Genomic DNA, 57,671 nt, shown 5'->3' on the forward strand with positions numbered 1-57,671 from the left:
AGCGGTCGCATGGCTGGATGATGAATCCCCACGNTCGCGTTTGGCCCCGCAGCATCTGTGATGCTGCGGAAAGGTTCCAAACGCCACTTATGAATCGCCTGCAAGCTTTCCGGATTGGCCAAAGCCAATCCGGGCGCAGGCGTGCGGAACGAAGATGTGCGGTGTCCGTCCGCGCCTGCCACCGGCCAGACCCGGCCGGCGGTCAGGGCCGGATGGGGCCTGAGGATGGTTTCACCGCGGCGCGGGTCTGCGGCGGATGGAACCGGTCCCAAGGCCACGGCAGGGCGCGAGCCTCGCGCCGGCGCCGCCCATGACGATCACCGCAAGCCCGCCGGACGGGCGGTTTGGCGACCGCACATAAAGAAACTTCGGATCGCGGCTCACCAAACCGCCCGTTGTTCCATGCCCAGGGCGCATGGTGACCGCCGGCACGGCGCGAAGCGCAAGTCCCTGGGCCATCAAAGAAGGTTTCGCTCACGCCAGCCCCGCTGGTGCGGGACGGCTGCGCATGCGCGCCGAAAAGTCGGCGACGGCCAGTCGGCCTTGCGGGCTTCGCCCGGGGCGCCTGTCCGGCCTTGCGGGCTTCGCCCGGGGCGACCAACGAAATGGCTGTGGCGGTCAATCCTGCCCGCCTCCCCCTTGAGGGGAGGCAGCAGAGGCAAGCGGAGCGCAGCCGATGCGGTGGGGGTAACAATCAGGCGTGTCTGGCGAACCGATACCCCCACCCGGCTCTGTCTCGCTACGCTCGCCAGTCGCCGACCTCCCCTCAAGAGGGAGGTGGGGCTTCGGCCACGTCCTTGCCCAAGAACAGCGAAGCGAGACGCCCCCTACCCCTCGGCGTCGTGGACGTGGCCCTTCACCTCGAGGAACGAGTCCGGCGTCACCGAGATCGTGTCGATGCCCGCCTCGACCAGGAGTTTCGCATAGGACGGCGAGTTGGACGGCGCCTGGCCGCAAAAGCCGACCTTGGCGCCCACCTTGTGCGCCCGCTCGACGATCGAACGGATCATCCACAAGACCGCCGGGTCGCGCTCGTCGAACACGTCCGCCAGATCGCCCGAATCGCGATCGACGCCGAGCGTCAGCTGCGTCAGATCGTTCGAGCCGATCGAAAACCCGTCGAACCGTTCGGCGAACTGTTCGGCGAGGATCACATTGGCCGGGATCTCGCACATGACGTAGATTTCGAGCCCGTTCTCGCCGCGCTTGAGCCCGCAGCCCGCCATCACCTCGAGCACACGGTCGGCCTCGGTCAGCGTCCGGCAGAAGGGGATCATGACGATCACATTGTCGAACCCCATTTCCTCGCGCAGCTTCTTGATCGCCTTGCACTCCAGCTCGAAACCCGGCCGGTAACCGTCGGCATAATAGCGCGAGGCGCCGCGCCAGCCGATCATCGGGTTTTCCTCCTTGGGCTCGAAATCGTGCCCGCCCAGAAGCTCGGCATATTCGTTGGTCTTGAAGTCGCTCATGCGCACGATGACGCGGTTCGGATAGGCGACCGCGGCGATGCGCGACAGGCCGCGCGCCAGCTCTTCGACGAAGAAGTCGGCCTTGTTCTCATAGCCGCGCGTGATCTCGGCGATCTCGGCCCTGGCCGCCTCGTCCTTCAGCGTGTCGAAGTGGATCAGCGCCATCGGGTGGACCTTGATGACATTGTTGATCACGAACTCCATGCGCGCCAGGCCCACGCCCTCGGACGGCAGCCGCCACCAGCGGAAGGCCGCCGACGGGCTCGCCATGTTGAGCATGATCTTCGTTTTCGTCTCGGGCACGTCGGTCAGCGAAATGTCCTCGGACGAATAGTCGGCAAAGCCCTCATAGACATAGCCATGGTCGCCCTCGGCGCAGGAGACCGTGACTTCCTGATGGTCGTGCAGGACATGGGTGGCATTGCCCGTGCCGACGATGGCCGGCAGGCCCAATTCGCGGCTGACGATGGCCGCGTGCGAGGTGCGCCCGCCATGGTCGGTGACGATGGCCGCGGCCCGCTTCATGATCGGCACCCAGTCCGGATCGGTGATCGAGGTGACGAGGATCGCACCGTCGATGAACTTGTCGATGTCTTTTGCGTGCTCGATCAGGCAGACGGGCGCGGCGACGACGGCGGCACCGACCGACAGGCCGGTGAGCAGCGTCTTGCCCTTGTTGTCGATCGTATAGCTCTTGATCGTGCCCTGGTTGGCGCGCGACTGCACGGTCTCGGGCCGCGCCTGGACGATATAGAGCTTGCCGGTCTCGCCGTCTTTCGCCCACTCCATGTCCATGGGCTGGCCGTAATGCTCCTCGATGGTGCAGGCCATGCGGGCCAGATCGAGGATCTCCTCGTCATTGAGCACGAAGGCAGCGCGCTCGGCCTTCGATGTTGGCACATTGCGCGTCATCGCGCCGTCCTCGCGCGCATAGATCATCTTGATGTCCTTGGAGCCGCGCGCCTTTTCGATGATCGGCTTGAGGTCGGGATTGGAAAGGAACGGCTTGTAGACCTCATATTCGTCGGGGTTCACGGCGCCCTGGACGACGTTTTCGCCAAGACCCCAGGCGGCGTTGATCAGCACCGCCTTGTCGAAACCCGATTCGGTATCGATCGAGAACATCACGCCCGAGCCGGAAATGTCCGAGCGCACCATCTGCTGGACGCCCACCGACAGCGCAACCTGGGTATGGTCGAAACCCTGCAGCCGGCGATAGGTGATCGCCCGGTCGGTGAAGAGCGAGGCATAGCAGCGCCGGCAGGTTTCGAGCAGAGCCACTTCGCCGGTGACGTTCAGGAAGGTCTCCTGCTGGCCGGCAAAGCTCGCCTCGGGCAGATCCTCGGCCGTCGCCGACGAACGCACCGCGACCGACAGGTTCTGCGTCCCCGCCCGTTCGGACAACTCCTTGTAGGCGATCAGGATGTCGGCGCGTATGTCGTCGGGCCATTCGCCCTTGAAGATCGCCGCGCGGATCGCCTCGCCCGCCTGCTGCAGGGTCAGCCGCCCGTCGTCGAAGCGCTCGACCTGGTCCTTGATGAAGGCGTTCAGATCATTGTGCGCCAGATAGGCGCGGAAGGCGTCCGATGTTGTGGCAAAGCCGCCGGGGACCGACACGCCCTTGCCGCCCAGTTGCTGCACCATCTCGCCGAGCGAGGAATTCTTGCCGCCGACCTTGGCGACGTCTCCGCGTGCCAGTTCCTCGAAAAAGATGACGTTCTGCGATGAGCTGGGCACTGGGGTTACTCCCTTTGGGAAACGTTGATGGCTGCCCGCAACCTCGCGCGGCTCCAATCCGCTTTCCTTGATTGGTGTCAAGGGCAGGCAGTCTGCCGCGCTTATGTTAAGCGGCGTTGACAGTCAGGGAGTTCACGATGGACGAGGCAGCACTGAAGGCACTGCATGAAAGCTTCGAAGCGGCCGAGAGCTTCGACACGGATCAGGCCGAGGCAGGCGCCGCCATGCTCGCCGGCATCGACGGGAGCGGCATCGAGGCCGCCGACGCTCAGGCCATGCTCGCCGAAGGCGTGGACGGGGCGCTTGCCGTCACCGGACAGGCTTTCCCCGGCTGGGCGCTGTCGTTCGACGGTCACGCAAGCACCCAGAAGAATACGATATGGCGCTGCACGCTCAAGGAAACACGCGGTCAGGACGACGACCAGATCGTGGGGATCGGCAACGCCCGCTCGATGCGGCTGGCGCTGATGGCCGCGGTGGCGCACATCCAGATGATGCGCAAGGCAGGCTACCGCTAGCGGCCTATTCGACGTCCTCGACATCGACCCGCTCGCCGGAAACCTTCTGGGCGAGTGCGGCTTCCATGAACTTGTCGAGATCACCGTCCAGAACGTCGGACGGCGCGGTGGATTCGGTGCCCGTGCGCAGATCCTTCACGAGTTGGTAGGGCTGAAGCACATACGAGCGGATCTGGTGCCCCCAGCCGATGTCGGTCTTGGCGTCGAACTCGGACTGCGCCGCTTCCTCGCGCTTTTTCATCTCCAGATCATAAAGGCGCGCCCGAAGGGCCTTCATGGCGTTGGCGCGGTTCTGGTGCTGGGACTTCTCCGACGAGGTCACCACGATGCCGGTCGGAATGTGCGTGATGCGCACCGCCGAATCGGTCGTGTTGACGTGCTGGCCACCCGCACCGGAGGACCGGTAGGTGTCGACCCGGATGTCCTTGTCCTGGATGTCGATCTCGATATTGTCGTCGATCACCGGATAGACGCCGACCGACGAGAACGAGGTGTGGCGCCGTGCGTTGGAATCGTAGGGGCTGATGCGCACGAGACGGTGCACGCCCGTCTCGGTCTTCAGCCAGCCATGGGCGTTGTGGCCCTTGACCAGGATCGTCGCCGACTTGATGCCCGCTTCGTCGCCCGCCGAATATTCCTGCAGTTCGACCTTGAAGCCGTGCCGCTCGGCCCAGCGCGTGTACATGCGCAGCAGCATGTTGGCCCAGTCCTGGCTCTCGGTGCCGCCGGCGCCCGAATGCACTTCGACATAGGTGTCGTTGGGGTCCATGTCGCCGGACAGCAATGCCTCGACCTGGCGCTTTTCGATCTGGCTCTCGAGCGAACGAATGGCCGCTTCGGCCTCTGCGACGGTTTCGGCGTCGCCCTCTTCCTCGCCCATCGCGATCAGTTCGACATTGTCGTCAAGCGCCTGATCGAACCCTTTGATCGCGCCGATCATCTCCTCGAGGCGCTGGCGCTCCTGCATCAGTTTCTGCGCCTCGGCCGGATCGTTCCAAAGGTCGGGGTCCTCGGCGCGGGAGTTGAGATAATCGAGCCGCTTTACGGATGCATCCCAGTCAAAGATGCCTCCTCAGCAGGGCTATGGCCTGCCTGATGCTGTCGGTGAGGGTGGCGATTTCTGCGCGCATGGGATGCGGTGTGCCTCTTGCCGATGGGGAAATGGACGGCGCGCCGCAGCAATTGCGGCGCTTCGGCAGTCACTTAGGGACGAAGCGGAGAGGTGTAAAGCCCACAGTCCGTCAGAACAGACCGCCTGAGCCGCTCTGCACGGCCTGCTGCGCGTTCGGCGAAATCTGCCGCTGCCGTTCGGCCTGCTGCGCCTGGATCGCGACCTGGTCGGCGCCGATGACGAAGTAGCTGTCGGCAGGCCCCGTGCCGGGCTTGAACGCCTCGACGATGATGTCGCCGCCCTCGCTGGCACGCATGCCGGTCTTCCGGTCGATCTGAATCTGCGTCATGCCGTCGGGGATGCTGAAGTCGGTCATCGGCCGGTCCTCGAGCACCGACACCATGAACTGCTTGAACACCGGCGCGGCGAGCTGGCCGCCGGTGGCGCCGCGCCCCATCGGAGTCGGCTTGTCGAAGCCGATATAGACGCCGGTGACAAGGTTCGGCGTGTAACCGATGAACCAGGCGTCCTTGTAATCGTTGGTGGTGCCGGTCTTGCCGGCGATGGGCCGGCCCAGATCCCGCAGGCTGGTGGCCGTACCGCGCTGGACGACGCCTTCCATCATCGAGGTCATCTGGTAGGCGGTCATCGGATCGAGCACGATGTCGCGCGTATCGACCAGTTGCGGTTCGTCCTGCCCGAGCCACTGGCCGGCATCGCAGGCGTCGCACTGGCGGCTGTCCTGACGGTAGACGGTCTTGCCGTAGCGGTCCTGGATACGGTCGATCATCGAGGGCTGAATCTGCCGGCCGCCATTGGCGAGCACCGCATAGGCGGTGACCATCCGCAGGACGGTCGTTTCGCCCGCCCCCAGGGACATCGCCAGAACCGGCGAAAGATCGTCATAGACGCCGAACTGCTCGGCATATTCGGAGACCAGCTGCATGCCCATGTCCTGCGCCAGACGGACGGTCATCAGGTTGCGCGACCGCTCGATGCCAAGCCGCAGCGTCGACGGGCCGGAGACCGAACCGTCATAGTTCTTCGGCTCCCAGACCTCGCCACCCGAAACGATCGAGATCGGCGCATCCATGATCACGGAGGCGGGCGTGTAGCCATTGTCGAGAGCGGCCGCATAGACGAACGGCTTGAACGACGAGCCGGGCTGGCGGTAGGCCTGCGTTGCGCGGTTGAACTGGCTGTCGTGGAACGAAAAGCCGCCCGCCATGGCCAGAACGCGCCCGGTGACCGGGTCCATGGCGACCAGTGCGCCCGAAACCTCGGGCACCTGCTGCAAGGCATATGTGCCTTCGGCGGCATCCTCGCCCTGAACGGCGCTGACATAGATCACGTCGCCCGGCGCGACCACATCGCCGATACCGTCCGCGCTGCGCCGTTCACCATCGTCGCGCAGCCGGAAAGCCCAGTCGAAACTGCCCGCCGGGATGAGACCCTGCGCGCGGGTAGCGACGACCCCACCTCCCAGCTTGCGATCGGGACGCAGTCCGATGCGGATGCCTTCCTCGCCAGTGGCCAGCACGACGGCCAGCGTCCATTCCGGCACATCGCGCAGAAGATCGAACTCACCGAGCGCCGGACCCCAGTCGCCGGAAATGTCGATCTGGCCGATCGCACCGCGCCATCCCCAGTCCCGGTCGAAATCGATCAACCCTTCCTGAAGTGCGGTCCGCGCCTGGTCCTGCATGACCGGGTCAAGCGTCGTGCGCACCGACAGGCCGCCTTCATAGAGCGCGTCATTGCCATAGCGTTCGATGATCTGCTGGCGCACCTCCTCGGTGAAATATTCCGACGCGAACACGAAATCGCCCGACCGGCGGAAATTGACGTCGAGCGGCTCGTCCTTGGCGATTTCGCCGGCCTCGGTGGTCACATAGCCATTCTCGACCATGCGATCGATGATCCAGTTGCGGCGCGCCAGCGCGGCCTCGGTGTCGTCGAACGGATGGTAGTTGGACGGCGCCTTGGGCAGCGCGGCCAGATAGGCGGCCTCATGCAGGTCGAGCTCGTTCACCGCCTTGCCGAAATAGGTCAGCGCCGCGCCGGCAATGCCATAGGAGCCGGCGCCAAAGAAAATCTCGTTGAGATAGAGTTCGAGAATGCGGTCCTTGGAATAGGCCTGCTCGATACGGAAGGCCAGAAGCGCTTCCTTCACCTTGCGGTCGACCGTGCGGTCGCTGGTCAGAAGGAAGTTCTTGGCGACCTGCTGGGTGATCGTCGAACCGCCCACCAGCCGACGGTTCGACCCGCCGACGACGATTTCGACGTTTGTCGCCATGGCACGTGCGAGCGCCAGGAAATCGACGCCCACATGATTGTAGAAGTTCTTGTCCTCGGCCGACAGGAACGCCGCCTTGACGCGGTCAGGCACCGCCTGGATGGGCAGGAACAGCCGGCGCTGGCGCGCAAATTCGCCCATCAGCTGGCCGTCGACCGAATACATGCGCGTCGTCACGGGCGGCTCGTAGCGGGCCAGCACCTCATAGTCGGGCAACTCGTCGGCAAGATTGCCGATATAGATCACCACAGCGGCCGCCACCAAAAGGAACGCCGCCATGCCGATGCCGAAGAAGTAGCCCAACAAGCGTATCATCGTATTCGTCTATCCCGTCCACACGGTCGCAATCCTGTCCGGCGCGCCGCGTCCCAAATTCCGATTCAAGCGCTGCGGCTACAATGAGACCGCATCATGGCAACCGCGAATATAACAGACGCGAGCGGGGTTTGACGTAACGGCAGAGCTCTTTGGCCGCTGTAACGGTTACCCCTGCCCGCGCCAAGACCGCGCGCAGCATCCAGCGTCAGTTTCCGGCGGCCGCGCGCGCCTCGCCCGCAAGCTGCCGGCCGGACAAAGCCCCGAACTCGGCCACGGCAGCGGCCAGTTCGGCCGCCAGTTCGGCCCGCCATTCGGGCTTGTTGAGCAGTTTTTCGTCTTCCCGGTTCGACAGATAGCCCAGTTCGACGAGAACGGACGGCACGTCGGGCGCCTTGAGAACGCGAAACCCGGCATAGCGGTGCGGATTGTTGATGATGCGCGAGGCGCGCGAAATGTGCGAGATGGCGAGCCGCGCGAACTGGACCGAAAAGCCGAGCGTTTCCTGACGCGCCAGATCGACGAGAATGTCCGCCACGGGGCCGCTTTCTTCTTCATAGACGATTCCGGCGATCGAATCGGACAGGTTCTCCGAGCGCGCGATTTCCGCTGCGACCGAATCGGAAGCCTTGTCCGAGATCGTGTAGACCGTCGCGCCGCGCACATAGGATTGGCGCACGGAATCGGCATGCAGCGACACGAACAGCGCCGCGCCGTGCTGGCGGGCGAAACGCACCCGCTCGTCGAGGGAGATGAAGACATCGTCCTCGCGCGTCATGACCACTTCGACGCCGCCGATCGCCTGAAGTTCGTCGCGCATCGTCCTGGCGAACGCCAGGACGACATCCTTCTCGCGTGTGCCGCCGACGCCGACCGCCCCGCTGTCGATGCCGCCATGACCGGGATCGAGAACGACGGTGAACGCACCCGAACGCGGCGCCGGGGCCAGCGGCGCCGATCCCAGACGGTCGGTCTTGCTGCCGCGCGCGATGATCGAACTCGTCGCCATCGTGTCGAGCAGCGCCTGCTGAAAGGCCGCCTCATCGGTTCGCCGCAAGTCGATGATCAGGCGATAGAAGTTCTCAGCCGCCCCACTCGACAGCTCGACAACCTCAAACGGCGCGCCGATCTCGAAAATGATCCGCGATCCGGTCTCGCTCATGTCGCCGTAGCGCATTGCGCCAACCATGCCCTTCAGCGTGTCGTCGCCCGCTTCGAAGCCGTAGCCGATGCGCTCGAAATCGAGAACCAGCCGGTAGGGATGATCGAGAAGCTTGTGGTCGGCGCTCACCGGCCGGTCGAAACTGATGATGATGCGCGTTGCGTCCGCGTCGCCGGCGGCGCGCACGTCGACAGCCACCGGCGCGTCGAACGCCGCCTGCGCGGCATGGGCAAACCCGAGGCTGACGGCAAGCGCCAGCACCAGCCATGCAAACAAGCGGGCAGCAAGGCTGCCCGGCCCTTGCGCCGTGCCGGTTTCCGCTGGTCTCATCGCCGGCCCACTTCCGATCCCGTGCCGTCCAACATGGGCGCCACCATAGCGGCGCCATGGTTAACCACATCTTTCAGCGCGCGCAAACGCAGGCCGGCTGCGGCATGGTTCCCGTTGAACGCAAATGCCGCCCTGATCAGACGAGTTTGGAGAGGTGCGCTGGAAGCGCCGCGATCAAATCCTCGGCGATCGCCAACGGGCCCGAGGCCCGGCCCGCCTCGCCATGCAGCCAGACCGCCGCGCACGCGGCCTCGAAGGCGGGCATGCCTTGCGCAGCGAGGCCGGCAACGGCACCGGCCAGAACATCGCCCGAGCCCGCCGTTGCCAGTGCGGGCGTGGCATTGGCGTTGACCGCCGCCCGGCCGTCCGGCGCGGCAATCACCGTGTCGGGGCCCTTGAGGACGACGACCGCGCCGGCCCGCTCAGCGGCGGCGCGCGCCATGGCCAGTTTCCCGGCGGCCGCATCGGCAGCCAGATCGGGAAACAGCCGGGCGAATTCGCCCGCATGCGGCGTCAGCACAAGGGCCGGCTCGTCGCGCACCCGCGCCGCGTCGAACAGGCCGCTGGCATCGTCGGCAAAAGCGGTGATGCCGTCGGCGTCCAGAACCAGCGCCGGCCCCTTGTCGTCAACAATCGCCGCAGCAAGCGACCGGGCCAGCGGCAGGTCGCCGAACCCCGGCCCGAGCACCACCGCGCCGATGCCCTTGAGAGTACCGAGGGCGGCCATCGGATCGTCGCCCCATGCCCGCAGCATGATCGAGGTGACGTGCGCCGCGTGGATGTCGAGCGCATTGGGATGACCAAGGATCGTTACCGCCCCGGCGCCGGCCCGCTGCGCCGCCAACGCCGCAAGGCGCGAAGCGCCGGTGCCGTGCCTTGGGCCGGAGAAAACCGCCACCGCGCCGCGCGCATATTTGTGCGTGTCGGCGCCAGGGCGCGGCAGCGCGCCGCGCCACAGGTCCGGCGCGTTCTCGAAGGTCGCGGTCGGCCGGGCCGCCCGGACCCCGATTTCGGCGACGATCGTTTCGCCACACAGCGCGCGGCCGGGGTAGAGCAAATGGCCGGGCTTGCGGCGATAGAAGGTGACGGTCGCCGCGCAAGCGACCGCACCGGCTCCCTGCCCCGTATCGCCATTGACGCCCGACGGAAGATCGACCGCAAGCACCGGGCATCTTCTGTCCACGGCCCGCGCGAGCGCCGATTGGACCGGATCGGGCAAGGCTCCGGAAAAGCCGGCACCGAACACCGCATCGATCGCCAGATCGGCCGGATCGGGCGCGAACGCATCCAAACCGCCGACCGGGCCGGCCCATGTTTCGGCCGCGAGCGCGGCATCGGTGCCCGGCTTGGGCGGCGCCAGCGCATACAGACGGACCGAAAGACCCTTCCCGGCCAGAATGCGCGCAGCGACATAGCCGTCACCGCCATTGTTGCCGGGCCCGCACAGGACATGCACCCGCGCAGCAGCCGCGAACCGCGCCAGCGCGGCGTCCGCCACCGCCCCGCCTGCCCGCTCCATCAGCACGATGCCGCCGAACGCGCCGCTTTTTATGGTTGCGCCGTCCGCCGCCGCCATTTCGGCATTGGTCATCAGAGCGAACGGACCGACGTCACGCACGGGGCCTAGTTCCACTTGGCGACAATTTGTGCCGCCGAATTGTGCATAATGCCCAATTTTTCATCGTTTTTGCGCCTGTTTTGACGGCGATGGCCAACAACTGCCGGTGCCACGCGCCTCATCTGCGCGCTTTTTCGGCGTTTTCGGCGTTGCGAGACGCGAAGCGCGACTTGGCATGGCATCTGCATATGGGTGAGCAACTCAACTGGTCGGAGGCGTCGCGAGGATGAAAAAGATTGAGGCGATCATCAAGCCCTTCAAGCTTGATGAGGTCAAGGAAGCGCTGCAGGAGGTGGGCCTGCAGGGCATCACGGTGACCGAAGCCAAGGGTTTTGGCCGCCAGAAGGGCCACACGGAGCTTTATCGCGGCGCCGAATATGTCGTCGACTTCCTGCCCAAGGTGAAGATCGAGATCGTCGTCTCCGACGAAACGGTCGACAGCGCGATGGAAGCCATTCGCAACGCCGCCCAGACGGGCCGGATCGGCGACGGCAAGATCTTCGTCTCTCCGATCGAGGAAGTCGTGCGCATCCGCACCGGCGAGACGGGCGCAGACGCCGTCTGACGGCCGACCGATACCCCAACACTCAACACTGCCACTTGAAAGGAAACAAAGGGAACACAATGAGTGCAAGTGACATTCTCAAGCAGATCAAAGACAACGATGTGAAGTTCGTCGATCTGCGTTTCAGCGATCCGCGCGGCAAGCTCCAGCACGTCACCATCGACTGCAATGTCGTCGATGAAGACATGTTCGCCGATGGCATCATGTTCGACGGCTCGTCCATCGCCGGCTGGAAGGCGATCAACGAGTCGGACATGAACCTGATGCCCGACACCGAAACCGCGCACATGGACCCGTTCTATGCGCAGTCGACCATGGCGATCTTCTGCGACATTCTCGATCCGGTATCCGGAGAGGGATACAATCGCGACCCGCGCATGACCGCAAAGCGTGCCGAGGCCTACGTCAAGTCCGGCGGCTTCGGCGACACGGCCTATTTCGGCCCCGAGCCGGAATTCTTCATCTTCGACGACGTCAAGTTCAATTCCGATCCCTACGATACCGGCTTCCAGCTCGACAGCATCGAACTGCCGACCAACACCAATGCCGAATACGAGACCGGCAACCTGGGCCACCGTCCGCGCACCAAGGGCGGCTACTTCCCGGTCAACCCGATCGACAGCGCCCAAGACATCCGGTCGGAAATGCTGACCGTTCTGGCGGAAATGGGCGTTGCGACCGAAAAGCACCACCACGAAGTGGGTGCGGCGCAGCACGAACTGTCCATGCTGTTCAACACGTTGACGCGCAAGGCCGACGAAGTGCAGCTCTACAAATATGTGGTGCACAATGTCGCCCACGCCTACGGCAAGTCGGCCACCTTCATGCCCAAGCCCGTCTTTGGCGACAACGGCACCGGCATGCACGTCCACCAGTCGATCTGGAGCGACGGCAAGCCGCTGATGGCGGGCGATGAGTATGCCGGCCTGTCGGAAACCGCGTTGTTCTACATTGGCGGCATCATCAAGCACGCCAAGGCGCTCAACGCCTTCACCAACGCCTCGACCAACTCCTACAAGCGTCTGGTGCCGGGCTTCGAAGCACCGGTTCTGCTCGCCTATTCGGCGCGCAACCGCTCCGCCTCGTGCCGCATCCCGTTCTCGGGCTCGCCGAAGGGCAAGCGCGTCGAAGTCCGCTTCCCGGACCCGACTGCCAACCCCTACCTCGCCTTCGCGGCGATGCTGATGGCTGGCCTGGACGGCGTGAAGAACAAGATCCATCCGGGCGAAGCCATGGACAAGGATCTGTACGACCTGCCGCCGGAAGAACTCGAAGGCATCCCGACGGTCTGCGCTTCGCTGCGCGAGGCCATCGATTCACTGCGTGCCGACAGTGACTTCCTCAAGGCGGGCGGCGTCTTCGACGACGACCAGATCGAGGCCTATCTGGCACTCAAGGAGGAAGAAAACATCCTCTTCGAGCAGATGCCGCACCCGGTCGAGTTCGACATGTACTATTCGGTCTGACCCGAGCGCACTCCGAAAGGCCGCCCTCGGGGGCGGCCTTTTTTCTTTGCCGTCACTTCACGCCGATTGGCAAAGAATTACCCCTAAAAATTGCATCTGGTGGTCAAAGCGCTTTGGGGTATTGTGGGCCAGACCGTTCGTAGTGCTGGAAAGGGGGGCCGATGGCCAGCGCGCTGAACTTTCGACGCTCGCAATTTGCTGACGATTTCCTGTTCGGGGTCGCAACGTCTGCCTATCAGATCGAGGGATCGTCCTTTGGCGGGGCCGGCCCGTCGCACTGGGACACGTTTGCCGCGACGCCCGGCAACACAGCCAACGCCGAAGACGGCGCAATCGCCTGCGACCACTACCACCGCTATGAGGCCGATCTCGACCTGATCGCCGGGGCCAATCTGGACGCCTACCGGTTTTCGGTGTCCTGGGCACGGGTCATGCCCGACGGCCGCGCGGTCAATCGCGAGGGGCTCGACTTCTATGACCGGCTGACCGACGCGATGCTGGAGCGCGGCATCAAGCCGATGCTGACGCTGCACCACTGGGACCTGCCGGCCGCGCTTGCCGATGAAGGCGGCTGGCGCAACCGCGACGTCACCGACCGGTTCGCGGACTTCACCGGCCATGTGATCGACCGCATCGGCGACCGCATGGCCGCGACCGGCACGCTCAACGAGCCCTGGTGCATCGCCTGGCTGAGTCATTTTCTGGGCAATCATGCTCCGGGCCTGCGCGACATCCGCGCCGCGGCACGGGCAATGCATCATGTGCTGGTCGCGCACGGCAAGGCCGTCGATGTGCTGCGCGCCGCCTGTCAGGACAATATCGGCATCTATCTGAACTTCGAGCCCGCCGAGCCGGCGAACGGCGATGATGGCGATGCCGAGGCCGCGCTCCGGTACCATGCGATCTACAATGAGTGGTTCCTTGGCGCGCTGTTCAAGAAATCCTATCCGCGCCGGGCATTGCAGGGGCTGCGGCCGCACCTGCCCGAAGGGTGGGAAGACGACATGGAGCAGATCGCACGACCGCTCGACTGGCTGGGCGTCAATTTCTATACCCGCAAGCTGATCGCCCACGATGCGGCCCAAGCGTGGCCATCTCTCAAGGAAGTCCCCGGCCCGCTGCCCAAAACCGACATGGATTGGGAAATCACGCCGGAAAGTTTCGAATGGCTTCTGGGCTGGATCGCCGAGAGCCACACCGGCGATCTGCCGCTGATCGTCAGCGAGAACGGCATGGCGTCAACCGACGTGCTGCTCAATGGTGCGGTCGATGACGGACCGCGCATCGCCTATCTGCAGGCCCATGTCGACGCCATGCGCCGTGCGATCGACAACGGCGCTCCGGTCAAGGGTTATACGGTCTGGTCGCTGCTCGACAATTACGAGTGGGCGCTTGGCTACGGCAAGCGCTTCGGCATTGTCCATGTCGATTATGGCACGCTCAAGCGGACGCCCAAGGCAAGCTGGCATGCGCTCAAGCAAGCGCTGGCGCGCGATTAGGCCATTCAGTGCGAAACGCTGTTTGACAGTGTGTTGATGACGACCACGCCGGCGACGATCAGCCCGATGCCGGCAATGGCGGCCGCGTCGAGCTTCTGGCCGAAAACAAACAGGCCGATCAGCGAGATGATGACGATCCCCGCCCCGGCCCAGATCGCATAGGCGACACCCACAGGGATCGTCCTCAACGTCAGGGCGAGAAAATAGAACGCGACGGCATAACCGGCGACGGTTATCAGCGAAGGCCCCAAACGCGAGAAGGATTCCGACGCCTTGAGCGCGGAGGTCCCGATAACCTCTCCGGTGATGGCGATCGCCAGATACAGCCATGGCATGCGGCAAACTCCCTTGATGAACCGTCGGCGGCTTGCCTGCCGCACGCTCCCTGCTACAACAAACCGGTTCGCGCCGACATACCCCGCCGCGCCGTTTTCACGCCAGGGAACGCCTGCCTGACATGGACCAGAAGCCCGTCGTCACCGTCACGCTCAACCCGGCGGTCGATATCGCCGCCGATGTCGAAACCGTCCGGCCCGATGTCAAACTGCGGTGCGGCCCCGCGCAGTTCGATCCCGGCGGCGGCGGCATCAACGTCTCGCGCGCCATCGCCAAGCTCGGCGGACAATCGACCGCGCTCGTTGCATCGGGTGGCGCAACCGGCGAGATGCTGGCCGCGATGCTGGCTGGCGAAGCCATCGATGCCGTGACGATTGCCGCCGGCGGACAGACCCGACAGTCCTTCACCGCGCGCGAGACGACCACCGGCCGGCTCTACCGTTTCGTGCTGCCGGGACCGGACTGGAAACCGGATACGGAACACGCGCTGCTGACGATGCTGGAGGCGCACTGCGCGCCAGGCGCGCTCTTTGTCGTGTCCGGCAGCCTGCCGCCCGGCGCCGACCCGTCCCTGATCGAGCGCATGCACGAGACGGCTTCGCGTGGCGGTGCTTCGCTGATCGCCGACACGTCCGGTCCCGTGTTGCAGGCGCTGTGCGCGCGAACCGGCACGCCGCTCCACACGCTACGCATGGACAAGGATGAGGCGCTCACCGCATCCGCCCGACCGCTCGAAACGCCGGACGATTTCGCGGGCTACGGGGCAACACTGCTGGAAGCTGGCATTGCCCGGCATATCGTTATCGGGCTGGGCGCGCGCGGCTCCGTCGGCGTTTCGGTGGACGAACAGATCCTCACCAGCAGACCGGTCGAGCAACCGCTCAGCGCGGTCGGTGCGGGCGACAGTTTCGTGGGCGCCTATGCGCTTGCCATCGCAAACGGCGAGGATTTTGCGACCGCCCTCGTCCACGGCACGGCGGCGGCGGCTTCGGCGGTCCTCACGCCCGGCACGCAATTGTGTGACGGCGATTTGGCCGTGTCGTTCCGCGCCGAGGTTGCCACGACGCGGCTCTGACGGCATCCGCCCTTCCCCCGGCACGGCAAATCTGCCACATCTTTCACCGAAGATGGGGAGACGATCCATGGCAACGCTGACCTTTTACGGCGCCGCGGGCACGGTGACCGGCTCGTGCTCGATGCTCGACACCGGCACGACGCGCTTTCTGGTCGATTGCGGCCTGTTCCAGGGCAACAAGACAATCCGCAAACTCAACGACGGAGACTTTCCGTTCAACCCCGCCGACGCCGAGTTTCTGGTCCTGACGCACGCCCATATCGACCATTCCGGCCTGCTGCCAAAACTCGTCAAGCACGGCTTTTCCGGGCCGATCTACGCAACCGAGCCGACCTGCGATTTGCTCGATTTCATGCTCCGCGATTCCGCCAAGATCCAGATGTCCAACACCGAGCGCTGGAACCGCAAGCGACAGCGCAAGGGGCTCGAACCGGTCGAGCCGCTCTACACCGATGTCGATGCGGAAAACACGCTCAGGCTGCTGCGGCCGATCGGCGGCTATGAAGAATGGTTCGAGCCGGCGCCGGGCATCCGGATCAGATTCTGGAATGCCGGCCACATTCTGGGATCGGCTTCGGCCGAAGTGAAGTTCCCCGACGGTGACACCGGCAACACAATGCGGCTGCTCTTTTCCGGCGATATCGGCCCGGAGGAAAAGGTGTTTCATCCCGAACCCGAGGCCGAAACCGGATTTGACTACATCATCTGCGAATCCACCTATGGCGATCGCGACCGCGACGATTACACGCTCGAAAAGCGCCGCGACATGCTGCGCAAGGAACTGGTGCGCGGGCTCTCGGCAGGCGGCAATGTGGTCATCCCCGCCTTTGCCGTCGAGCGCAGCCAGGAGCTTTTGCACGATATCGGCGTGCTGCTGGCCAATGGCGACATGCCCAACGCCACCGTCTTCCTCGATTCCCCGCTCGCCAAGAACGTCACGGAAGTCTTCATCAAGCATGCGGACACGCTGTCGGACGTGGCGATCGACAATGGCCAATTGTTTCGCGATCCCCAGTTTCGCCTGGTGCAGAATGTCGAGGAATCGAAAGCCATCAACCGCATCGATGGAGGCGCGGTAATCATCTCCGCATCCGGCATGGCCGATGCCGGTCGCATCCAGCATCATATCAAGAACAATATCTGGCGGCGCAACGCGACGATCCTGTTCGTCGGCTATCAGGCGCCCGGCACGCTGGGACACGTCATCACGTCGGGCGCCGACATGGTGCGCATCCACGGCAAGGAATATGTCGTCAACGCCGACATCCGTCGGTTGGGCAATTATTCGGCCCATGCCGATCAGGGCGAACTGATCGACTGGATCTTGGAACGCACGCCCGTTTCCGGCGGCATATTCCTCAACCATGGCGACGACGACGCCCGCGAGGAACTGGCCCGCCTTCTGGCCGATCGCGGCATCGACGCCGGCCATATCCACATGCCGCAATTCGACGAGAGCTTTGAGCTGGTGGCCGGCGACGCCCGGTCCAAGGGCCGCGTCGCCCAGCGCATACCGGCGGACGAGTTGCTGACCGACTGGAACAACGATTATGCCGCGTTCATCGTCGCGCTGACCCAGCAGCTCAACACGGCCGACAACGATGCCGAACGGCGCGCGCTGATCAAGCGGCTGCAGGGCGCGCTCTGACGCACCCGGCCGCGTTACCTCGATGGGCGTGACCGATCAGGAGGCGCCGGCCTTGGCGGCATCGGGCGCCGCATCGCCGGGTTCGGGATCGTCGTCTTCATCATCCTCTTCATCATATTCGGACGGCGGCGGCTGGAAACGGCGCGCCATGAAGATCGACAGTTCGTAAAGAAGGATGGTCGGCACGGCGAGGCCGAGCTGGGTCATCGGGTCCGGCGGCGTCAGGATGGCCGCCGCGACAAAGGCGATGACGATCGCATATTTGCGCTTGTTTGCGAGCCCTTCCGGCGTCACCAGCCCGGCGCGCGACAAAAGCGTCAACGCGACGGGAAGCTGGAACACCAGCCCGAAGGCGAAGATCAGCGTCATGATCAGCGACAGATATTCCGACACGCGCGGCAGATGCTGGATCGAGGCGACGCCCTCGCCGCCGGTCTGTTCAAGCGACAGGAAGAACCACATCGCCATCGGAATGATCATGAAATAGACCAGCGCCGCGCCGATCAGAAACAGGATCGGCGTGGCCAAAAGAAACGGCAGGAACGCGCCGCGTTCATTGGCGTAAAGCCCCGGCGCGATGAACAAATAAAGCTGCGTCGCGATCAACGGAAAGGCGAGCACGAGCCCGCCGAACGCACCGATCTTGATCTGCGTGAAGAAGAATTCCTGCGGCGCGGTGTAGATGAACTGCACATCGTCGGCGGTCATGCCGTGCCAGTCGACGGCCCATTGAAACGGCACGACCAACGCGTTGAAGATCGGCGTGGCAAAGGCAAACGACAGGATGAAACCGGCAAGAAAGCCGCCCACGCACCAGATCAGGCGGCGCCGCAACTCGACAAGATGCTCCATCAGAGGCGCGGCGGTCGCCTCCATCTGCGCCTCTTCGTTGTCTCGGCTCACGACGTTGTGCTCCCGCCGGTGTCCTGATCGGCGGCCGCCTTGGCGGACTGGCGCTTGCGCGGCTTTGACGATGCGGTCTTCGCCGAGGCGGTTTCGGCAGAAGCGGTCCGCTGCGATGCGGTCTTCGCCGTCTTGGCCGACGGGGACCTGGATGCTGCGGTGCTTGTCCCCCTCTTGCGTGTCGAGGACTTGGAGGCCGCGCCGTTCGCCGAGGTCCTGGACGACGGTTCTGCGCCCTTGGCGGGCTTCTCAGTTGCGCCGCCCTTGGCGGTCTTGCCGCGCGCCCGCGCTGTGGCAGGCGCCTTTGCGGCGGTTGAGGACGCGGGTTCTCCAGCGCGCGCGACCGGCTCCGCCGCCGGCTTTGCGGTCTTGCCGCTCCCGGTCTTTGCGGCCTGCGCCGCGCGCGCTTTCGCGCCGGCCTGATCGAGGCCCATCTGGGGCGGGCTTTTCGGCAGTTCGGGCAGTTTGCTGTCGCCCATGGCCCGCTTCATGTCGGCGTCGATGTCGCGGCCAATCTCCTCGAGCGGCTCGGACAGCGGATTGAGCGCGTCCTTGATCTGCTTGCGCGGATCGAGTGATCGAACATCGTCGGCGAGCTTGCGCACATCGTCCAGCTCCGCCTCCTTGAGCGCGTCGTCGAACTGCTTGCGGAAATCGCCGGCCATGCGGCGCACGGAACTCATCGTGTTGCCGAACCCGCGCAGGACTCGCGGCAGATCCTTCGGTCCGATCACAACGATCAGAACGATGGAAATGACCAGAAGTTCGGTCCAGCCGAAATCAGGCAGCATCGATCAGTTACCTTGCGCACACAGCGCGCGCCGCCCGGCCATCAACCCTTGTTGACGGCGTCCTTGACATCCTTGACGCTCTCTTCCGAGCGATGCTCGACGGTGCGGGCCGGCTCCTCGGGCGTCTCCTCGTCCTCGGCGATCTCGTCCTTCATGCCCTTGCGGAAATTCCGGATGCCCTTGGCCACGTCGCCCATCAGTTCGGGAATCTTGCCGCGTCCGAACAGGAGCAGCACGATGACCAAGACGATGATCCACTGCCAGATGCTGAAGGCGCCCATGGATAGCTCTCCCTTAAATCCTTTGGGTTCACTTAAGCGCTTTCGCGCCCGCTTTCAAACAGCAATATGTCGCCGTTGCGTACCGAAATGGTGACATCGCGCGCATCGCGCGCCAACTCGTCGGCGCGGATGCGGGCGCTCACCGGCTTGTCCGCACCCTGGATGGCGATGAGCAACTGTTCGGAAACGCCCAGAAAGCGCCGTGCCGTGATCCGTCCCGGGACCGTTCCCGGCGGCGGCATGCCGCCGCCATGGGCGGCAACGTCAAGGCCGGCGGTGCGGATCGCGACCGTCAATTCGCTTCCAGGAGCGTGGCGGCCTGCGTCGAACCGGCCCAGCGGCGTTTCCACGCCATTGCCCTCGACTCGCGCGTCGAACGTATTGAGTTCGCTGAAGAACCCGGCAACGAACAGATTGGCCGGATCGTGGTAGATTTCGTCCGCCGTGCCCGCCTGCACGATCCGCCCGCGGTCGAGAAGAGCGATCCGGTCGCCAAGCCGCATCGCCTCCTCGGCATCGTGGGTGACGACGATGGTCGTGGCCCGCATCTCGCGCAGGATCGCCAGCGTTTCGGCGCGCACCGAGTCCTTGAGCCGCGTGTCGAGGCCGGAAAACGGTTCGTCCATCAGCATCACCGACGGCCGCGGCGCGAGCGCCCGGGCCAGCGCGACACGCTGCTGCTCGCCGCCCGACAGGACGTCCGGATAGGAATTGACGTGATGGCCGAGCCCGACACGGTCTATCGCCAACTGCGCCTCGCCGGCGGCGATGCGCGCCGCCATGTCGGTCAGCCCGAAGCGGACATTCTGCGCCACCGTCATGTGCGGAAACAGCGCGAAGTCCTGGAACATCAAGCCGACGGAGCGCTTTTCGGGAGGCTCGAAAACGGAAGGCCCGGCGACTTCGCGCCCGTTCATCAGGACACGGCCGGCGGTCTGCCGCTCAAGGCCAGCCGCAACGCGCAGGAGCGATGTCTTCCCCGATCCCGAAGGGCCGAGCAGGCACAGGATTTCCCCCGCCCTGACCGTCAGCGAAATGCCCTTGAGCGTGTGCACCGGCCCGTAATGCAGGTGTATGCCCTCAAAGGTCAGTTCGGCGGCGAAGGTGACGCCCGTGCGCGGCGGCGGCGCTTTGGCCGGCGCTGAAGCCATATGCGTGCCCGTTAAACCCGTGTGACCGCGAGCATCTCTCCGCTCGCCCGGCAGAACCGCGAGTTCAGCCGGCAGGGCTGTCAATCATTGCCCGCTTTCGGTGTCAACAGACCCAGTTCTTCCAGATCGATGTCGGTCAGCGGTTCCTCGTCCTCGCTGAGCGTGTCCGGATCGGCGGACGGATTGGGCATCGCAAAGCCCGACGGCAGACGGGCGGACAGCAGACCTGCCGCCTTCAGCTCTTCCATGCCTGGCAGGTCACGCAGCTCCGACAGGCCGAAATGGTCCAGAAACGCCAGCGTCGTGCCATAGGTCACCGGCCGGCCCGGCGTCTTGCGGCGCCCGCGATGTTTCACCCAGCCGCTTTCGAGCAGCACGTCCAGTGTGCCCTTGGATGTTTCAACGCCGCGGATCTCCTCCATCTCGGCGCGCGTGACCGGCTGGTGATAGGCGATGATCGCCAGAACTTCGAGCGCGGCCCGCGACAATTTGCGCTGCTGGATCTGTTCACGGCTCAAAAGGAAGGACAGGTCGGACGCGGTGCGAAATGCCCAGGAACTGTCGATGCGTACCAGATTGACCCCGCGCGCCTCATAGGTCTCCTGAAGCTGCGCCATCACCAAGGATACATCGATGCCGTCCGGCAGCCGTTCGGCCAGCGCCTTTTCCGTCACCGGCTCGGCGGAGGCGAAGACCAGCGCCTCGGCCATGCGCGCCGCTTCGGCCAGCGCCATGCGCGTCGCCGGATTGTCGCAGACCGTGTCGCGGCGGTCCGGCGCGTCGAACGCTTCGTCCAGCACCTGGTTGAGATCGCCGATGCCGAGCGCGTCGCCCCCCTCGTCGATTTGATCCGTCACTGCGCCGTCTCCCCATCGCTGTCCGCCCCGGTCGTTGCCCGGCCCGCATCCCGCATCATCAGCGGCGCGAACGGCCGGTCCTGCCTGATATCGATCACGCCCTCGCGCACCATTTCCAGACTGGCCGCGAACGCGCTCGCAATCGCCGTCGTGCGCTCGCGCGGCGACGGCACATAGGCCAGAAGGAACGCATCGAGCGGCGTCCAGTCGGTCATTGTGCCGATCAGCCGGGTCAGAATGTCGCGCGCATCCTTGAGCGACCAGACGGTGCGCTTTTCCATACGCACTTCGGTGTTGGTGTTGCGCTGCCGGGTGCCCCCATAGGCCGCCAGCAGATCGTAGAGATTGGCCTGGAATGCCGATTTGCGCTCGATGACGACCGTTTCGGGCATGCCGCGCGCGAACATGTCGCGGCCCAGCCGATTGCCGTTGATCAGCCGCGCCGCCGCATCGCGCATCGCTTCGAGCCGGCGCAGGCGGAATTGCAGGATGGCCGCCATCTCTTCGCCCGACGGCTCGTCGGTCTCGCGCTGCTGCGGCACCAGAAGGCGGGACTTGAGATAGGCCAGCCACGCCGCCATCACCAGATAATCGGCCGCAAGCTCTATCCGCAGCGCCTTGGCGCCTTCGATGAACGCCAGATACTGCCGGGCGAGATCGAGCACCGAAATCTGCGTCAGATCGACCTTCTGGTCGCGCGCAAGGTGCAAAAGCAGGTCGAGCGGCCCCTCAAAGCCGTGAACGTCGACGACGAGCGAAGGCTCGCCGGTGGTCCGCTCCGGGCCGTTGTCCTGCCACACGGCATCCATCGGCACCGGCCTGGTTGGCCGCTGCGCCTTGGATGTTTCCGCACTCTTGGGCTGCGCCCCTGCCATCGTGCCGTCGCTCCATGGTGGCCGGCACCCGCCGCCTAGGCGACCGTTGCGACCAACCGTTCAAATTCATCGCGCAGCGCCGCCGTTTCGGACGCCGCGCTGCCAGTCCGGCGGGCCATGGCGGTGGCCCGGCCTGCGCGCTCCAGCGCCTTGCCCGACACTTGCGGCGCGGCCTCGGCGACCGGCCGCATTTCCTCGAGCAGGCCGTTGCAGTGTAGAACGACGTCACAGCCCGCCGAAAGCGAAGCCTTGGTCCGCGCCGAGAAATCCCCAGAAAGGGCGTGCATGGAAAGATCGTCGGTCATCAAGAGCCCGTCAAAGCCGATCTGCGTCCGGATCACTTCGCCGATCACGCGGGCGGATGTGGTTGCCGGATTGTCCGGATCGAGCGACGTGTAGACCACATGGGCCGTCATCGCCATCGGCATGTCCGCCAACTGCCGGAACGGCTCGAAGTCCGTCGATGCCAGCGTCTCGATGTCGGCATCGACCACGGGCAGCGCCTTGTGGCTGTCGACCAGCGACCGGCCATGGCCGGGTATATGCTTGATCACCGGCAAGACACCGCCCTCCAGCAAACCCTCGGCGGCAGCCCGGCCCATCTCGGCGACGCTCTTCGCATCGTGGCCGTAGGCGCGGTCGCCGATCACATCGTGAGCACCGGGAACGGGCACATCGAGCACCGGCAGACAATCGGCGTCGATGCCCAGCGGCAGAAGGTCGGCTGCATGCAACCGGCTCATCAGCCGCGCCGTGTGCAGGCCTTGCGCGCGGTCTTTCCTGTAGAGCGCGCCGAGTACCGCGCCCGACGGATAGTTCGGCGCGATCGGCTGGCGGATGCGCTGCACCCGCCCGCCCTCCTGATCGATGAAAACCGGCGCATCGGTGCGGCCGACGATATCGCGGAACCGCGCCGTCAGATCTGCGATTTCGGCCGCTTCGCCGATGTTGCGCGCAAAAAGGATCAGGCCCCAGGGCCGTTCATCGGCAAAGAAAGCCGCTTCCTCGTCGGTCAGACGGGGGCCGGAACAGCCGAAAATGATCGCCTTTGATTCGGTCATGGCCCAGCATAACCGCTTGCCGGCAAAACGAAACGGGCGGCCACGCCGCGCGTCCGTTCGTCACGATCGAACCCGCTCTAGCGGGCGACGAAGCAGTTGCCGCCCGACGCCTTGATGGAGTTGCACAGGGCGTTGGCGTCACCCGAGCCGTTGGCCGCCACCCGCACCCGGTAGAACGTGCCGCGTCCCTCGATCACGGCGCGCTGGATCGTCAGACCGCGCCCCGCGATCAGGCCGCCATATTGCTGTGACAGGCGCGTCGCCGTTGCGCGCGCGGATTCTTCCGAAGGCAAGGCGGCCAGTTGAACGGAAAAGCCGGTCGAGCCGCTGGTCGTCGTCACAGGCACGGCGGCCTGCTGGGCGGCCGCTGCGGCTTGCGGTGCCGGTGCCGGCGCAGCGGCCGGTGCGGCAGCGACCTGCTGCCGGTTGACCACATTGACCGGCTGGTCCGACGGACGATCGCGGATGAGCGGCGGCGTCGCTGTGGTCGTCTGCACGCGCCGAACGACCACCGGTGCTGCCTCGCTGGCGGCCTCAGCGGCCGCTTGGCTTGCGGGGGCGGCAGACGTGCTGCTTGCCGCATCGGCTACTGGATCGTTGACCACCGGCGCGGCCGGTTCGGCGGCGTCCGTCACGGGAACGCCGGCGACGGTCTGCGGCGCTTCAACGACTGGTGCGGTCTGAGGCGCAGCCGGCTGGGTCGCCGCCGGCGCGGATGCGACAGGCGTTTCGGTGGCGCCTGGCTGGGCGGTGACGGTTTCAACCGGTGCAGGCGCGCGCTCCTCAAGCGTGCCGTCCGGCCGGACGATCAGCGTGCGCACACGCCGCGGCGTGATCGGCGCGACGGCATCCGATGACGACGCTTCGGTGCCGCCCTCGGTCAAACGGTCTTCCGCCTTTTCGCCAATCGCCACGGCAGCCGGCAGGCTGTCGGCGGGGGCGGTCGCAATATCGACCGGCTCTTCCGCGGTCGAAACGAGATTCTGCTGCGAGGGTTCCGCTGTGTCGCCATCGGCGAACACGGCGCGATCCTGGTTCGGCACGGTGGTGCCACCCGGATCGTCCGGCTCGATCTTGACCGGCGCGTCATCGGCTTCGACGAGCACAGGACCGTCATCGACCGCGCCATCGCCGCCTGAAAGCGCCAGGACGCCGGCAACGCCCGCAACCGCCAGGCCGGCCACGACGAGGCCGATGACCATGCCGCGCCGGCCGGACCGTTCGGCCGGCGCCGGCGCCGGCGTGGCATTGTCCTCAACGGCATCGAGGTCGAGACCGTCCGCACCGCGTTGGACGTTCAGATCATGGCCGACGAATTCCATGTCGCGGGCCAGTTCGGCTTCGAACTGCTCGGAATCGAACGCCGCCGCCATCGCGGCGGCGGGCGCCTGATCGGCATTTCCCTGCGCGAGACCGACGGGCTGGGGCGTCGCGTAGGGCTCCCGGTCGAACGCATCCTCGAACGCAGCGCCCACGCCGTCAGGCGCCTCGGCGGGGCGGGCATTGCCGCCATCGAACTCGGGAACCTCGAAGTCGCTGGCCGGAACGGCTTCGAAAGGGCTCATGTCGACCATGTCGAGCATCGGAGCCGGGTCCGCGTTGGCCGCAGCCATGGCGGCCGGCGGCACGGAGGCCGCATCATCGTCGAGCGACAGGGCGCCCGACAGATCGGCATCCAGCGCCGCTTCGAAATCGGCATCCATGGCGTCGAGCGTCCGTGCCACATCCGGCTCGGATGCGGCGGACGCCTCAGCCTCTGCGTCGGCCGCCGGCGGCTCATAGCCCATGATCGCGGCCAGTTCGTCGACCGGATCCAGCGGTTCGGCTTCGGCCGGCTGATCGTCGGCCGGCGCGGCGTCGGACAAATCCCGCGAAACGAAAGGGTCTTCGTTGGCGTCCGTGCCGTCAGGGGCAGAAAGTTCCTCGTCGAACGCCGCGGCGAAATCCTCGTCGAGGCTTGGCGCTCGTGGCGCCTCAACGCCCATGTCTGGCTCCGGCCCGAATTCGGACCGGTCGGCGGCCTGCAATTCCGGCGCGGACGGTTCATCCCACTTCGGCGCCGGCGTCTCCGCCGGATCGGCCGAGACATCGCCGGCCGGCGCCGCGTCCAGAGGCGAGGCATCGAAGGGGCCCCGATCCTCCGGCGCCGGATCGACCGGCTCGGCACCCCATTCGGCGTCCGGCATCATGCTGGCCGTTCCGGCGGACATCTCCACCGGCGCGGGATCCATATCGTGCGTGGCGGACTCTTCGGCGACAGGCGCAAGGCCGGCATCGTCCGAAGGCGGCGCAGGATCGGCCGCCGGCGGGGCGGCCATGGCGGGCCCGGTGTTCGCCGGAGGCACGTCGGTGGAGGGCTCGGCCGCCCTGTCCCCGGCCAGCATCGCGGCCAGTTCGTCTTCCAGCGTGTGCGCAGCGGGCGCCGCGTCGGGAGCCGGTCCAGGTGTTGAAAGAAAGGCCGGCACCTCGTCGAAGGCGTCGGAAGCCGGCGGCGGCGCCTCCGCTTCGGACGGCGATGGCGGCCATATATCCATGGCAGGCGCGGGGTCGGCCAGGGGCGGCGAAAGCTCTGGCTCCATCACCGGCGCGGATGGATCGTCGGCCGATGTCGTGGCATCGATATCGGGACCGCCGCCGATGAAGGGCGGCAAGTCCACCGGCTCGGCCGGCGCTTCCTGCGGCGTCAGTTCGGCAAGCAGCGCATCTTCGAGATCGATCTGCCGCGCCTCGGGTTGCGCGCCGCCATCGGGTTCGAAACCGGCAATCTGCGACAGTTCGAGCAACGGATCGATCCCGCCAGGGCCGTCGGCCGGCAGGTCATCGTCGGAACGGAAAGGCTTGCGGTCGGCTGTGTCGGCCATGATAGCGGTCCTGAACTCTTACCCGGCAGGCAGGGTCGCACCCCGCCCCGCATTGACGCTACTGCCAGCGCAATATGGGCAAAACGTGACCCGCGATCACCGCATCTCGGTGGGCGCATCAACGCCCAGGATCGCAAGCCCCGACTGCAGAACGTTCAACACGCCCTGCACGAGACCCAGTCTGGCTTGCGTCAATTGTCGGTCGTTAACCTTAACAAAGCGTAAGGCGTCATCGGAGGTGCCCCGGTTCCAGTGCGCATGCAGCGCGCTGGCGACATCGTGCAGGTAAAAGGCAACGCGATGCGGCTCGCGCGCCGAGGCCGCCGCCTCGATCAGGCGGGGATATTCGGTCAGCTTGCGCACCAGCGCGATCTCGCCCGGATCGGTCAGCCGGTCGAACGCGGCCGGATCGGGCGCGATCGCGCCCATCTGCTCGGTCGCCTGTCGCAGCACCGAATGGCACCGCGCCGACGCGTATTGCACGTAAAAGACCGGGTTGTCCTTGGACTGCTCGGTGACCTTGGCAAAATCGAAATCGAGCGGTTCGGAGCTCTTGCGGTAGATCATCATGAACCGCACCGCATCGCGTCCCACCTCGTCGACCACCTCGCGCAAAGTCACGAACTGGCCCGACCGCTTGGACATCTTCACCGGTTCGCCGCCCTTGTAGAGCTTGACGAGCTGGGTGAGCAGCACGGTCAGCGTCGCCTTGCCGCCGGAGACCGCGCGTGCCAGCGCTTCCATGCGCTTCACGTAGCCGCCATGGTCGGCGCCGAGCACGAAGATCATCTCGTCGAACCCGCGTTCGAACTTGTCGACGAAATAGGCGACGTCGGCAGCGAAATAAGTGTACTGGCCGTCCGACTTGACGAGCGGCCGGTCGAGATCGTCGCCGACATCGGTCGATCTGAACAATGTCTGCTCGCGGTCTTCCCAGTCGTCGGGCAATTGGCCCTTGGGCGGCGGCAGCGTGCCCTTGTAGACATGGCCCTTCATGGTCAGTTCGTTGATCGCGGCGCGGATTTTCCGTGCGCCGTCGGCATGCAATTGCCGCTCGGAGAAGAAGACGTCGTGATGGACGTTCAACGCCGCCAGATCGGCCCTGATCATGTCCATCATGGCATCGATGGCAACGTCCGTTGCGATCCGCAGCGCCTCGTCCTGCGGCTTGGTCAGAAGCGCGTCGCCATGGGCGTCGGCCAATGCCTGGCCGACCGGCTTGAGATAGTCCCCCGGATAGAGCCCCTCGGGGATCGCGCCGATCTCCTCGCCCAGCGCCTCGCGGTAACGCAGCAGTGCCGACCGGCCGAGCGCCATCACCTGCACGCCGGCATCGTTGATGTAATATTCCTTGACGACATCATGGCCCGCAAAGGCCAGAAGGTTGGCCAGCGTGTCGCCGACCACGGCACCGCGGCAATGGCCCACATGCATCGGCCCGGTCGGATTGGCCGAGACATATTCGACATTGATGTTGATGCCCTGCCCCATCTCGCTGCGGCCATAGGCAACGCCCTTGTCGAGGATTTCGGCAAGCTGCGCGGTCCAGAAACCGTCCGAGAGCCGCAGATTGACGAAACCCGGCCCGGCCACCGACGCTTCGCTCACATCGGCATCGGCCGCCATCGCATCGGCGATCCGCTGCGCCAGCTCGCGCGGGTTCTGGCCCACCTTCTTGGCCAGAACCATCGCCGCATTGGTCGCCAGATCGCCATGGTCGGGATCGCGCGGCGGCTCGACCTGAATGCGCGACAGGTCGGGCGCCGAGCCATCGGCGGCGGTCAGGTCCATCCGCTGGACGGCATCGGTGATGCGGTCGCGGAACAGGGCGAAAATGTTCATCGAACGATCCTGGAGGGTGTGGGCCGGCGTCGTGCTGCCAGCGTTTGCGCGGCTGGCTAACGCAAATCCGGTGTCCGGTCAAACAGCCGCCGATGCTCGGAAAGCGCGAACGTGTCGGTCATGCCGGCAATGTAATCGGCAACGCGGATTGCGAGCTGCGTCTCGTCCAGGGCGGTTGCGTCACCGGCCCATTCGCCGCCCATCAGCGACGGCGATCGGGTGAACCGGCGGAACAGGTCATGCACCACCGCCTCGGCCTGAGCGCGCACCCGCATCACCTCCTCGTGTCGGTAGAGATGCTCGAACAGGAAGCGCTTGAGGCCCGCTTCGCGCTCCGCCATGGCGGCGGAAAACCGGGCCAGCGTTTCACCGGCATCGTGAATGTCGGCAACCGATTGCGGGATTTTCCGGTCAAGGTTGGATGCCGTCTCGGCGATCACATCCTCGACCATCGCCGTCATCACCCGGCGTGTCATCTCATGCGCACGGCGGCCATCGTCGAGACCGGGATAGTGATCGTCGACAATCGCCAGCGCCTCGCCCGCCAGCGGGACGCCGCGCAGCATGTCGAATGTCAGCAGCCCGGCCCGCAGCCCGTCATCGAGATCGTGCGTGTTATAGGCGATGTCGTCGGCAATCGCCGCCGCCTGCGCCTCCAGGCCGGCATGCCGCTGGACCTCCAGGTCGTGGCCGGCCAGATAATCGGCGATTGCGCGGGGCACCGCCTTGCCGCCAACCGGCGTACCCGTTGCCGGGTCGATCAGCGGTCCGTTGTGCTTGACGAGGCCCTCCAGCGTCTCCCAGGTCAGGTTGAGCCCGTCGAAGCCAGCATAGCGCCGCTCCAGCCGGGTGACGACGCGCAGCGCCTGGGCATTGTGGTCGAACCCGCCATGGCCGGCCATCAGCGCGTCGAGCACATCCTCGCCCGTATGGCCGAACGGGGTGTGGCCGAAATCGTGGACGAGCGCCACCGCCTCCGCCAGATCGTCATCGATGCGTAAGGCGCGGGCCAAAGCACGGGCGATCTGCGCCACCTCGATCGTGTGCGTCAGCCGCGTGCGGTAATGGTCGCCCTCGTGGCTGAAAAAGACCTGCGTCTTGTGCTTGAGCCGCCGGAAGGCAGTCGAATGGATGATCCGGTCCCGGTCGCGCTGGAACGGCGTTCGCGTCGGGCTTTCCGGCTCGGCGATCAGCCGGCCACGGCTTTTCGCCGGATCGGTGGCATAGACCGCCCGCCCGCCGAACCCGAAGCCGATATCGCCGAACCGCCCTGCCATGGCCCGTCGCTGCCTTTTCCCGGGGTCATGCGCGCATGACCTGCCCTCACGCATATTGACGGCGGCTCCGGGCGTCCATACCTTCCGGTCAACAAATCCGAACCGGCGCGCTGTGCCGAAGGGAACGATCATGACCGCACACGACCAGACGATGACGGGCAAGCAGGTCTCGGTGACCGACGCCGCCTTCGCGCGCGTCGCCAAGGTGCTGGAAGGCGAGCCCGAAAAGGACGCGCTGCGCGTGTCGGTCGAAGGCGGAGGCTGTTCCGGATTCTCCTACAAGTTCGATCTCGTTTCCGGCCGCAACGACGATGATGTTGTGCTTGAAAAGGATGGTGCAACCATCCTGGTTGACGAGCTTTCTCTCGTCTACATGGGCGGCTCGGTGATCGACTTCGTCGATGATCTTATCGGCCAGTCCTTCCAGATCAAGAACCCCAACGCGGTCGCCAGCTGTGGCTGCGGCACGTCGTTCACGATCTGATTCGATACGCCCATTTGCCCGGACCCGTACGCGAGAACATCGCCCCATGAAGATCGCGACGTGGAACATCAACGGCGTCAAGGCCCGCATCGATACCGTGCTGAGCTGGCTGGAGCAGTCCGCCCCCGACATTGCCTGCCTGCAGGAAATCAAGTCGGTCGACGAGAACTTCCCGCGCGAGGCCTTCGAGGCGCTCGGCTACAATGTCGAAACCAACGGCCAGAAAGGTTTCAACGGCGTTGCGATCTTCTCGCGCCTGCCTTTCGACGAGGTCAATCGCGGGCTGCCCGGCGATGACGACGACGAGCAGGCACGCTTTATCGAGGGCGTCTTTTCGACCAGCAATGGCGTTTTGCGCGTCGTCTCGCTCTATCTGCCCAACGGCAATCCGGTCGATTCGGACAAGTTTCCCTACAAGCTGGGCTGGATGGACCGGCTCGACGCCTGGGCGCGCGAGCGTCTGGCGCTCGAGGAGCCGCTGGTGCTGGCGGGCGATTACAACGTCATCCCGATGCCCGGGGACTGCCACGATCCCGCCGTCTGGGAGGGCGATGCGCTTTATCGGCCCGAAAGCCGGGGTGCATTCCGCCGGCTTGCCAATGCCGGCTTCACCGACGCGCTGAGGGCCGTGACCGACGCCCCTGAAACCTATACGTTCTGGGACTATCAGGCCGGCGCCTGGCAGAAGAACAACGGCATCCGCATCGACCATCTGATGCTGTCGCCGGAAGCTGCCAACCGGCTCGAATCGGTCGACGTCGAAAAGCATGTGCGCGGCTGGGAAAAGCCGTCCGACCATGTTCCGGTCGTCGCGCAGATGGCGTTCTGACCCGACCCTGCAACCGGCGGTTTGTGAATTTTCGTCAAATGTGGAACACTCTCCGCGCCGGAGGTGCGTCATGATGAAACGCTGTCTTGCAGTCATTTTGGCGGTCGGAGCAGTTTCCCTGCCCGCGCCTGCCCTGGCCCAGAAAGTCGTGGGGCCGGACATTCCCTGCACCTGCCGCTTCAAGGGACAGGATGTCCCGGTTGGTCAGACCATGTGTCTCGATCTGCCGTCCGGCGAGGTTCTGGCGACCTGTGATCGCGTTCTCAACAACACCGCCTGGAAGACCGTGCAGCAGGGTTGCCCCGTGCCGGGATTGTCATAGATCGGTTGAACCGGCTTGTTGCGCGGCCTCAGCGGCTCGCCATCTCCTCGGCCAGCACCATCGCGGTGCGGCGGTCGGCCTCCGAAGACAGCGCGAACGCTTCCTCGTGGACGGGCCGGATCCAGACGCGGTCCTGCGGTCCGGCCCTGTTGAGGGCAGCCGTCAGCATCGACAGCCCGCGCACGGTCTGGCCGCGCTCGAACAGCATCTGACCGAGCATGGCCTGCGCCCCGACATGGCCCTTGCCGGCCGAAAGGTTGAACCAGCGCGCGGCCTGACGCGGGTCGGCATGGCCGCCCTCGCCGTAAAGCAGCATGCGGCCCAGCTCGAACTGGGCGTTGGGTTCGCCGAAATTGGCCGCCGCCTGCCAGTAGAGTTCGCGCGCCTGCGCCGGATTGGCCACGACCGGCGAATTGGGAATGCCCCGCTGCACGTAGCTGGCCAGCGAGACCAGCGCATTGGCGACGAAGGTGGACTCCTGCGAGCCGGGCGCGGCGCCTTCGCGCACGATGCCCTGGAACAGCTTGAAGGCTTCATAGTCGTTTTCCGCAACGCCGTCGCCGGCCGCATACATGTGGGCCAGCTTCCAGCGGGCGCCCGAATGACCCTGTTCGGCGGCATCGCGATAGGCGCGGAACGCCTCGTCCTTGTTGCCGCTCTGATAGGCGGTAAAGCCGAACCGGAACAGCGAACGAATGCTGTTATGGGCGGGCGCCGAAGACACACCGCCCTGCTCGTCGAACGCGTGGGCCGCCGGGACGGCGGCTGCGGCAACACATGTCGCCAGGCCGAGGGCGAGAACGCCCCCGAGCCATTCCTTGAACGCAAACTGCGACATCAGATGTCCGCGTAACACTGTTTTTCCTTCGCCCCGCCCGGATGGGTCACCGCGCCATGGCGCGCATCGCCAACCGTCTGGGCATATTTCCATAGCGTGCCGGACGTATAGTCCGTTTCACGCGGTTTCCATTCCTTGCGGCGCGCGGCCAGTTCGTCCTCGCTCAACGCCACATCCAGTGTCCCCTCGACTGCGTCGATGGTGATCTCGTCGCCATCGCGCAACAGCCCGATCGGGCCGCCCACCGCCGCTTCCGGCCCCACATGGCCGATGCAGAAGCCACGCGTCGCCCCGGAAAAGCGGCCGTCCGTGATCAGCGCGACCTTGTCGCCCATGCCCTGGCCGTAGATCGCCGCCGTCGTCGACAGCATTTCCCGCATGCCCGGTCCGCCCTTCGGTCCCTCATAGCGGATCACCAGCACCTCGCCGGCCTCGTAATTGCCGCCATTGACGGCATCGAAGCATTCTTCCTCGCTGTCGAAACAGCGCGCCGGGCCGGTGAATTTCAGCCTCTTCATGCCTGCGACCTTCACGATCGCCCCGTCCGGCGCCAGATTGCCCTTCAGCCCGACCACGCCACCTGTTTTGGTGATCGCCTTGTCGACCGGATAGACAACGTCCTGCTCGTCGTTCCAGCGCACATGCTCCATGTTTTCGGCCAAAGTGCGGCCAGTCACGGTCATGCAGTCGCCATGCAGGAAACCGCCGTCGAGAAGCGCCTTCATCAAAAGCGGAATGCCGCCGGCCTCGAACAGGTCCTTGGCGACATATTTGCCGCCCGGCTTGAGGTCCGCGACATAGGGCGTCTTCTTGAAGATCTCGGCGACGTCGAACAGATCGAACTCGATACCGCATTCATGGGCGATCGCCGGCAGATGAAGCGCCGCATTGGTCGATCCGCCCGATGCGGCGACGACGGCTGCGGCATTTTCCAGCGCCTTGCGCGTGACGATGTCGCGCGGGCGGATGTTGCGGGCGATCAGTTCCATCACCTTTTCGCCGGCGGCAAAGCCGAACCGGTCGCGGATTTCGTAGGGCGCCGGCGCACCGCACGAATAGGGCAGCGACAGGCCGATCGCCTCGGCAACGGTCGCCATCGTGTTGGCGGTGAATTGCGCGCCGCACGAGCCCGCCGACGGGCAGGCCACCTGTTCGAGTTCGGCCAGATCCTCGTCACTCAGATTGCCGACCGAATGCTGGCCAACCGCCTCGAACACATCCTGGACAGTGACCTGCCGGCCCTTGAATGTGCCGGGCAGGATCGAGCCGCCATAGATGAACACGGACGGCACGTTCAGACGCACCATGGACATCATCATGCCCGGCAGCGACTTGTCGCACCCCGCAAGGCCGACGAGCGCGTCGTAGCAATGGCCGCGCATGGTCAGTTCGACCGAATCGGCGATCACATCGCGCGAGACGAGCGATGCCTTCATGCCCTGATGGCCCATGGCAATGCCGTCGGTGACGGTGATCGTGCAGAACTCGCGCGGCGTTCCATTGGCCGCGGCAACGCCCTTCTTGACCACCTGCGCCTGCCGCATCAGCGCTATGTTGCAGGGCGCGGCTTCGTTCCAGCACGAGGCGACGCCGACCAGCGGCTGTGCAATTTCTTCTGCCGACAAACCCATCGCATAGAGATACGAGCGGTGCGGTGCACGCGCCGGCCCGACCGTCGTGTAACGGCTGGGCAGTTTGGATTTGTCGAATACAGGCTTGTCCATTGTGGTCCGATCCTTGTCGCTTGTCCCTTGGGGCAACGCAAAGTCACCCGCCGGGCAGCGCGCCTCCGGGGTTGCGCGCGGTTTATGACGGAAAAGGGGCATCCTCCCCCGTACCCTCCTTAGCGGAAATCTTTGCCGGGAAGTGTTGCCGAATCGTCACAAAGCGTGATGCGCAGACGCGTTTCCTCAACGCCCGTTCCGCTTTACGGCCCGCCGGCGCCATGTCACGCTCGGCACACCGTCAATGGAGCCGCGCCATGATCGTCCGATCGTTCCTCGCAACCCTTGCCCTCGTTGCCCTTCCGCTGGCCGCCCAAGCGCAGGAGGCAGCCGATGCCGTGGCTCCCGAGGCCGCCACCGATACCGATACCGCGTTTGCCGGCGCTTCGCCGGCCGTGCAAGCCGCGCTGGATGCCAAACAGGCCGGCGAAACGGCCGTCGCGCAGGACTGGATGGTCGCCGCCGCCAATCCGCTGGCCGTCGAAGCGGGTGCGAGAGTGCTGGCGGAAGGCGGTTCGGCGGCCGATGCGATGGTCGCCGTGCAGGCCGTGCTCGGGCTGGTCGAACCGCAATCGTCAGGCCTCGGCGGCGGCGCGTTTCTGGTCTGGTTTGACGCGGCGAGCGGCACGGTGACCACGCTGGACGGGCGCGAGACCGCGCCGCGCGCCGCCACGCCGCGCCTTTTCCAGGACGAGGCCGGCGAACCGCTGCAGTTCTTCGATGCCGTCGTCGGCGGCCGCTCCGTGGGCACACCGGGAACACCGGCGCTGATGGAAGAAGCGCATCGGCGCTGGGGCACCGCCAATTGGGGCAGCCTGTTCGGCGATGCGATCGCGCTGGCCGAAGACGGCTTTTCCGTGTCGCCTCGACTGGCATCGCTCGTGGCCCGCGATGCCGAGCGCCTGTCACGGTTCGAGACGACGGTTGCCTACTTCCTGCCCGGCGGCGAACCGCTTGCCGAAGGTGCCATGCTGCAGAACCCGGACTATGCGGAAACCCTGCGCGCCATGGCGGCCCAAGGCGCCCGCGCCATCTATGAAGGCCCGATCGCCGAGGCGATTGTCGATACAATCCGCACGGCACCCGGCAATCCGGGCGTTCTTTCACTCGNGCATGGGCCCGCCCTCTTCCGGCGCGCTGACGGTCGGCCAGATCCTCGGCATGCTCGACAGTTTCGATCTCGCCGCGCTTGGGCCGGACGACCCTGAAAGCTGGCGACTGATCGGCGATGCCTCGCGCCTCGCCTTCGCGGACCGCGGCCGCTACATGGCCGACAGCGACTTCGTGCCGGTTCCCGTTTCCGGCCTTGTCGATCCCGACTATCTGGCCGAACGCGCCGGGCTGCTTGAGACCGATGCCGCGCTCGAAAATGTCGCGCCGGGCGAGCCCACTTTCGACCATGCGCTCCTGTGGGCCGACGACGAAGCGCTCGAACTGCCCTCGACCAGCCACATCTCGATCGTCGATTCAGCGGGCAATGCGCTGTCCATGACCACGACCATCGAGAACGCGTTCGGCTCGCGGCTGATGGTGCGCGGCTTTCTGCTCAACAACGAGCTGACCGATTTCTCCTTCCGCAGCCATCGCGACGGCGTGCCGATCGCAAACCGGGTCGAACCCGGAAAACGTCCCCGCTCCTCCATGGCGCCGACCATCGTCATGCGCGACGGCGCACCGGTGCTGGTGATCGGCTCGCCCGGCGGCAGTCGCATCATCGGCTATGTCGCCAAGTCGATCATCGCCCACATCGACTGGGGCATGAACGTCCAGCAGGCCATCGCCATGCCGCATCTGGTGAACAGGTTCGGCACCTTCGATCTGGAAGACGGGACCGATGCCGCAGCGCTGGCCCAACCGCTCGCCGATCTCGGCTTTGAGATCAATGTGCGCGATCTCAATTCGGGGCTGCATGCGATCGCCATTGGCGACAGGCTCGAAGGCGGTGCCGACCCTCGCCGCGAGGGCATTGCGCNCATGCAACCATGATCAATACACGGCAAAAACGCGCAAAAGGCTTGCCGCGCCTCAGCCCGGCCACAAGTGCGCATCCCCCCAAACCATCCACCCGCGTGAACGGTGCGTCCACAGCCGGAGCACTGGCACACCGCCTTCCCGCATCCCATTTGATAAGCGACGCAATTCCGAACAGGGAGAATTCGTGATGACCGCCCGCACCAACAAGGCCCTCGACCTGGCCCGTATCATGATCAAGCAGGCCAAGCTGCTCAAGGGCGCCGGCCTGATCGCCGAAGCGACCGATCTCGCCAAACGCGCGATCGCGATCAACACGCTGGGTCACGAAAGCATGCGAATGCAGGTCCAGCCGGTCCGCATCGCAGACCGCCGCCGCTGATCGCGTAGCACCGGCGGTGCGCCATCACCGGGGTGTTTCAACCCTGGCCAGCACCGTTCATTGCTCTTCGAGCGTTTCCTTGACCTTGGTCGCCAGCTGCTTGAGCGAGAAGGGTTTGGGCAGGAAACCGAACTGCGCTCCTTCCGGCAGGTTTTTCGCGAACGCGTCCTCGGCGTAGCCCGACACGAAGATGAACTTGATGTCGGGATGATCCTTGCGCAGTTCGCGCAGCAGCGTCGGCCCGTCCATCTCCGGCATCACCACGTCCGAGACGACCAGATCGACCGGCCCGTCGGCCTCGGCCATGATCTCCAGCGCCTCCATCCCGTCGCCGGCCTCCAGAACCGTATATCCGCGCGATGTCAGCGCCCGGACGCCGCCCATGCGCACCGCGTCCTCGTCCTCGACCAGAAGCACGGTGGCGGACCCGGACAGGTCGCGTTTTTCGGCATCCGGCGCCGGCTCCTTGCGCACCGGTGCCGAATCTTCCGCCCCATCCGCATCGGCTTCGTGCCGCGGCAGCAAAATGGTGAAGGTCGTGCCTTCGCCCTCCACCGATGAGGCATAGATGCCGCCGCCGGTCTGCTTGATGATGCCGTAGACCATGGAAAGGCCGAGGCCGGTGCCTTTGCCGACTTCCTTGGTGGTGAAGAACGGCTCGAAGATCTTTTCGACCACATCGACCGGGATGCCGGTGCCCGTATCGGCCACTTCGATCGCCACATAGTCACCCGGCTCGATGCCCGGAGTGTCCATGCCGGCGACCTCGTCGGCGGGAACGTTGCGTGTGGCGATCGCCAATTCGCCGCCGCCAGCCATCGCATCGCGCGCATTGACCGTCAGGTTGACGATCACCTGCTCGAACTGACCGAGATCCGCCTTGACCGGCCACAGATCGCGTCCGTGCTCGATCGTCAGCTTGATGTCGTTGCCGATCAGCCTGCTCAGCAGCATCCGCAGATCGGCCAGCACGTCGGTCAGTGACAGCACTTCGGGCCGCAGGGTCTGGCGACGCGAAAACGCCAGCAGTTGCCGGACCAGCGACGCGGCGCGGTTGGCGTTCTGCTTGATGTTCATGATGTCCGGGAAGGACGGGTCGGACGGGCGGTGATTGCTCAACAAAAGGTCCGACGCCATGATGATGGCGGTCAGCACATTGTTGAAGTCGTGCGCGATGCCGCCGGCAAGCTGACCCACCGCCTGCATCTTCTGGCTTTGTGCCATCTGCGCTTCCAGCGCCTTCTGCTCGGTCGTGTCCATCGCATGAACGATCGCCGCCTCCTCGAGGCCCGCATCGTGGTCCGGCCCCCCGATCGGGCTGGCGACGGCGTTGACGAAGATGCGGACGTGGCGCTCGGCGCCCTCGACGGGCAGGACCGTGTCGAACGGTTCGATATTCGCCCGATTGCCCTTGGCCGCCTCGAACGCCTTTTCGAACCTTTCGAGATCGCGCTCGTGAATGATCGTGTCGAACTTCACGCGCCGCGCCAGTGCATCGTGATCGACGACCGCGCCGAAAAGGCCGGCGAACGACGCATTTGTGCGCAGGATGCGCCCGTCGGCATCGAGCGCGGCGATCGCCATTGGCGTCGAGTTGAAGAAGCGGCTGAACCGAACCTCGGCGCTGCGCAGATCCTGGGCGCTGTCGGCGCCTTGCGCCCGGTTGAGCACGATCGTGCGCATCGGCCCCGGATCGCCGTTGCTCGCGGTCTGAACCCGGTGGATCAGCTGAACCGGCAGGCTCTCGCCGTTCGATTTGGCCAGTTCGACATCGACGATCGCGCTGCGCACCTTGCCCGGATCGGCCTTGATCGCGGTCAGCATTTGCACGCTGCCGCTGACGACGATGTCCGACAGCGTCATTTCGCCGGGCACGAAGCCGGTCAGGTCGATGCCGAGCCATTCGGCAAGGGTGGCGTTGACATACTGGATACGGCCGCCCGGTTCGGCGGCGAAGAAGCCGGCCGGCGCCCGGTCGAGATGGTCGATGGCCTTTTGCAGTTCGAGGAAATACTGCTCCTGCTGAAGACGCTCGGCTGAAATGTCGGCGATCCGCCACGCCTTCATCGCCTTGCCCGACGATCCGCCGGGCATCACGTGCACGCTGGCACGATACCATCGCGGCTCGCCCTGCGCTGCGCCCAGCCCGCTCAGAAGCCGGAACTCCTCCTCCGCATCCAGACCGCGCGTGGCGCTGTTGGCCAGCCGGTAAAGCGCGTTTGCCGCATCGTCGTGGCGCGACAGCACCGCTTCGGGCGGCTGCACCTCGACATCTTCGGCTGCGCCGACCAGCGACCGATAGGCGCCATTGGCAAAGATCACCGCATCGGACGCGTCGGTGACGCAGACGCCTTCGGGCAGGCTTTCGACGAACCCGTCCACAATGGCGCCTTCGCGCCGCTCGCCGGAAAACGCGACCAGCCCGATCACCGAGGCGAACAGATAAAAGACACCGACCATTGCCAGAAGGCCCAGCAAGGCCAGCAAAAACCCTTCATTGATGGAATCGCGGAAAAAGTAGAGGATGATCGTCATGGCCAGCGAGACCACGCCGAGGATCATCAGGCGGACGGTGGGCGAAGGTCCGCTGTCTTTCCGCGCATTGCTTGCGCGGCCGCCGGCGCCGTGCTTTGCCCTGGCCATCACGTTTGTCCGCCGCCTGTGTTCCGAACCTTGCGCGACCGGTTGAATCACAATCCATCTGCCCGGAAAAGCCCTTGGCGCAAAAATTTGTCACAAGGCTCGGGACTTGTTAGCACACACCGCCACAGTGAGGATCGTCCATGGACTGGTTGACCGGATTGTTCAGTGACCCCGCGACCGCAGCGGCTGCCTACGGGCTGACCGGACTGGTCGTGCTGCTGGTGCTGGTCTTCGCGTTCACCCGCATGCGCCATATGCGCCGCGGCATGTTCATCGCCGGAGGACGCAAGCACCGTCTTGCCGTTCTCGATGCGACGGCAATCGACAATCGCCGGCGCCTCGTGCTGGTCCGGCGCGACGATGTCGAGCATCTTCTGTTGATCGGCGGCAACAACGACATCGTCGTCGAGACCGGTTTTGCGGCCGGCACGGAAGACGAAGGGACGCTGGCAGCCGGCAAATCCGGCCCCGCCGCCACAGCGCCCGGGCCGGCCGAGCCCGCAACCGCTTCGGCGCGTCAGGCCGCCGGTCCGAAACCGGCCGAGCCCGTACCGGCAAAACCGGCCGCCCCGGAAACCCCGGCACCTTCGCCGCGCATTGCGCCGGCCGAACCGGCCCGTCCGCCGCAAACGGCTCAGGCCAGGCGCGAGCCTGCCCCCGTGCCCGAGCGACGGGTTGAACCGAAGAGCGAACCGCGTGTCGAACCAAGGCTCGACCCGGCGCCGCAAGCGCCGTCCCCGGCCCCGGTGCGCGCCGAGCCGCGTCTTGAGCCCCAAACCCGCTCACCGGAAAAACCGCAGGGCGCGCCGCCGGTCCAACCCGCCGCGCAGCCAGATGCCGCGCGCCAGGCACCGGTGGCGGCCGGCACCGATGTCGGCGATACGCTCGACGATGAAATGGACAAGCTGCTCGAAGGGCTGATCGACGCGCCCAAGAACGACCGCTGACCGACGCCGCCGGTCAATCCGCCTCGACAACCCAGACGCGAAACGCCGATTGGCGCTCAGTCGTCGCGATAGACCTTTTCGCGTCGTTCGTGCCGTTCCTGGGCTTCCAGTGACAGGGTCGCGATCGGCCGCGCATCCAGACGTTTGACGCCGATCGGATCGCCGGTTTCCTCGCAAAAGCCGTAGGTTCCGTCATCGATGCGCTTGATCGCCATGTCGATCTTGTTGATCAGCTTGCGCTGGCGGTCGCGCGCGCGCAGCTCGATGGCCCGGTCGGTTTCCGAGGTGGCGCGGTCGGCAATGTCCGGATGGTTGGCGCTGTCGCGCTGGAGATTTTCGAGCGTTTCGCGCGATTCGCGCAGCAGTTCGTTCTTCCAGCCGGTCAGCTTCTCGCGGAAATAGGCCCGCATCCTGTCATTCATGAACGGTTCGTCTTCGCTGGGCTCGTATCCCTTGATCGTGATCTCGTCAGCCATCGCGTGATCCCTGCATGAAGATTGGCCGCTGTATAGTCTCACCCCGCCGCTGCCACAAGTTGCAATTCCGTGAAATGCCAATGGTTTTTCGCCGTCAGGGAAAGCGTTTGCGCCATGGCGTTTCTTCGGCCTTTGAACGATTGCGCCGCCGTGGCGCGCGCGATATGGCCTTTGTCGGCAACAGGGCGCCGAACCGGGAGAACAGCGATGAGCAGGCTTTTTTTGTTGCGCCACGCCAAGGCCGAATGGGCCGAGCCCGGCCAACGCGATTTCGACCGGGCGCTCGCCGCATCCGGGGTCGAGGACGCCAAGGCGCTTGCTGCCGCCATGGTCGAACGGGGCCTGCTGCCCGAAAAGGTGATCTGCTCATCCGCCGTCCGCGCGCGGCAGACGCTCGACGCGATCAACACGGTCCACGATTTGTCGGCGCTGACCAGCTACGACCAGAACCTTTATGCCACCGATGCGCCGGGCTATCTCGAAGTCGCGGCCAAATCGGGGTTCGACGGCAATCTGATGCTGGTCGGCCACAATCCGATGCTCGAAGACGTGGCGATCGCGCTTGCCAAAGATGGCGACGAAGCGCTGGTCGACGATTTGCAGATGGGCTTCCGCACGTCCGGCCTTGCGGTGATCGCGCTGGACGGTCCGATGGCCGATATCGAGAAGCTTTCCGGCCGGCTCGAGGCCTATCTGACGCCCGCCGGATCGTGAGCCCGGCGCGCCGCTCCCTTCCCCCGCGCGGCGCAAACACCTATATCGCGGCAGCGCAACGGTCCGGGACGCGGGGGCACACGACATTTGAACCGACTGACTTCGCTGGGCGACGAAGCCCTGATCGCCCTGGACACAGCCGCCGGCCGGGCAGCCGGTCTGTTCAACCCCAACGTGCGGCTCGGCGTGACCGGACTGTCGCGAGCCGGCAAGACTGTGTTCATCACCGCCCTCGTCCACAATCTCATTCACGGCGGGCGGCTGCCCCTGTTCGATGTCGCCCATTCCAACCGTCTGGCGCGCGCCTTTCTGGAACCGCAACCCGATGACGGCGTGCCGCGCTTTGCCTATGAGGATCATGTGCGTTCGCTGGTCGATGAGCGCATCTGGCCCGACTCGACGCGCTCGATCAGCCAGCTGCGGCTGACGATCGACTATGAGAGCGCCTCGGCCTGGAACCGGCTTTTCGGACGCGGCCGGCTGCATGTCGACATCATCGACTATCCCGGCGAATGGCTGCTCGACCTGCCGCTTCTCGGCAAGGACTTCGCGGTCTTCTCCGAGGAAGCGGAAAGCGCCGCCCGCAGCCCGGCGCGTGAAGCCGTTGCCGCCGGCTGGCTGGCGGTCGCGGACACGGTCGATCCCGATGCGGAGGCCGACGAGGTGCTGGCGGGCCGGCTGGCCGAGACGTTCCGCGCCTATCTGGCCGAATGCCGCGCCGCCAATCTGGCGCTGTCGACCCTGCCGCCGGGGCGGTTCCTGATGCCCGGCGACATGGAAGGCTCGCCCGCACTCACCTTCGCGCCGCTTACCAAACGCGCTGACAGAGCCAGGCCCGGCAGCATGCAGGCGATGATGCAGCGCCGCTACGAGGCCTACAAGTCGCTCGTGGTCAAACCGTTCTTTCGCGCCCACATCACCCGGCTCGACCGGCAGATCGTGCTGGTCGACGCGCTGTCGGCGATCAATGCCGGCCATGCTGCGGTGGCCGACCTCGAACGCGCCCTGACGGAAATTCTCACCTGCTTCCGGCCAGGGACGAACAACCCCTTCTCCGCTCTCATCCAGCGCCGCATCGACCGCATCCTCATTGCCGCCACCAAGGCCGATCATCTGCATCATGAAAGTCACGCAAGGCTCGAGGCGATCATCGAGCGCATCGTTGCCAATGCGGCCAAAAAGGCGAGCCTTTCAGGTGCTTCGGTCAATACGGTCGCGCTCGCGGCGGTGCGCGCGACACGGGAGGCGACGGTGAACGAGAAGGGCGAGACCCTGCCCGTGGTCGTCGGCACACCTATCGCCGGCGAAACCATCGGCGCGGACACGTTTGACGGCAACCGCGAAACGGCGATTTTCCCCGGCGATCTGCCCGCCGATCCCGCCGCCCTGTTCGCGCCTGCCGACGCGACCGGTCAGCGCTTTGTGCGCATGCGCCCGCCGCGGCTGGAACGCACCGCTGAAGGCGTGACACTGTCGCTGCCCCACATCCGGCTCGACAAGGCGCTTCAGTTCCTTTTGGGAGACCGGTTGCAATGAGCCAGACTCCACGCGAACCGCGTGCTTTTGCCGTCGATGAGGACGACACCGCCAAAGCAAAAAAGGCGGGAAAGGCCAAAGCCAGCCCCAAAACGCGATCGGCCGCCCGAGAACCGCGCGCCATCGACGATGCGGCTCGCGTCGAGATGGCCGAAGAGGACTTCTTCGCCACCGAACATCTGCCCGAAGCGACCGCGCCACCGCCGCCGCCAAGGCGCCGGGCGCGGCGTTTCGGCCTTGCAGGAATAGGCCTTTCGGCGCTGGGCGTTATCGTGACCCTCGCGCTGGGATTGTGGCTCGAGCAACTGGTCCGCGACCTGTTCGAGCGGCATCCGGTACTCGGACAGGCCGGTCTGGTCGCGATCGGTCTTTTGGCGCTGGCGCTGGTTGCCTTCATCGCCCGCGAAATCTGGGCCATAGCCAATCAGCGATCCATCGCCGGGCTGCGGGCCGAGACCGAAAAGGCCCTCGCCGACGGCAATGCGCGCGACATCGCCAAAGCGACCGGACGGCTTGAGGCGCATTTCGCCTCGCACCCGAAAACCGCAACGGGCCGGGCACACCTTGCCAACCTCAAGGGCGAGGTGATCGACGCCGCCGACCGCCACGCCATCGCAGAACGCGCGCTGCTGGCCGGGCTCGACGCGGAAGCGCGCACCATCGTGATGAACGCGGCCAAGCGTGTGTCCGTCGTGACCGCCGTCTCGCCCCGCGCCTTCGTCGATCTGGGCTATGTGCTGTTCGAGAATGTCCGCCTGATCCGCACCATCGCCGAGCATTATGGCGGCCGCGCCGGCACGTTCGGCACCATCGCGCTGGTCCGCCGCGTGGTCAGCCATCTTGCGGTGACCGGCACGATCGCGCTCGGTGACAGCCTGATCCAGCAACTGGTCGGCCACGGCGTAGCCGCGCGCCTCTCCGCCCGGCTTGGCGAGGGCGTCGTCAACGGGCTGATGACCGCTCGCGTCGGCATTTCGGCGATCGGCGTATGCCGCCCGGCGCCGTTCGAGGCCCTGCCGGCGCCGCGGGTGGGCGAGATGGCGCGGACGCTGACCCGGTTCACCGCCGCCCAGCAGGGTGAAACCGATCGTGATGACAAAAACGGCGCATCGTGAGTAGGATCACAACCATGCCTTAACCATTGCGGGCCAATGATCGCGGCCAATCATCGCAAAAAGAGTGCGCCCCATGCTCAACCGCCTGGCCATGTCCGTCCTGATTTCCGGCACGATTGCCGGCGCCACCGTTCCGGCGCATGCCGACCAGGCGCGTGATGCACGTTTCTTTCAGAAGATCGAGGGCCAATGGCGCGGGCCCGGCGAGATCGTCGCCGGCAAGTATCGCGGCACCAAGTTCATCTGCCAGTTCGACGGCTCGGTCCCCGACAGCCGGCTTGGCATGTCGCTCGACGGCGATTGCCGCGTCGGTCTGTTCACCCAGAAGATGACCGCCACCGTGCAGCGCGACGGCCGCACCTATTCGGGGACGTTTCTCGACGGCGCCGGCGGCGAAGGCCTCGATGTCACCGCCGGCAATGTCAGCCGCGACCGGGTGGCGCTGACGCTCAACCGCAAGCAGCTCGACGGCGCCATGCTGGCGCGTCTGGCCGACGACAACACGCTCAATGTCACCGTATCCGTGCGCGTCGGCGGAGAACTGGTGCCGGTGATCGGCATGAGCCTCGACCGGCTCGATCCGGTGCAGGTCGGCTCGGTCCGCTAGTACCAAACAAGCGCAAATTGCGTCAGGCGGCACGCGGCAGCGACAGAAGATCGTCGGTGCGAATGATACCGCTCGTGTCGAGTGCGGAAAGCGCATCCGACACGCGGCGCCCGCCGATCACCCGTTCCCCGGCAATATCGGCCAACGGCACCAGCACGAACGCACGCTCGAACATGCGCGGATGCGGCACGGTCAGCGTCGGGCTCTCGATCGCCTGATCTCCATAGGCCAGAATGTCGATATCGAGCGTGCGCGGCCCCCAGCGGCGCAGGCGCCTGCGCCCGGCGCCCCGTTCGGCGGCCAAAACCCGTTGCAGCAAGACATGCGGCGGGATCGATGTTTCAACTTCGGCGCACGCGTTCAGGAAGCGCGGTTGCTCGGTAATCCCCCAGGGCGGTGTCGAGTAGATCGGCGATACCGAAACGACCGACATGCCCGGTTCGGCATGAAGACGGCCAAGCGCGGACTGCATCGCACCGGCGACGTCGCCGATATTGCCGCCAAGGGCGATCAGCGCGCTCACGGTCTCAGGCATCATGGCAGACATGAACCTCGATATGGTCGAGCACGCCCGGCACCGGCGCATTGGGCTTGCGCAGCGTGATCTCGGCACGCCTGATCTGCGGCCAGCGCGCGCACAGCGCCTTGGCGATCTCATAGGCCAATGCCTCGATCAGATAACGCCGCTTGCCGGTGACGATCCGCTCGATCTCCTTGAACGCGTTACCGTAGTCGACCGTGTCGGAGATATCGTCGTCTTCAAGCGCCCGACCCGGCTCGACGAACAGCCGCGCATCGACATAAAAGCGCTGACCGAGAAACTCCTCCTGGTCGAAAACGCCGTGGCGCGCAAAGAAGGCGCAGTTGATCATCCGGATTTCGTACACGTCAGGCCAGCTCCGTCCCGGCGCCAGCCCCCTGGCGTCCGGCGGCGATCATAGCATCGGCAACCGCCGCCGCGTCCACGTTCATTGCGACATCATGTACCCGCAAAACCGCCGCGCCGGCGGCACGCAACAATGCCGAGCTGGCGGCTGTGGCCACGTCGCGCGCCTCGACGGGCCGGCCGGTGAAATACCCGAGGAAACGCTTGCGGCTGGTCCCGGCCAGAAGCGGAAAGCCGAGCGCGTGCAACTCGCCGAACCGCGCTATCAGCACCGCATTGTGTTCGGCGTCCTTGGCGAAGCCGAAACCGGGATCGAGCACGATCTGGGCTTGCGCGACCCCGGCCTTGAGCGCGATCTCGATCGACCGGGACAGATAGACGCGCTGATCCTCGATCGGATCGGGCAGAACGTCTCGGTCGCGTCCGGTGTGCATGATCACCAGCCCGGCGCCGGTTTCCGCAGCCAGATTCGCCATCGCAGGATCGCGCTGCAAACCCCCGACATCATTGACGATTCCAGCGCCGGCTTCGAGCGCCGCGCGGGCGGTTTCCGACCGATAGGTGTCCGCTGAGACCGGCATGTCGGGAAGCGCGGACCGGACGTCCGCGATCACCGGAAGGAGGCGCCGGCGCTCGGCCTCGCCATCGATCGCCTCGGCACCCGGCCGCGTGCTTTCGGCACCGATATCGATGATCGCCGCGCCCGCTTCGGCCATCGCGCGCGCTGCCGCTACCGCCGCATCGGGGTCCGCATGATGCCCGCCATCGGAAAAACTGTCCGGTGTGACGTTCAAAATGCCCATCACGAGTCCGCGCGGCCCCAGTTCCAGCCTTGCGCCGGAGCCGATACGCCATGGACGTGGTTCAAACGGGTCGGTCAAAGGACATGACCCCGCGGGGCTGAGGAAACGGCGGTCAGGCCTGCTGTTCGGGAACGCGGACGATCAGCCCGTCGAAATCGTCCGTCATCTTGATCTGGCACGACAGGCGGGAATTCGGCTTAGTTTCGAACGCGAAATCCAGCATGTCCTCTTCCATGACATCAGGCTGGCCCACCTTCTCGGTCCAGGCCTCATCGACATAGACGTGGCAGGTCGCGCAGGCGCAGGCCCCGCCGCATTCCGCTTCGATGCCCGGAACCGCGTTCTTGATCGCGTTTTCCATCACCGTCGAACCGGCCTCCGCGTCCAGATCGAACTCGGTTCCATCAAAGGCGACGATCGTCAGTTTGGGCATCGTTCACTCCGGCAGGTCCGCGCATCACCAGCGGCGCGGATCGTCGAAGCGCGACTTAGCCGTTCGCCCCCGATTGTCAAGCAAACCCGCGCTCGGTACGCCTCAAGGCGCCGTCAGCGCAGAAGCGAGTTGATGTAATCGCATGTCCGGTCGATTTCGGTCAAAAGCGCGCGGACGCACCGCCGTTCTCCGGGCGAGTCCTCGACGGCCTTGGCCGTATCGGCGATCGCGCCGGCNCATCGCCTTGCCGATCGACTTGGCCTGCTTGAGAAACAGGTGGAGCACCTCTTCCTCGAGAGCCCGGTCGCCGCCGGTCTGCCGCGCCAGCCGGACCAGATCGACCGGCCGTTCACGCGCCATCGTCTGATAGGCCATGTCCGGCGTCTCGAACACCGGATGTCTTGATTGAGTATCCATAAGCATCACCCGCACGCACTGTCCCTTGGCAGAGGCTGTCACAAACTGATGGGCAAGCCGTTAATGGCGGGTGCGGGCCGAAATGGGGCGAAAACGGCGAAATCGGAACCGGCTCGCAGAACCCTGTTCCGGCGGCGGATTTCCGCCGTTCTCACAGTGCGTTAACTTTATCTTTAAAGTTTTTGGGGGTGTCGCGATATCGTGTTCCATTCTGGCACCCGTGGCTCTACGATAAGGCTCAACCATCGCGACGCCACAATTGCGCCTGCAGTTCCGGCGCGTTTGCACGATGGCTGGCAAGCGTATGTCCGGGCCCGTGCCCGGAGTTGAGTAGCAGGTGAGGCTTTCATGGCTCAGAACAAGAATGCACCGGACCTGGATGCGGATATGGAACTGGCGCTTCAGGAAGCGCTGGAGAACGATCTGACATCGGGCGACACCGGTGATATGGCCGATGTCGATCTGGACAGCGAATTGTCGCTGGACGACTTCGAAGCGCAGGTCAGCAAGGCCGCCGGAGAACTCAGCGAAGCCAACCAGCCCGTCGAACCTGCCGTTGCAGTTGCCGCTGCCGCAGGCACAACCGCCGCCGCGGCGACCGCGTCGGCCCCCTATCGCGCCGCCAATGACGACAGCGCCGAGCGCGAATATGCCCAACTGCTCGAACGGATCAGCGCGCGGCCGGGCGGGCAATCGTTCGTCTGGGCGACCATCGTCAGCCTCATCTGGATCGGCGCCGGCGCCGCGCTGGCGCACATTCTCTATTCACCCGATGTCTGGCAGATCAGGACGATCGAACAATTGCGCGCCCTGCCCGGCGTGATCGCGATCATGATCGGCGTCGTCTTGCCGGTCGTCATGTTCTACGGGTTTGCGGTGCTCGTTCGCCGGGCCCAGGAGATGCGCAACACCGCCCGGTCGATGAGCGAGATCGCCTTCCGCCTGGCAGCGCCTGAAAACCTCGCCCAGGAGCGCGTCGCCATGGTCGGCCAGGCCGTCCGGCGCGAGGTCGCCGCGATGGGCGAAGGCATCGAGCGGACCATCGCGCGCGCCAGCGAACTCGAAGCGCTGATGCAGAACGAGGTCACCGAGCTCGAACGAGCCTACACCGACAATGAAGTGCGGGTCCGCTCGCTTCTGAGCGAACTGGGCAATCAGCGCGAGGGCGTCGTCACCCATGCCGAACGCCTGCGCGCATCGATCTCCGGAGCGCATGAGCAGTTGCGCGAGGAACTGACGGCGGCCACCAACACGCTCGGAGACAAGATGCTGTCTGCTTCTGAGCATCTGACAACCAACATCAACAAGGCCGGCGACAGCCTGCTCGACCGCCTCAACGAGACCGGCTCGACCGTCAATGCCGGCCTTGCCAGCCAAATGGACGAGATCTCCGGGCGGTTTACCGCCTCGGGCGATGCGCTCGCCAGCCTGATCGAGACCCGCATTGCCAATCTCAACGCCGTCACCGAGACGGCCGGGCGCGAACTGGGCGCCACGATCGAGGGCCAGGCCGAGAATCTCAAGAGCCTGCTGGCAGAACGCGGCCAGAACCTCGTCGAGGAGTTCGAGACGCGCATTTCGGCCGTCGATGCGAGCACGGAGCGCCTCAACGTGGCGCTGGACGCGCGCGCGCGCCAGCTCAACGAGACGCTGCTCGACCGCACCCGCGCGATCGCCGACACGCTCACCGACGGCGCACAATCGATCACCGAAACCGCCGAAAGCGCGCGCAATTCGGTCGAGGAACAGACCGGCGCCGCCCAGCGGTCGCTGAGCGAGGCGATGGAGACGCGCACCGCGGCGATCGCCGAAACGCTCGACGGCGTCTCGGCGCGCATGACCGCCGCAGTCGACGAACGGACCGCCGATTTCCTCGCCAGGGCCGAAGCCCGCTCACAGGCGATGACCGATGCGGTGTTGCAGTCCGCCGAAACGCTGACTTCGACCATGGACAGCCAGTCGGCGCGTCTTGACGGCAAGGCCGGCGAAATCGCCGAACGGTTCGTCTCGGCGACCGATGAGGGCATTGCGCGCCTGACGGACAATGTCGAGCAGGCAACGCAGCGGCTCGACGAGAAGACGCAGGCCGCGTTTGCCGCCGCCCATCACGGCACCCAGCGCATCACCAGCGCGCTGGAAGAACAGACCGCGGCGATGGAACGCCGTGCCGCCGCGCTCGGCGAGCATGTCAGCGCCAGCGTGGAGCAGAACGCCGCACGCTTCATCGAAGCGGGAACGGCGGCCGCCGACGCCATATCGGCCTCCGCCAAGAGCACGATGGATGGCATGGAGCAAGCGCACCAGCGGATCACCTCCGGCATCGCAGGGCTTGGCAATGACGCGACGGCGAAACTTGCCAGTGCCGGCGAGGAACTGATGGGCCGCCTGATGGGCACCAGCATGGACGCAGCCGCACAGATCACCCAGAGCGCCGACGGTTCGGTCACCGAGCTCGATGCCGCCAATCAGCGTCTGGTGGCGTCCATCGCCTCGCTGCGCGACAACGCGGTGTCGGGCCTGAGCAGTGCAACCGAAGAGACCGTCGCGCGTCTGCAGGGCGCCGGCGACGAGGTCGCAGCCAAGCTGGCCGCCAGCGGCGAGCGTGCCGTCTCCGGCCTGACGTCCGTCGGCGACGAGACGATCGGACGCCTGAACGCGACAGGCGAAGCCACGGTGGCGAAAGTCTCCGAAAGCACCGGCGCATTTCTCGAGCGGCTCGAGGAAAAGACAGCGGCCCTGTTCGGAGCGACCGAGCGCACCGCGCAGAGCCTTTCGGCCGCGCTCGATGCGCCAAGCGCCGACATCGAGGCCAAGACCGAAGCGCTCACCCGGCGGCTGTCTGCCATGGCCGACGAGATCGCCTCCTCCGTCGAGGCCCGGTCCAATGCGGCCGTGGTCGCGCTGCGCGAGGCGACAGACTCCATCAACGAGGCCTTCACCGACCAGTCGGGCATCGTCGACGAGCGTACGAGCACCATGCAGCGCGCCCTTTCGGTGGGCGTCGACAATGTCCGCCGCGTGCTCGAAGACAGCGCGGCGAACCTTGCCGGCACGCTGCGCGACCGCGTCGCAGAGACCCGGGCCGCGATCGACGCGGAAACCGAGCGGGTCGCGCAACTGGGCGCCGACCAGAGCGATGTGCTGACCGCGCGTCTTGGCGAGGTGCTGAAAACGCACCAGACGACGCTCAGCGAGGAGATTGCCGCCTATGACCGCCGCATCGGCGATCGCACCGGCGCGCTGGCGCGGACGCTGGAGACAACGGCCGTGCCGCTGATCGAGCGCCTCGGCCAGGATGGCGCGGAGATCGCCGCACAACTGGAGAGCGCGACACGCGCTGCCACGGAGCGCCTGCGGGCGGAGAACGATGCGCTGGTCAATGCGCTCGCCAACCGCACCGCCGAGACGATCACCGCCGTCGAATCCATGCAGAACAATCTGTCCGGTGCTGTCGGCGGCCTGCTCGACCGGACGCGCGAGACCGTCGAGACCATGCAGAACAGCCTTGGCGGCGATGTTGGCAGCCTTCTGGACCGCCTGTCGGCCTCCAACGCCAAGCTGGGCGAACTGATCGAGATGGCGACCGGCAATCTGGGCGCCATCGAGGGCAAGCTGGCCGAAACCACCGAGGGCTTTGCCAGCCGTACCGGCGCGATCGCGCAGAACCTCAACACGTCCGTTTCGCTGCTGGGCAACAATGCCGAGAAACTCGACAATGTCTCGCAGAAGACGCTCAACGACATCGCATCGATCGCTGCCCGATTCGACGATCACGGCAAGGTGCTGGCCTCGGCATCGGACCTGTTCGAGAAGGCCCAGTCGAACCTCGAAGTAACGCTCGGCGATCGCCGCGACGCTCTGGAGGCACTGGCTTCGGGACTGGTGGCCAAGTCCGAGGAAATCCAGCGGACCATGCGCTCGTTCGAGACGATGATCGGCGACACGCTGAGCCAGGTGGAAAGCCGTGCGCTCAGTTCGACCGACAAGCTGGCCACCAGCATCCGGCAGACCGCCGACGAAGCCATGGGCCGGTTCGACGAAGCAACGGCGCAGATGCGGCATGTATCGTCGGAGATCCGGTCGGAGCTCGAAAGCGCGCGGGACGAGGTGCGCCGCGGCGTGCTCGAACTGCCAGAGGAAACGCGCGAAAGCGCCAATGCGATGCGGCGCGCGGTCAGCGAGCAGATCAACGCGCTCAAGGACCTCTCACGCATCGTCGAGGAATCGGGACGCGCATTCGACGTGGGAGGCGCAGCCCGCTCAAAAAAGCCGCAGGCCCGGTCGGATAGCGCGGACGACCGCGCCCCGGCCGGGCATGCCGCGCCCCTGGCTGCCGCCCAGCCGGAGCTTCGCGGCGGGTTCGACGACACACCGCCCGCCGCTCCGCCGCGTGCGCCCGAGCCCGACCGTCGGGCACCGGCATCGTCCGATGGCGGCGGCTGGGTGAGCGACCTGTTGAAACGCGCATCGAGCGAGGAGCAGCCCGCCCCGGCGCGGCAGCCGGCCCAGACGGTCGAGTCGCTCAATTCGCTGTCGGTCGACATCGCCCGGGCGATCGATCACGAGGCAGCCGCCCAATTGTGGGATCGCTACCGGCGCGGCGAACGCGACATTTTCACGCGCCGTCTCTACACGCTTGCCGGGCAACGCACCTTCGAGGACATCAAGGCGCGCTATGGTCGTGATCCGGCGTTCCGCTCGTCCGTCGACCGCTACGTGCGGGACTTCGAACGCCTGCTCAGCGACGTGTCGCGCAACGACCGCGACGGTGTGATGTCGCAAACCTACCTGACGTCCGACACGGGCAAGGTTTACACCATGCTGGCCCATGCGAGCGGTCGCCTGCGCTGATCGTTCAAAGCCGCTTCAGACAAAAAAAACCCCGCTCGGACCGAGCGGGGCTTTCTTTGTTCAGCCGACGGCGGCGATCAGATCAGATCGGCCGACCAGGCAACGATCTCGGTGGCGACGCCGGCGAAGGCCGCATTGAGCGCGGCGACATAATCGTCCGGGCTACCGGTGCGCGAGACCGGAACCGACGCGGCGAAACGCCGATCGGCGGCAACCACGCCACTGCGGTCGTCCAGCAGCTTGACCTCGATCTCGATCCGGGCGGCAGCGGCGGGAATGTCGATGCCGAACTCGGCGATGTTGGTCACGATCTGGTAGTCGATCGCCAGCCCCTGCCCCGGCAGGCCCACGCCGTCGAAACGATCAGCGCGGTCGAAGCTCTCGGCCAGCCGGCGCTGAACCAGACGCGGCAGACGGTCGCCCCATTGCGCATCGCCCAGATACTGGATGGCGAACGGCGCGGTCTCGACGACGATATTCTGGGAATCGAGCGCCTGAACGGCTCCGGGCTCGGCGATCAGGATCTGCGTGCCGCGCCGCACCGGTCCCGCTGACACGTCGCGCGGCGCCACAAGGTCGAACGTGTCGGGCGGCTCAGCCGTGCCGCCGAGCGCGGCACAGCCCTGGACGAGGCCGGCCGATACCAGCAGAACGGCGATCGATCGTGGCAGGCGCAACGGCCGTCGGCCCGGCTCACTCATGGACACTGCTGCACCCCGTCATCGCCCCATGACACATTACTTGCACGCCCCGCTCGGCTGCCTGCTCCGCGAAACCGGACCCTCCGCGGATCGTCCTTCTCCGCTTATCAGCGGCGCTCGCGCCCGTCAAAGCGCTTGACCCCGCCATCGCCTCCGAAGATCAGTTGCTGGGGGTCGCGTTCGATGCTGGTGATCGTCTGTTCGATGCGCGAAATCGACCGCCGCGTTTCGTTGACCAGCGCCTCGATATCGCGCAGGCCGCGATCGGAAAACCGCTCGAGACCGCCGCCAATGCTGTCCAGCCGTGCATTGAGGTTGCTCGCGACGTCGCGGAAGGAACGCAAGGTCTCGCTGGCCTCGGCAATCAGGTTCTGGCCGCCTTCCCCGCCTTCGCCCAGAAACCCGTCGAGCTTCTCCAGAACGCCGTCGACGCGGACCGAGGCCGCGTTCAGCCGTTCGGACATCTCGGTGACATTGGCGAAGATGGTGTCGATATCCTCACCGCGCCCTTCGAGTTCGGCGGTCACGCCCTGGATATCGGCGGTGATGTCGCGCGCCGCCCGGCCCGCATCGGCAAAGCCGGCCACCGCCTCGCCCACCGCATCGGGATCGACCGCGCCAATCAGCGTGTCGAGCTGATCGAACGACTGGTCGACCCGGTCGCCGATGCTCTCGAGCCCCTCCAGTGTCGTGCGCGCGGAGGCCACAAGACCGTCCAGATCGTCCGACGCTTCATTGAGGTCGGCCGCAAAGCCGCGCACTTCGGTGACGATCGCGGCCACATCGTCCGGATCGACCGCGGCGATCAGTTCGTCCGCGCCCGACAGGGTGCGTTCCAGCGTGACCGACATGGTGCCCAGCGATTCGCCCAGATCGCCCATACCGGTCAGGAACTCGTCGATACGGCCCGAATTGGCCGCCAGCGCATCGCTGATCTCGGTGACATTCTCGACGGCCCGCGTCAGCGGCCCGCGCGCGTCGGCGACAAAGCTTTCGACGTCGGTGAGGATGTTGTTGGCCCGGTTGGCGATGTCCTGCGCGGTGGCAAGCAGATCGTTGAGCGCGGTGGGATCCGCGTTGATCGTCGCGACCGTCCCCTCCCGTTCGGCCAGTTCGAACACGTTGGGCTGATCGACCGCACCGCCCTCCAGCTCGATATGGGCGATGCCGGTCAGGCCGGTGAACGACAAGACCGCCTTGGTTTCCGCGGTGATCGGCAGGTCGCGCCGCACTTGCGTTTCGGCGATCACGACGCCCGGATCGGTGGCGTCAAAGCCCAGCCGGTCCACCTTGCCCACATCGATGCCGTTGAACTTGACGACGCTCGAATTGGCCAAGCCCGTCACGGAACCGGCGATCACGATGTTCAGCTGCGCCGTCTCGCCACCGGTGTCGTTGCGCGCGAACCAGTAGACAAAGGCGAAGGCGGCGGCGAACACCAGAACGGTGAACGCCCCGACGGCGACATAGTTGGCCTTGGTTTCCATCGTGCTCGGACGCCTACTCTACCTTGGCGGGAATGTGACGCGCCCGCTTGCCACGGAAATAGGATTTTATCCACGCATTGTCATGCGCGAGCATTGTCGACAACGGCCCGGCGGCGATCACCTTGCCCTCGCCCAGCACCGCGATCCGGTCCGCTACGGTGAAAAGGCTGTCCAGATCGTGGGTCACCATGTAGACCGTCAGACCCATGGTGTCGCGCAGTTTGGCGATCAGTTCGTCGAATTCGGCGGCACCGATCGGATCGAGCCCGGATGTCGGCTCGTCCAGAAAGACGATATCCGGGTCGAGCGACAGCGCGCGCGCCAGCGCTGCCCGCTTGATCATGCCGCCCGACAGTTCGGACGGATACTTGTCGCCGTCGGCGGGCTTCAGCCCGACCATTTCCAGTTTGACGATGGCCAGCTCGCGCATCAGTTTCGGCGGAAGCTGGACATATTCGCGCATCGGCACTTCGATGTTTTCGGCCACGGTCAGCGCCGAAAAAAGCGCGCCATGCTGGAACAGAACGCCCATCCGCATGTCGATCAGGATGCGCTCGTCATCGTCGACCGCCGACAGATCGTGCCCGAAGATTGTGATACGTCCGGCCTGTCTCGGCGTCAGTCCCAGGATCGCGCGCATCAGCACCGACTTGCCCGTGCCGGACGCTCCGACGAAGCCGAGGATTTCGCGGCGCCGCACATCCAGATCCAGCCCGTCCAGAACGACATTGCTGCCGAAGCGGACATGCATGTCGCGCACGCTCAAAACGATGTCTGCTTCGGCGCTCATCAGAAGTCCACCGCCGCAAAGAAAATGGCAAACAGCCCGTCGACGACGATGACCACGAAGATCGCCTTGACGACGGAGGCCGTGACGCGGGCACCCAGCGATTCCGCGCTGCCTCCCACCTTCATCCCCTCGACCGAGGCGATGATCCCGATGATGATCGCCATGAACGGCGCCTTGATGATGCCTGCAAGGAACGTCGACATGTCGATCGCATCGCGCATGCGCATTATGAACGCTTCGGGATTGATGCCCGAATAGGCCTGGGCGACGAACATCGCGCCTGCCAGCGCAGAGAAGTTGGCGATCAGGGTCAGAAGCGGCAGGCCGATCACCAGCGCGACCAGGCGCGGAAAGACAAGAACGCCGATCGGATTGAGACCGATCACGGTCAAAGCGTCCACCTCTTCGCGCATCTTCATCGATCCGATCTCGGCGGTGATCGCGCTGCCCGACCGGCCGGCGATCATGATGGCGGTCAAAAGAACGCCGATCTCGCGCAGGACGAGGATCGCCACCAGGTCGACGACGAAGATCTCGGCGCCGAAATAGCGCAACTGGAAGGCGCCCTGCTGGGCAATGATCGCGCCGATGATGGTCGACATCAGGACGATGATCGGAATGGCGCGCACGCCCATCCGGTCGATCTGGTTGACCACTGGCGCCCATGCCATCGGATTGCGGTGGCCCGATTTCATCTGGCTGCCGCGCACCGCCGCGCCGAGCATGTGCAGCCCCATCGTGGCATCGCGGCGCAGATCCCACACATAGTGCCCGATTGTCGCCAGGATGGTGGCAAGCCCCACGCGCTCTGAAGGCGGGGGAGGTTCGGGGCGCGCGGTGCTCTCGGCGACCTCGTCGACCAGCGTCTGCGCGCCTTGCTTCAAGCCGGCCAGGCGAACCGGCTGGTTGCGCGCCTGCGCAATGCGCATGGTGCGCACGATCAGCCATGCGCCGGCCGTGTCCAGATGGCTGACCGCGCTGGCATCGATCTTCAGCGTGCCCGCATCGCCGGTCGCCTTGACCGCCTTGGACAGATCGGCATCGACGCTCCCGACCGTGGCGGTCAGCCAGACACCGGCAAGCCGCAGCACCGGATCGCCGCCCGCCCGGTCGGCTTCGACCGTCGGCAGCGCCTCCGACGAGGCGCGCGGCTGCGCAAATTCATCGTCCTGGACCAGCGTCATGTCACAGTTCTAGCGCCTGCAAGCCCGTCCGTCAGCCTCAAAGCCGCTGCGGCCGCGCGATACATGCCCATCGTGGCCGTTGCACAACGCCCCCCGGCAGGCGTATTCCCTTTGCTCTGGCAGCGCCATTGCAAGGATCCTGGATATCATGGCCTCATCGCTCTCGCTGACCGCAAGCGCCGAAAGCTTTCCCATCGATGGCCGCTTCCGGATCGCCCGCGGCGAACGCTCCCATGCCCATGTCATCGCCTGCACGCTGGACGACGGCACCCATTCGGGCCACGGCGAATGCGTGCCTTATGCCCATTACGGCGAAACGGTAGACGGCGTGATCGCCCAGTTGGAGTCGTTGCCCGCGCTCGATGCCTCGGCCCCTTGCGACAGGCTCCGTATCGATCTGGCATCGGCCTTGCCGCCTGGCGCGGCGCGCAACGCGGTCGACTGCGCGCTGTGGGATCTCGATGCCAAACGATCGGGTCGCCGCGTGCACGCGCTGGTGTGCCGGCACCCGCCGCGCCCGGTCGAAACCGCGCTCACCCTGTCGCTCGACACCCCCGAAAACATGGCCGATGCCGCGCGCGCGGCGAACAAGCGGCATCTTTTGAAGATGAAGCTGGGCGGAGACGAAGCCGACATTGCCCGCATGCACGCCGTGACGGCCAACGCCCGCGATGCGCGGATCATCGTCGATGCCAACGAATCCTGGCGCGAAGACAATCTCATCGCGATGATGGAGGAAGCCGCGCGTCTGCACATCGCGCTGGTCGAACAGCCGCTGCCGGTCGGCGAAGACGCCATTCTGGGACGCATTCCGCATCCCGTGCCGGTCTGCGCCGACGAAAGCGCCCATACGAGTGCCGATCTCGACGCGCTTGGCGCGCTCTATGACGTCGTCAACATCAAGCTCGACAAGACCGGCGGGCTGACCGAGGCGCTGGCGATGCGCGACAAGGCCCGCCGGATGGGGTTCGGCGTCATGGTCGGCTGCATGGTCGGAACCTCGCTCGCCATGGCGCCCGCCGTCCTGCTGGCCCAGGACGCCGACTTCATCGATCTGGACGGTCCGCTGCTGCTTGCGCGCGACCGCAAGCCGGCGCTTCACTATTACGGCAGCACTGTTTCTCCCCCCGAACCAGCGCTTTGGGGCTGAGCCGGCATTGACGCCGCCGGGCGATCGTTTAGGTCACCCGGACAAACACGCAGCCGCCAAACCGGGAGGATGGGCATGGATCTGGGATTGAAGGGCAAAAGCGCGATCGTCTGCGCATCGAGCCGCGGTCTGGGGCGCGGATGCGCCGAGGCGCTGGCCCGCGAAGGGGTCAATCTGGTGATCAATGGCCGCAACGAGCAAGCCACCGAAAAGACCGCCGAGGACCTGCGCGCCCATGGCGTCACCGTCGACATCGTCCTGGGCAGCGTGTCCGATCACGCCACGCAGGATGCCCTGTTGGAGGCCTGTCCGCAGCCCGACATCGTCGTCAACAACAATGGCGGCCCCGCCCTGCGCGATTTCCGCGAACTGGATCGCGATGCGCTGCTCGACGGCGTCACGCAGAACATGGTCACGCCCATCGAATTGATCCAGCGGACGATCGACGGAATGGCCGAGCGCGGTTTCGGGCGGATCGTCAACATCACATCGCTGTCGGTCTACCAGCCGATTTTGGGGCTCGACCTGTCGTCGGGCGCCCGGGCCGGCCTGACGGCGTTCCTCGCCGGCATCGCCCGGTCGGTCGCCGGCAGCAATGTGACGATCAACAACATCCTCCCCGGCAAGATCGACACGGACCGGATCCGTCAGACCATGGTTTACGCCGCCGACAAGCGCGGCGTCGAGTTCGACGAGGAAAAGGCCCGCCAGATCGGCGCCATCCCTGCAGGCCGATTGGGCACCCCGGAAGAGTTCGGCGCCACATGCGCGTTCCTTTGCTCCACCCATGCCGGCTACATCACCGGCCAGAACATCCGGCTCGACGGCGGGGTCTATCAAAGCGCGTTTTAAACGCTTTTCGGCCGGAACGAATTGTGGCAACCGCCGCATTGGTCTACCGGTTGTCGAAAACAAGAACCGGGAGGGGCGGCCATGAGTGGCGAGACGGATGCAGCAAAAAAGTCGGTGCCTTCGGACCTCGACGAGAACGCGCTTTTCTTCCACCAGAACCCGGTTCCCGGCAAGCTCGAAATCCGGGCCACGAAACCGCTGGGCAACCAGCGCGATCTGGCGCTCGCCTATTCGCCGGGTGTCGCCGCGCCCTGCCTTGCGATCGCCGCAGACCCGGCGCGGGCTGCGGACTATACCGCGCGCGCCAATCTGGTCGCCGTCGTCTCCAACGGCTCGGCCGTCCTGGGCCTCGGCAATATCGGCCCGCTCGCATCCAAGCCGGTAATGGAGGGCAAGGCCGTGCTCTTCAAGAAGTTCGCCGGCATCGACGTGTTCGACATCGAAATCGACGCGCCGGGCGTCGAGCGCATGGTCGATGTGGT

At 65.6% G+C, this 57,671-nt stretch carries 47 protein-coding genes and 1 pseudogene (1 of these 48 only partly in view); 20 read left to right on the plus strand and 28 right to left on the minus strand.

The genetic code is table 11. From position 1 onward, the window contains the following. Positions 1-827: 827 nt before the first annotated feature. Positions 828-3,209 (minus strand): phosphoenolpyruvate synthase, encoded by a 2,382-nt coding sequence (ppsA, locus tag DEM25_RS02955; protein WP_109769167.1) that lies wholly within the window; start codon positions 3,207-3,209, stop codon positions 828-830. A gap of 137 nt (positions 3,210-3,346) precedes the next feature. Here ppsA and DEM25_RS02960 point away from each other — a divergent pair, with 137 nt between their 5' ends. Then, positions 3,347-3,727, plus strand: a complete 381-nt coding sequence (locus DEM25_RS02960; RefSeq protein WP_109769168.1) for a hypothetical protein — start codon at positions 3,347-3,349, stop codon at positions 3,725-3,727. Between the two features lie 4 nt (positions 3,728-3,731). On the opposite strand, the gene prfB is transcribed toward DEM25_RS02960, so the two are convergent. The 4 genes from prfB to DEM25_RS02980 all read right to left on the minus strand — a co-directional run bounded on the left by prfB (position 3,732) and on the right by DEM25_RS02980 (position 10,559). Continuing rightward, a protein-coding gene (prfB, locus tag DEM25_RS02965) for a peptide chain release factor 2 (RefSeq protein ID WP_109769169.1) occupies positions 3,732-4,857 on the minus strand; the annotation gives its coding sequence in 2 pieces (ribosomal slippage) (positions 3,732-4,787 and positions 4,789-4,857; 1,125 coding nt in all). A 111-nt stretch (positions 4,858-4,968) separates the two neighbouring features. After that, entirely contained in the window at positions 4,969-7,449 is a 2,481-nt protein-coding gene (locus DEM25_RS02970) for a penicillin-binding protein 1A (RefSeq protein WP_109769170.1), read from the minus strand. Between the two features lie 208 nt (positions 7,450-7,657). Further along, positions 7,658-8,941 (minus strand): N-acetylmuramoyl-L-alanine amidase, encoded by a 1,284-nt coding sequence (locus DEM25_RS02975; RefSeq protein WP_109769171.1) that lies wholly within the window; start codon positions 8,939-8,941, stop codon positions 7,658-7,660. Positions 8,942-9,077: 136 nt separating this feature from the next. Beyond that, positions 9,078-10,559: an NAD(P)H-hydrate dehydratase gene (locus DEM25_RS02980; RefSeq protein ID WP_342633457.1), complete on the minus strand. Its 1,482-nt coding sequence runs from the start codon at positions 10,557-10,559 to the stop codon at positions 9,078-9,080. A 226-nt stretch (positions 10,560-10,785) separates the two neighbouring features. On the opposite strand from DEM25_RS02980, the gene DEM25_RS02985 reads away from it, so the two are divergent. From DEM25_RS02985 to DEM25_RS02995, 3 genes are all read left to right on the plus strand, one after another. After that, positions 10,786-11,124 carry a P-II family nitrogen regulator gene (locus DEM25_RS02985; RefSeq protein ID WP_109769172.1) on the plus strand — a complete coding sequence of 113 codons (339 nt, stop codon included), beginning with the start codon at positions 10,786-10,788 and terminating at the stop codon, positions 11,122-11,124. Positions 11,125-11,183: 59 nt separating this feature from the next. Continuing rightward, positions 11,184-12,590, plus strand: a complete 1,407-nt coding sequence (glnA, locus tag DEM25_RS02990) for a type I glutamate--ammonia ligase (RefSeq protein WP_109769173.1) — start codon at positions 11,184-11,186, stop codon at positions 12,588-12,590. A gap of 161 nt (positions 12,591-12,751) precedes the next feature. After that, positions 12,752-14,089 (plus strand): GH1 family beta-glucosidase, encoded by a 1,338-nt coding sequence (locus DEM25_RS02995; RefSeq protein WP_109769174.1) that lies wholly within the window; start codon positions 12,752-12,754, stop codon positions 14,087-14,089. 5 nt (positions 14,090-14,094) lie between these two features. Here the strand turns inward: DEM25_RS02995 and DEM25_RS03000 are convergent, their stop codons facing one another. Then, positions 14,095-14,424, minus strand: a complete 330-nt coding sequence (locus DEM25_RS03000) for a DMT family transporter (protein ID WP_109769185.1) — start codon at positions 14,422-14,424, stop codon at positions 14,095-14,097. Between the two features lie 122 nt (positions 14,425-14,546). On the opposite strand from DEM25_RS03000, the gene DEM25_RS03005 reads away from it, so the two are divergent. Together DEM25_RS03005 and DEM25_RS03010 are read left to right on the plus strand one after the other, a co-directional pair. Then, entirely contained in the window at positions 14,547-15,500 is a 954-nt protein-coding gene (locus DEM25_RS03005) for a 1-phosphofructokinase family hexose kinase (protein ID WP_109769175.1), read from the plus strand. A 67-nt stretch (positions 15,501-15,567) separates the two neighbouring features. Next, a complete protein-coding gene (locus tag DEM25_RS03010) occupies positions 15,568-17,148 on the plus strand; it encodes an MBL fold metallo-hydrolase RNA specificity domain-containing protein (protein ID WP_196780247.1) in 1,581 nt (526 codons plus the stop codon). A 36-nt stretch (positions 17,149-17,184) separates the two neighbouring features. On the opposite strand, the gene tatC is transcribed toward DEM25_RS03010, so the two are convergent. From tatC to DEM25_RS03060, 10 genes are all read right to left on the minus strand, one after another. Further along, positions 17,185-18,024 carry a twin-arginine translocase subunit TatC gene (gene tatC, locus DEM25_RS03015; protein WP_428981912.1) on the minus strand — a complete coding sequence of 280 codons (840 nt, stop codon included), beginning with the start codon at positions 18,022-18,024 and terminating at the stop codon, positions 17,185-17,187. 23 nt (positions 18,025-18,047) lie between these two features. Next, entirely contained in the window at positions 18,048-18,842 is a 795-nt protein-coding gene (tatB, locus tag DEM25_RS03020) for a Sec-independent protein translocase protein TatB (RefSeq protein WP_245412734.1), read from the minus strand. Positions 18,843-18,883: 41 nt separating this feature from the next. Continuing rightward, on the minus strand, positions 18,884-19,123 hold the full coding sequence (locus DEM25_RS03025) for a twin-arginine translocase TatA/TatE family subunit (protein WP_109769178.1): 240 nt from the start codon (positions 19,121-19,123) through the stop codon (positions 18,884-18,886). Between the two features lie 32 nt (positions 19,124-19,155). Next, complete coding sequence (locus tag DEM25_RS03030; RefSeq protein ID WP_109769179.1) at positions 19,156-20,274, minus strand: ABC transporter ATP-binding protein; 1,119 nt, start codon at positions 20,272-20,274, stop codon at positions 19,156-19,158. An 80-nt stretch (positions 20,275-20,354) separates the two neighbouring features. Then, on the minus strand, positions 20,355-21,071 hold the full coding sequence (gene scpB, locus DEM25_RS03035) for an SMC-Scp complex subunit ScpB (protein WP_375567774.1): 717 nt from the start codon (positions 21,069-21,071) through the stop codon (positions 20,355-20,357). A 56-nt stretch (positions 21,072-21,127) separates the two neighbouring features. Then, complete coding sequence (locus tag DEM25_RS03040; protein WP_109769188.1) at positions 21,128-21,940, minus strand: segregation and condensation protein A; 813 nt, start codon at positions 21,938-21,940, stop codon at positions 21,128-21,130. Between the two features lie 101 nt (positions 21,941-22,041). Next, entirely contained in the window at positions 22,042-23,067 is a 1,026-nt protein-coding gene (gene nagZ / locus DEM25_RS03045; RefSeq protein WP_109769180.1) for a beta-N-acetylhexosaminidase, read from the minus strand. 77 nt (positions 23,068-23,144) lie between these two features. Next, a complete protein-coding gene (locus tag DEM25_RS03050; RefSeq protein WP_109769181.1) occupies positions 23,145-25,928 on the minus strand; it encodes an SPOR domain-containing protein in 2,784 nt (927 codons plus the stop codon). Positions 25,929-26,024: 96 nt separating this feature from the next. Further along, positions 26,025-27,770 (minus strand): arginine--tRNA ligase, encoded by a 1,746-nt coding sequence (gene argS / locus DEM25_RS03055; RefSeq protein WP_109769182.1) that lies wholly within the window; start codon positions 27,768-27,770, stop codon positions 26,025-26,027. Positions 27,771-27,826: 56 nt separating this feature from the next. Next, positions 27,827-29,047, minus strand: coding sequence for a deoxyguanosinetriphosphate triphosphohydrolase (locus tag DEM25_RS03060; RefSeq protein WP_109769183.1), 1,221 nt, complete (start codon positions 29,045-29,047; stop codon positions 27,827-27,829). A 130-nt stretch (positions 29,048-29,177) separates the two neighbouring features. Here DEM25_RS03060 and erpA point away from each other — a divergent pair, with 130 nt between their 5' ends. The 3 genes from erpA (at position 29,178) to DEM25_RS03075 (ending at position 30,682) form a co-directional block, all read left to right on the plus strand. Next, positions 29,178-29,531, plus strand: coding sequence for an iron-sulfur cluster insertion protein ErpA (gene erpA / locus DEM25_RS03065; RefSeq protein ID WP_245412735.1), 354 nt, complete (start codon positions 29,178-29,180; stop codon positions 29,529-29,531). Between the two features lie 46 nt (positions 29,532-29,577). Next, positions 29,578-30,360 (plus strand): exodeoxyribonuclease III, encoded by a 783-nt coding sequence (xth, locus tag DEM25_RS03070; RefSeq protein ID WP_109768088.1) that lies wholly within the window; start codon positions 29,578-29,580, stop codon positions 30,358-30,360. 70 nt (positions 30,361-30,430) lie between these two features. Next, entirely contained in the window at positions 30,431-30,682 is a 252-nt protein-coding gene (locus DEM25_RS03075) for a hypothetical protein (RefSeq protein WP_120222621.1), read from the plus strand. 28 nt (positions 30,683-30,710) lie between these two features. Here the strand turns inward: DEM25_RS03075 and DEM25_RS03080 are convergent, their stop codons facing one another. Then, positions 30,711-31,520, minus strand: coding sequence for a tetratricopeptide repeat protein (locus tag DEM25_RS03080; RefSeq protein ID WP_109768090.1), 810 nt, complete (start codon positions 31,518-31,520; stop codon positions 30,711-30,713). After that, positions 31,520-33,244 (minus strand): dihydroxy-acid dehydratase, encoded by a 1,725-nt coding sequence (gene ilvD, locus DEM25_RS03085; protein ID WP_109768175.1) that lies wholly within the window; start codon positions 33,242-33,244, stop codon positions 31,520-31,522. The genes DEM25_RS03080 and ilvD overlap by 1 nt, the downstream gene beginning before the upstream one ends. 257 nt (positions 33,245-33,501) lie before the next feature. Here ilvD and DEM25_RS03090 point away from each other — a divergent pair. Further along, a pseudogene (locus tag DEM25_RS03090) lies at positions 33,502-35,230 on the plus strand (gamma-glutamyltransferase family protein). 175 nt (positions 35,231-35,405) lie between these two features. Then, positions 35,406-35,597, plus strand: coding sequence for a hypothetical protein (locus DEM25_RS03095; protein ID WP_109768092.1), 192 nt, complete (start codon positions 35,406-35,408; stop codon positions 35,595-35,597). Positions 35,598-35,654: 57 nt separating this feature from the next. Here DEM25_RS03095 and cckA read toward each other — a convergent pair whose 3' ends face one another. Then, the gene (cckA, locus tag DEM25_RS03100; protein WP_109768093.1) at positions 35,655-38,240 is read right to left on the minus strand and encodes a cell cycle histidine kinase CckA; all 2,586 of its coding nucleotides are present in this window, start codon (positions 38,238-38,240) and stop codon (positions 35,655-35,657) included. A gap of 140 nt (positions 38,241-38,380) precedes the next feature. Between cckA and DEM25_RS03105 the strand changes: the two genes are divergently transcribed. Next, positions 38,381-39,187 carry a flagellar biosynthetic protein FliO gene (locus DEM25_RS03105; RefSeq protein ID WP_109768094.1) on the plus strand — a complete coding sequence of 269 codons (807 nt, stop codon included), beginning with the start codon at positions 38,381-38,383 and terminating at the stop codon, positions 39,185-39,187. 56 nt (positions 39,188-39,243) lie between these two features. Here the strand turns inward: DEM25_RS03105 and dksA are convergent, their stop codons facing one another. Further along, a complete protein-coding gene (gene dksA / locus DEM25_RS03110) occupies positions 39,244-39,663 on the minus strand; it encodes an RNA polymerase-binding protein DksA (RefSeq protein ID WP_109768095.1) in 420 nt (139 codons plus the stop codon). A gap of 207 nt (positions 39,664-39,870) precedes the next feature. Here dksA and DEM25_RS03115 point away from each other — a divergent pair, with 207 nt between their 5' ends. The 4 genes from DEM25_RS03115 to DEM25_RS03130 all read left to right on the plus strand — a co-directional run bounded on the left by DEM25_RS03115 (position 39,871) and on the right by DEM25_RS03130 (position 43,635). Beyond that, entirely contained in the window at positions 39,871-40,377 is a 507-nt protein-coding gene (locus DEM25_RS03115) for a SixA phosphatase family protein (RefSeq protein ID WP_109768096.1), read from the plus strand. 87 nt (positions 40,378-40,464) lie between these two features. Further along, positions 40,465-41,913 (plus strand): YcjX family GTP-binding protein, encoded by a 1,449-nt coding sequence (locus DEM25_RS03120; RefSeq protein WP_109768097.1) that lies wholly within the window; start codon positions 40,465-40,467, stop codon positions 41,911-41,913. After that, positions 41,910-43,028, plus strand: coding sequence for a YcjF family protein (locus DEM25_RS03125; RefSeq protein WP_109768098.1), 1,119 nt, complete (start codon positions 41,910-41,912; stop codon positions 43,026-43,028). The genes DEM25_RS03120 and DEM25_RS03125 overlap by 4 nt, the downstream gene beginning before the upstream one ends. Positions 43,029-43,101: 73 nt before the next feature. Continuing rightward, a complete protein-coding gene (locus DEM25_RS03130; protein WP_420578768.1) occupies positions 43,102-43,635 on the plus strand; it encodes a hypothetical protein in 534 nt (177 codons plus the stop codon). A 22-nt stretch (positions 43,636-43,657) separates the two neighbouring features. Here the strand turns inward: DEM25_RS03130 and folK are convergent, their stop codons facing one another. The 4 genes from folK to DEM25_RS03150 are packed head-to-tail and all read right to left on the minus strand — an operon-like array spanning position 43,658 to position 45,757. Further along, entirely contained in the window at positions 43,658-44,173 is a 516-nt protein-coding gene (gene folK / locus DEM25_RS03135; protein WP_342633458.1) for a 2-amino-4-hydroxy-6-hydroxymethyldihydropteridine diphosphokinase, read from the minus strand. Next, positions 44,163-44,507, minus strand: coding sequence for a dihydroneopterin aldolase (gene folB / locus DEM25_RS03140; RefSeq protein WP_196780257.1), 345 nt, complete (start codon positions 44,505-44,507; stop codon positions 44,163-44,165). Before folB ends, folK begins: the two co-directional genes overlap by 11 nt. A 16-nt stretch (positions 44,508-44,523) precedes the next feature. Next, positions 44,524-45,402 carry a dihydropteroate synthase gene (gene folP, locus DEM25_RS03145; protein ID WP_109768100.1) on the minus strand — a complete coding sequence of 293 codons (879 nt, stop codon included), beginning with the start codon at positions 45,400-45,402 and terminating at the stop codon, positions 44,524-44,526. Between the two features lie 34 nt (positions 45,403-45,436). After that, positions 45,437-45,757, minus strand: a complete 321-nt coding sequence (locus DEM25_RS03150; protein WP_109768101.1) for a 2Fe-2S iron-sulfur cluster-binding protein — start codon at positions 45,755-45,757, stop codon at positions 45,437-45,439. 765 nt (positions 45,758-46,522) lie between these two features. Between DEM25_RS03150 and DEM25_RS03160 the strand changes: the two genes are divergently transcribed. Next, on the plus strand, positions 46,523-51,025 hold the full coding sequence (locus DEM25_RS03160; protein WP_109768102.1) for an apolipoprotein A-IV repeat region-like domain-containing protein: 4,503 nt from the start codon (positions 46,523-46,525) through the stop codon (positions 51,023-51,025). A 77-nt stretch (positions 51,026-51,102) separates the two neighbouring features. On the opposite strand, the gene DEM25_RS03165 is transcribed toward DEM25_RS03160, so the two are convergent. From DEM25_RS03165 to DEM25_RS03180, 4 genes are all read right to left on the minus strand, one after another. Further along, the gene (locus DEM25_RS03165; protein WP_109768103.1) at positions 51,103-51,726 is read right to left on the minus strand and encodes an ABC-type transport auxiliary lipoprotein family protein; all 624 of its coding nucleotides are present in this window, start codon (positions 51,724-51,726) and stop codon (positions 51,103-51,105) included. A 107-nt stretch (positions 51,727-51,833) separates the two neighbouring features. After that, positions 51,834-53,213, minus strand: a complete 1,380-nt coding sequence (locus tag DEM25_RS03170; protein WP_109768104.1) for an MlaD family protein — start codon at positions 53,211-53,213, stop codon at positions 51,834-51,836. Positions 53,214-53,226: 13 nt separating this feature from the next. Beyond that, positions 53,227-54,003 carry an ABC transporter ATP-binding protein gene (locus DEM25_RS03175; protein ID WP_109768105.1) on the minus strand — a complete coding sequence of 259 codons (777 nt, stop codon included), beginning with the start codon at positions 54,001-54,003 and terminating at the stop codon, positions 53,227-53,229. Next, positions 54,003-55,187 (minus strand): ABC transporter permease, encoded by a 1,185-nt coding sequence (locus DEM25_RS03180; protein WP_109768106.1) that lies wholly within the window; start codon positions 55,185-55,187, stop codon positions 54,003-54,005. Before DEM25_RS03180 ends, DEM25_RS03175 begins: the two co-directional genes overlap by 1 nt. Positions 55,188-55,335: 148 nt before the next feature. Between DEM25_RS03180 and dgcA the strand changes: the two genes are divergently transcribed. The 3 genes from dgcA to DEM25_RS03195 form a co-directional block, all read left to right on the plus strand. Further along, positions 55,336-56,337, plus strand: a complete 1,002-nt coding sequence (gene dgcA / locus DEM25_RS03185; protein WP_109768107.1) for an N-acetyl-D-Glu racemase DgcA — start codon at positions 55,336-55,338, stop codon at positions 56,335-56,337. A 75-nt stretch (positions 56,338-56,412) separates the two neighbouring features. Beyond that, positions 56,413-57,189, plus strand: coding sequence for an SDR family oxidoreductase (locus DEM25_RS03190; protein WP_109768108.1), 777 nt, complete (start codon positions 56,413-56,415; stop codon positions 57,187-57,189). An 81-nt stretch (positions 57,190-57,270) separates the two neighbouring features. Continuing rightward, positions 57,271-57,671, plus strand: the start of a protein-coding gene (locus tag DEM25_RS03195) for an NADP-dependent malic enzyme (protein ID WP_109768109.1). It continues 1,948 nt past the right edge of the window; only the first 401 of its 2,349 coding nucleotides appear in the window; it begins with the start codon at positions 57,271-57,273; its stop codon lies off the right edge, out of view.

This window comes from Oceaniradius stylonematis (genome assembly GCF_003149475.2).
GTDB classification, from domain to species: Bacteria; Pseudomonadota; Alphaproteobacteria; order Rhizobiales; family Rhizobiaceae; genus Roseitalea; species Roseitalea stylonematis.

What these genes read in the sequence shown, in the direction of transcription:
- DEM25_RS03105 (WP_109768094.1), top strand. Translation starts at nt 38,381, where the DNA reads ATGGACTGGTTGACCGGATTGTTCAGTGACCCCGCGACCGCAGCGGCT.
- DEM25_RS03125 (WP_109768098.1), top strand. Translation starts at nt 41,910, where the DNA reads ATGAGCCAGACTCCACGCGAACCGCGTGCTTTTGCCGTCGATGAGGAC.
- DEM25_RS03190 (WP_109768108.1), top strand. Translation starts at nt 56,413, where the DNA reads ATGGATCTGGGATTGAAGGGCAAAAGCGCGATCGTCTGCGCATCGAGC.
- xth (WP_109768088.1), top strand. Translation starts at nt 29,578, where the DNA reads ATGAAGATCGCGACGTGGAACATCAACGGCGTCAAGGCCCGCATCGAT.
- DEM25_RS02995 (WP_109769174.1), top strand. Translation starts at nt 12,752, where the DNA reads ATGGCCAGCGCGCTGAACTTTCGACGCTCGCAATTTGCTGACGATTTC.
- folB (WP_196780257.1), bottom strand. Translation starts at nt 44,507, where the DNA reads ATGATCAACTGCGCCTTCTTTGCGCGCCACGGCGTTTTCGACCAGGAG.
- DEM25_RS03150 (WP_109768101.1), bottom strand. Translation starts at nt 45,757, where the DNA reads ATGCCCAAACTGACGATCGTCGCCTTTGATGGAACCGAGTTCGATCTG.
- DEM25_RS03040 (WP_109769188.1), bottom strand. Translation starts at nt 21,940, where the DNA reads ATGGATGCCGTGTGGCAGGACAACGGCCCGGAGCGGACCACCGGCGAG.
- DEM25_RS02960 (WP_109769168.1), top strand. Translation starts at nt 3,347, where the DNA reads ATGGACGAGGCAGCACTGAAGGCACTGCATGAAAGCTTCGAAGCGGCC.
- DEM25_RS02975 (WP_109769171.1), bottom strand. Translation starts at nt 8,941, where the DNA reads ATGAGACCAGCGGAAACCGGCACGGCGCAAGGGCCGGGCAGCCTTGCT.
- nagZ (WP_109769180.1), bottom strand. Translation starts at nt 23,067, where the DNA reads ATGACCGAATCAAAGGCGATCATTTTCGGCTGTTCCGGCCCCCGTCTG.
- DEM25_RS03095 (WP_109768092.1), top strand. Translation starts at nt 35,406, where the DNA reads ATGACCGCCCGCACCAACAAGGCCCTCGACCTGGCCCGTATCATGATC.
- DEM25_RS03180 (WP_109768106.1), bottom strand. Translation starts at nt 55,187, where the DNA reads ATGACGCTGGTCCAGGACGATGAATTTGCGCAGCCGCGCGCCTCGTCG.
- glnA (WP_109769173.1), top strand. Translation starts at nt 11,184, where the DNA reads ATGAGTGCAAGTGACATTCTCAAGCAGATCAAAGACAACGATGTGAAG.
- DEM25_RS03075 (WP_120222621.1), top strand. Translation starts at nt 30,431, where the DNA reads ATGATGAAACGCTGTCTTGCAGTCATTTTGGCGGTCGGAGCAGTTTCC.
- DEM25_RS03000 (WP_109769185.1), bottom strand. Translation starts at nt 14,424, where the DNA reads ATGCCATGGCTGTATCTGGCGATCGCCATCACCGGAGAGGTTATCGGG.
- DEM25_RS03010 (WP_196780247.1), top strand. Translation starts at nt 15,568, where the DNA reads ATGGCAACGCTGACCTTTTACGGCGCCGCGGGCACGGTGACCGGCTCG.
- tatC (WP_428981912.1), bottom strand. Translation starts at nt 18,024, where the DNA reads ATGGAGGCGACCGCCGCGCCTCTGATGGAGCATCTTGTCGAGTTGCGG.
- DEM25_RS03025 (WP_109769178.1), bottom strand. Translation starts at nt 19,123, where the DNA reads ATGGGCGCCTTCAGCATCTGGCAGTGGATCATCGTCTTGGTCATCGTG.
- DEM25_RS03165 (WP_109768103.1), bottom strand. Translation starts at nt 51,726, where the DNA reads ATGAGTGAGCCGGGCCGACGGCCGTTGCGCCTGCCACGATCGATCGCC.
- DEM25_RS03060 (WP_109769183.1), bottom strand. Translation starts at nt 29,047, where the DNA reads ATGGCAGGGCGGTTCGGCGATATCGGCTTCGGGTTCGGCGGGCGGGCG.
- DEM25_RS03130 (WP_420578768.1), top strand. Translation starts at nt 43,102, where the DNA reads ATGCTCAACCGCCTGGCCATGTCCGTCCTGATTTCCGGCACGATTGCC.
- DEM25_RS03050 (WP_109769181.1), bottom strand. Translation starts at nt 25,928, where the DNA reads ATGGCCGACACAGCCGACCGCAAGCCTTTCCGTTCCGACGATGACCTG.
- DEM25_RS03170 (WP_109768104.1), bottom strand. Translation starts at nt 53,213, where the DNA reads ATGGAAACCAAGGCCAACTATGTCGCCGTCGGGGCGTTCACCGTTCTG.
- DEM25_RS03080 (WP_109768090.1), bottom strand. Translation starts at nt 31,520, where the DNA reads ATGTCGCAGTTTGCGTTCAAGGAATGGCTCGGGGGCGTTCTCGCCCTC.
- DEM25_RS03115 (WP_109768096.1), top strand. Translation starts at nt 39,871, where the DNA reads ATGAGCAGGCTTTTTTTGTTGCGCCACGCCAAGGCCGAATGGGCCGAG.
- tatB (WP_245412734.1), bottom strand. Translation starts at nt 18,842, where the DNA reads ATGCTGCCTGATTTCGGCTGGACCGAACTTCTGGTCATTTCCATCGTT.
- dksA (WP_109768095.1), bottom strand. Translation starts at nt 39,663, where the DNA reads ATGGCTGACGAGATCACGATCAAGGGATACGAGCCCAGCGAAGACGAA.
- ilvD (WP_109768175.1), bottom strand. Translation starts at nt 33,244, where the DNA reads ATGGACAAGCCTGTATTCGACAAATCCAAACTGCCCAGCCGTTACACG.
- folK (WP_342633458.1), bottom strand. Translation starts at nt 44,173, where the DNA reads ATGATGCCTGAGACCGTGAGCGCGCTGATCGCCCTTGGCGGCAATATC.
- DEM25_RS03005 (WP_109769175.1), top strand. Translation starts at nt 14,547, where the DNA reads ATGGACCAGAAGCCCGTCGTCACCGTCACGCTCAACCCGGCGGTCGAT.
- DEM25_RS03160 (WP_109768102.1), top strand. Translation starts at nt 46,523, where the DNA reads ATGGCTCAGAACAAGAATGCACCGGACCTGGATGCGGATATGGAACTG.
- DEM25_RS03175 (WP_109768105.1), bottom strand. Translation starts at nt 54,003, where the DNA reads ATGAGCGCCGAAGCAGACATCGTTTTGAGCGTGCGCGACATGCATGTC.
- DEM25_RS02970 (WP_109769170.1), bottom strand. Translation starts at nt 7,449, where the DNA reads ATGATACGCTTGTTGGGCTACTTCTTCGGCATCGGCATGGCGGCGTTC.
- DEM25_RS03030 (WP_109769179.1), bottom strand. Translation starts at nt 20,274, where the DNA reads ATGGCTTCAGCGCCGGCCAAAGCGCCGCCGCCGCGCACGGGCGTCACC.
- cckA (WP_109768093.1), bottom strand. Translation starts at nt 38,240, where the DNA reads ATGGCCAGGGCAAAGCACGGCGCCGGCGGCCGCGCAAGCAATGCGCGG.
- DEM25_RS02985 (WP_109769172.1), top strand. Translation starts at nt 10,786, where the DNA reads ATGAAAAAGATTGAGGCGATCATCAAGCCCTTCAAGCTTGATGAGGTC.
- argS (WP_109769182.1), bottom strand. Translation starts at nt 27,770, where the DNA reads ATGAACATTTTCGCCCTGTTCCGCGACCGCATCACCGATGCCGTCCAG.
- erpA (WP_245412735.1), top strand. Translation starts at nt 29,178, where the DNA reads ATGACCGCACACGACCAGACGATGACGGGCAAGCAGGTCTCGGTGACC.
- dgcA (WP_109768107.1), top strand. Translation starts at nt 55,336, where the DNA reads ATGGCCTCATCGCTCTCGCTGACCGCAAGCGCCGAAAGCTTTCCCATC.